The sequence below is a fragment of the Massilia sp. UBA6681 genome, assembly GCF_002454935.1.
GTDB lineage: Bacteria > Pseudomonadota > Gammaproteobacteria > Burkholderiales > Burkholderiaceae_D > Telluria > Telluria varians.
The window spans coordinates 114,279-170,503 of sequence record NZ_DKJX01000120.1 but is presented as its reverse complement, the minus strand read 5'-3'; the positions used below and the strand labels follow the sequence as shown (position 1 = coordinate 170,503).

The 56,225-nt window shown below is 65.9% G+C and carries 53 protein-coding genes and 4 tRNA genes (2 of these 57 cut by a window edge); 30 read left to right on the top strand and 27 right to left on the bottom strand.

Going from position 1 to position 56,225, the window contains the following annotated elements:
• The 15 genes from lepA to B2R83_RS22545 all read left to right on the top strand — a co-directional run.
• On the top strand, positions 1-644 hold the final stretch of the coding sequence (lepA, locus tag B2R83_RS22615) for a translation elongation factor 4 (protein ID WP_292045231.1). It extends 1,150 nt beyond the left edge of the window; 644 of the gene's 1,794 nt are visible here — the last part of the coding sequence; its start codon lies beyond the left edge, outside the window; it ends in the stop codon at positions 642-644.
• Positions 645-1,574 carry a signal peptidase I gene (gene lepB / locus B2R83_RS22610; RefSeq protein WP_292045229.1) on the top strand — a complete coding sequence of 310 codons (930 nt, stop codon included), beginning with the start codon at positions 645-647 and terminating at the stop codon, positions 1,572-1,574.
• Between the two features lie 19 nt (positions 1,575-1,593).
• Positions 1,594-2,004, top strand: coding sequence for a DUF4845 domain-containing protein (locus B2R83_RS22605; RefSeq protein ID WP_292045227.1), 411 nt, complete (start codon positions 1,594-1,596; stop codon positions 2,002-2,004).
• Positions 2,005-2,081: 77 nt separating this feature from the next.
• On the top strand, positions 2,082-2,849 hold the full coding sequence (rnc, locus tag B2R83_RS22600) for a ribonuclease III (protein WP_229445848.1): 768 nt from the start codon (positions 2,082-2,084) through the stop codon (positions 2,847-2,849).
• A gap of 8 nt (positions 2,850-2,857) precedes the next feature.
• A complete protein-coding gene (era, locus tag B2R83_RS22595) occupies positions 2,858-3,787 on the top strand; it encodes a GTPase Era (RefSeq protein ID WP_036207597.1) in 930 nt (309 codons plus the stop codon).
• Positions 3,788-3,811: 24 nt separating this feature from the next.
• Positions 3,812-4,612 carry a DNA repair protein RecO gene (gene recO / locus B2R83_RS22590; RefSeq protein ID WP_292045224.1) on the top strand — a complete coding sequence of 267 codons (801 nt, stop codon included), beginning with the start codon at positions 3,812-3,814 and terminating at the stop codon, positions 4,610-4,612.
• Positions 4,613-4,621: 9 nt separating this feature from the next.
• Positions 4,622-5,395, top strand: coding sequence for a pyridoxine 5'-phosphate synthase (locus tag B2R83_RS22585; RefSeq protein ID WP_292045221.1), 774 nt, complete (start codon positions 4,622-4,624; stop codon positions 5,393-5,395).
• Between the two features lies 1 nt (position 5,396).
• Positions 5,397-5,798, top strand: a complete 402-nt coding sequence (acpS, locus tag B2R83_RS22580; RefSeq protein WP_292045220.1) for a holo-ACP synthase — start codon at positions 5,397-5,399, stop codon at positions 5,796-5,798.
• Between the two features lie 29 nt (positions 5,799-5,827).
• Entirely contained in the window at positions 5,828-7,879 is a 2,052-nt protein-coding gene (gene uvrC, locus B2R83_RS22575) for an excinuclease ABC subunit UvrC (protein WP_292045218.1), read from the top strand.
• A 275-nt stretch (positions 7,880-8,154) separates the two neighbouring features.
• A complete protein-coding gene (gene pgsA / locus B2R83_RS22570) occupies positions 8,155-8,733 on the top strand; it encodes a CDP-diacylglycerol--glycerol-3-phosphate 3-phosphatidyltransferase (RefSeq protein ID WP_036207442.1) in 579 nt (192 codons plus the stop codon).
• 216 nt (positions 8,734-8,949) lie between these two features.
• A tRNA-Gly gene (locus B2R83_RS22565) sits at positions 8,950-9,025 on the top strand.
• 46 nt (positions 9,026-9,071) lie between these two features.
• A tRNA-Gly gene (locus B2R83_RS22560) sits at positions 9,072-9,147 on the top strand.
• Between the two features lie 74 nt (positions 9,148-9,221).
• Positions 9,222-9,295 (top strand) — tRNA-Cys (locus B2R83_RS22555).
• A gap of 137 nt (positions 9,296-9,432) precedes the next feature.
• Positions 9,433-9,506 (top strand) — tRNA-Cys (locus B2R83_RS22550).
• Positions 9,507-9,686: 180 nt separating this feature from the next.
• Positions 9,687-10,334, top strand: coding sequence for an NnrS family protein (locus tag B2R83_RS22545; RefSeq protein WP_081925777.1), 648 nt, complete (start codon positions 9,687-9,689; stop codon positions 10,332-10,334).
• 109 nt (positions 10,335-10,443) lie between these two features.
• Here the strand turns inward: B2R83_RS22545 and modC are convergent, their stop codons facing one another.
• From modC to B2R83_RS22520, 5 genes are read right to left on the bottom strand one after another with little or no spacing between them, the layout of a single operon-like run.
• Entirely contained in the window at positions 10,444-11,547 is a 1,104-nt protein-coding gene (gene modC / locus B2R83_RS22540; RefSeq protein WP_292045198.1) for a molybdenum ABC transporter ATP-binding protein, read from the bottom strand.
• Entirely contained in the window at positions 11,544-12,239 is a 696-nt protein-coding gene (gene modB / locus B2R83_RS22535) for a molybdate ABC transporter permease subunit (protein WP_027863697.1), read from the bottom strand. The genes modC and modB overlap by 4 nt, the downstream gene beginning before the upstream one ends.
• Before the next feature lie 6 nt (positions 12,240-12,245).
• Positions 12,246-12,998, bottom strand: coding sequence for a molybdate ABC transporter substrate-binding protein (modA, locus tag B2R83_RS22530; protein WP_292045195.1), 753 nt, complete (start codon positions 12,996-12,998; stop codon positions 12,246-12,248).
• Positions 12,999-13,023: 25 nt separating this feature from the next.
• Positions 13,024-13,488 (bottom strand): molybdenum cofactor biosynthesis protein MoaE, encoded by a 465-nt coding sequence (locus B2R83_RS22525; protein WP_027863695.1) that lies wholly within the window; start codon positions 13,486-13,488, stop codon positions 13,024-13,026.
• A gap of 1 nt (position 13,489) precedes the next feature.
• On the bottom strand, positions 13,490-13,747 hold the full coding sequence (locus tag B2R83_RS22520; RefSeq protein ID WP_027863694.1) for a MoaD/ThiS family protein: 258 nt from the start codon (positions 13,745-13,747) through the stop codon (positions 13,490-13,492).
• 208 nt (positions 13,748-13,955) lie between these two features.
• Between B2R83_RS22520 and B2R83_RS22515 the strand changes: the two genes are divergently transcribed.
• Entirely contained in the window at positions 13,956-14,555 is a 600-nt protein-coding gene (locus B2R83_RS22515; RefSeq protein ID WP_036207464.1) for a nitroreductase family protein, read from the top strand.
• A gap of 28 nt (positions 14,556-14,583) precedes the next feature.
• Here B2R83_RS22515 and B2R83_RS22510 read toward each other — a convergent pair whose 3' ends face one another.
• From B2R83_RS22510 to B2R83_RS22440, 15 genes are all read right to left on the bottom strand, one after another.
• A complete protein-coding gene (locus B2R83_RS22510) occupies positions 14,584-14,835 on the bottom strand; it encodes a hypothetical protein (protein WP_152570835.1) in 252 nt (83 codons plus the stop codon).
• Between the two features lie 99 nt (positions 14,836-14,934).
• Positions 14,935-17,439 carry an adenosylcobalamin-dependent ribonucleoside-diphosphate reductase gene (locus B2R83_RS22505; protein ID WP_292045190.1) on the bottom strand — a complete coding sequence of 835 codons (2,505 nt, stop codon included), beginning with the start codon at positions 17,437-17,439 and terminating at the stop codon, positions 14,935-14,937.
• A gap of 96 nt (positions 17,440-17,535) precedes the next feature.
• Complete coding sequence (locus tag B2R83_RS22500) at positions 17,536-17,985, bottom strand: putative zinc-binding protein (protein WP_027863690.1); 450 nt, start codon at positions 17,983-17,985, stop codon at positions 17,536-17,538.
• Complete coding sequence (gene ubiT / locus B2R83_RS22495) at positions 17,978-18,457, bottom strand: ubiquinone anaerobic biosynthesis accessory factor UbiT (protein ID WP_051306119.1); 480 nt, start codon at positions 18,455-18,457, stop codon at positions 17,978-17,980. The genes B2R83_RS22500 and ubiT overlap by 8 nt, the downstream gene beginning before the upstream one ends.
• Before the next feature lie 35 nt (positions 18,458-18,492).
• Positions 18,493-19,380: a U32 family peptidase gene (locus B2R83_RS22490; protein WP_292045185.1), complete on the bottom strand. Its 888-nt coding sequence runs from the start codon at positions 19,378-19,380 to the stop codon at positions 18,493-18,495.
• Positions 19,381-19,397: 17 nt separating this feature from the next.
• On the bottom strand, positions 19,398-20,444 hold the full coding sequence (ubiU, locus tag B2R83_RS22485) for a ubiquinone anaerobic biosynthesis protein UbiU (protein ID WP_292045180.1): 1,047 nt from the start codon (positions 20,442-20,444) through the stop codon (positions 19,398-19,400).
• A gap of 160 nt (positions 20,445-20,604) precedes the next feature.
• Positions 20,605-21,009, bottom strand: a complete 405-nt coding sequence (locus tag B2R83_RS22480) for a ribonucleotide reductase subunit alpha (RefSeq protein WP_292045177.1) — start codon at positions 21,007-21,009, stop codon at positions 20,605-20,607.
• A 44-nt stretch (positions 21,010-21,053) separates the two neighbouring features.
• Entirely contained in the window at positions 21,054-21,680 is a 627-nt protein-coding gene (locus B2R83_RS22475) for a YitT family protein (protein ID WP_292045174.1), read from the bottom strand.
• Between the two features lie 4 nt (positions 21,681-21,684).
• The gene (locus B2R83_RS22470; RefSeq protein WP_027863684.1) at positions 21,685-22,431 is read right to left on the bottom strand and encodes a peptidylprolyl isomerase; all 747 of its coding nucleotides are present in this window, start codon (positions 22,429-22,431) and stop codon (positions 21,685-21,687) included.
• A 19-nt stretch (positions 22,432-22,450) separates the two neighbouring features.
• Positions 22,451-23,134 (bottom strand): respiratory nitrate reductase subunit gamma, encoded by a 684-nt coding sequence (gene narI / locus B2R83_RS22465; protein WP_027863683.1) that lies wholly within the window; start codon positions 23,132-23,134, stop codon positions 22,451-22,453.
• A 25-nt stretch (positions 23,135-23,159) separates the two neighbouring features.
• Complete coding sequence (narJ, locus tag B2R83_RS22460; protein WP_027863682.1) at positions 23,160-23,816, bottom strand: nitrate reductase molybdenum cofactor assembly chaperone; 657 nt, start codon at positions 23,814-23,816, stop codon at positions 23,160-23,162.
• Between the two features lie 66 nt (positions 23,817-23,882).
• Positions 23,883-25,439 carry a nitrate reductase subunit beta gene (gene narH, locus B2R83_RS22455; protein WP_027863681.1) on the bottom strand — a complete coding sequence of 519 codons (1,557 nt, stop codon included), beginning with the start codon at positions 25,437-25,439 and terminating at the stop codon, positions 23,883-23,885.
• A 26-nt stretch (positions 25,440-25,465) separates the two neighbouring features.
• Positions 25,466-29,281 carry a nitrate reductase subunit alpha gene (locus B2R83_RS22450; protein ID WP_292045168.1) on the bottom strand — a complete coding sequence of 1,272 codons (3,816 nt, stop codon included), beginning with the start codon at positions 29,279-29,281 and terminating at the stop codon, positions 25,466-25,468.
• 253 nt (positions 29,282-29,534) lie between these two features.
• Complete coding sequence (locus B2R83_RS22445) at positions 29,535-30,923, bottom strand: NarK family nitrate/nitrite MFS transporter (RefSeq protein WP_209586134.1); 1,389 nt, start codon at positions 30,921-30,923, stop codon at positions 29,535-29,537.
• 49 nt (positions 30,924-30,972) lie between these two features.
• Positions 30,973-32,244, bottom strand: a complete 1,272-nt coding sequence (locus B2R83_RS22440; protein ID WP_027863679.1) for an MFS transporter — start codon at positions 32,242-32,244, stop codon at positions 30,973-30,975.
• Positions 32,245-32,458: 214 nt separating this feature from the next.
• On the opposite strand from B2R83_RS22440, the gene B2R83_RS22435 reads away from it, so the two are divergent.
• On the top strand, positions 32,459-34,813 hold the full coding sequence (locus B2R83_RS22435; protein ID WP_292045163.1) for a response regulator: 2,355 nt from the start codon (positions 32,459-32,461) through the stop codon (positions 34,811-34,813).
• A gap of 6 nt (positions 34,814-34,819) precedes the next feature.
• Here the strand turns inward: B2R83_RS22435 and B2R83_RS22430 are convergent, their stop codons facing one another.
• From B2R83_RS22430 to moaA, 4 genes are read right to left on the bottom strand one after another with little or no spacing between them, the layout of a single operon-like run.
• On the bottom strand, positions 34,820-35,506 hold the full coding sequence (locus tag B2R83_RS22430) for a response regulator (protein WP_027863678.1): 687 nt from the start codon (positions 35,504-35,506) through the stop codon (positions 34,820-34,822).
• A gap of 19 nt (positions 35,507-35,525) precedes the next feature.
• The gene (locus B2R83_RS22425) at positions 35,526-37,505 is read right to left on the bottom strand and encodes a type IV pili methyl-accepting chemotaxis transducer N-terminal domain-containing protein (RefSeq protein WP_292045159.1); all 1,980 of its coding nucleotides are present in this window, start codon (positions 37,503-37,505) and stop codon (positions 35,526-35,528) included.
• Positions 37,502-38,149: a carbonic anhydrase gene (locus tag B2R83_RS22420; protein WP_027863676.1), complete on the bottom strand. Its 648-nt coding sequence runs from the start codon at positions 38,147-38,149 to the stop codon at positions 37,502-37,504. The genes B2R83_RS22425 and B2R83_RS22420 overlap by 4 nt, the downstream gene beginning before the upstream one ends.
• A 1-nt stretch (position 38,150) precedes the next feature.
• Positions 38,151-39,125 (bottom strand): GTP 3',8-cyclase MoaA, encoded by a 975-nt coding sequence (moaA, locus tag B2R83_RS22415; protein ID WP_036207493.1) that lies wholly within the window; start codon positions 39,123-39,125, stop codon positions 38,151-38,153.
• Positions 39,126-39,313: 188 nt separating this feature from the next.
• Between moaA and B2R83_RS22410 the strand changes: the two genes are divergently transcribed.
• From B2R83_RS22410 to B2R83_RS22400, 3 genes are read left to right on the top strand one after another with little or no spacing between them, the layout of a single operon-like run.
• Complete coding sequence (locus B2R83_RS22410; protein WP_292045154.1) at positions 39,314-41,014, top strand: methyl-accepting chemotaxis protein; 1,701 nt, start codon at positions 39,314-39,316, stop codon at positions 41,012-41,014.
• Positions 40,999-41,844 (top strand): alpha/beta fold hydrolase, encoded by an 846-nt coding sequence (locus tag B2R83_RS22405; RefSeq protein WP_051996140.1) that lies wholly within the window; start codon positions 40,999-41,001, stop codon positions 41,842-41,844. The genes B2R83_RS22410 and B2R83_RS22405 overlap by 16 nt, the downstream gene beginning before the upstream one ends.
• A gap of 12 nt (positions 41,845-41,856) precedes the next feature.
• Positions 41,857-44,028, top strand: coding sequence for an EAL domain-containing protein (locus B2R83_RS22400; protein WP_081925781.1), 2,172 nt, complete (start codon positions 41,857-41,859; stop codon positions 44,026-44,028).
• Between the two features lie 15 nt (positions 44,029-44,043).
• Here B2R83_RS22400 and glp read toward each other — a convergent pair whose 3' ends face one another.
• Complete coding sequence (gene glp / locus B2R83_RS22395; RefSeq protein ID WP_292045150.1) at positions 44,044-45,252, bottom strand: gephyrin-like molybdotransferase Glp; 1,209 nt, start codon at positions 45,250-45,252, stop codon at positions 44,044-44,046.
• A gap of 267 nt (positions 45,253-45,519) precedes the next feature.
• Here glp and B2R83_RS22390 point away from each other — a divergent pair, with 267 nt between their 5' ends.
• The 9 genes from B2R83_RS22390 to B2R83_RS22350 all read left to right on the top strand — a co-directional run bounded on the left by B2R83_RS22390 (position 45,520) and on the right by B2R83_RS22350 (position 54,164).
• Complete coding sequence (locus B2R83_RS22390; protein WP_027863672.1) at positions 45,520-46,200, top strand: Crp/Fnr family transcriptional regulator; 681 nt, start codon at positions 45,520-45,522, stop codon at positions 46,198-46,200.
• A 35-nt stretch (positions 46,201-46,235) separates the two neighbouring features.
• Complete coding sequence (locus B2R83_RS22385) at positions 46,236-47,432, top strand: NnrS family protein (RefSeq protein ID WP_292045145.1); 1,197 nt, start codon at positions 46,236-46,238, stop codon at positions 47,430-47,432.
• Between the two features lie 57 nt (positions 47,433-47,489).
• Positions 47,490-48,911 carry an oxygen-independent coproporphyrinogen III oxidase gene (gene hemN / locus B2R83_RS22380; protein WP_292045143.1) on the top strand — a complete coding sequence of 474 codons (1,422 nt, stop codon included), beginning with the start codon at positions 47,490-47,492 and terminating at the stop codon, positions 48,909-48,911.
• Between the two features lie 149 nt (positions 48,912-49,060).
• Entirely contained in the window at positions 49,061-51,334 is a 2,274-nt protein-coding gene (locus B2R83_RS22375; RefSeq protein ID WP_027863669.1) for a nitric-oxide reductase large subunit, read from the top strand.
• Between the two features lie 65 nt (positions 51,335-51,399).
• The gene (locus B2R83_RS22370) at positions 51,400-51,663 is read left to right on the top strand and encodes a DUF2249 domain-containing protein (protein WP_027863668.1); all 264 of its coding nucleotides are present in this window, start codon (positions 51,400-51,402) and stop codon (positions 51,661-51,663) included.
• Positions 51,664-51,672: 9 nt separating this feature from the next.
• On the top strand, positions 51,673-52,140 hold the full coding sequence (locus tag B2R83_RS22365; RefSeq protein WP_209586142.1) for an Rrf2 family transcriptional regulator: 468 nt from the start codon (positions 51,673-51,675) through the stop codon (positions 52,138-52,140).
• The gene (locus tag B2R83_RS22360) at positions 52,137-52,385 is read left to right on the top strand and encodes a DUF2249 domain-containing protein (RefSeq protein WP_027863666.1); all 249 of its coding nucleotides are present in this window, start codon (positions 52,137-52,139) and stop codon (positions 52,383-52,385) included. The genes B2R83_RS22365 and B2R83_RS22360 overlap by 4 nt, the downstream gene beginning before the upstream one ends.
• Positions 52,370-53,635 carry a hypothetical protein gene (locus B2R83_RS22355; protein WP_027863665.1) on the top strand — a complete coding sequence of 422 codons (1,266 nt, stop codon included), beginning with the start codon at positions 52,370-52,372 and terminating at the stop codon, positions 53,633-53,635. Before B2R83_RS22360 ends, B2R83_RS22355 begins: the two co-directional genes overlap by 16 nt.
• A 43-nt stretch (positions 53,636-53,678) precedes the next feature.
• Positions 53,679-54,164: a chemotaxis protein CheW gene (locus B2R83_RS22350; RefSeq protein ID WP_292045137.1), complete on the top strand. Its 486-nt coding sequence runs from the start codon at positions 53,679-53,681 to the stop codon at positions 54,162-54,164.
• 50 nt (positions 54,165-54,214) lie between these two features.
• Here the strand turns inward: B2R83_RS22350 and B2R83_RS22345 are convergent, their stop codons facing one another.
• Entirely contained in the window at positions 54,215-55,075 is an 861-nt protein-coding gene (locus B2R83_RS22345) for an alpha/beta fold hydrolase (protein ID WP_292045134.1), read from the bottom strand.
• A gap of 118 nt (positions 55,076-55,193) precedes the next feature.
• On the opposite strand from B2R83_RS22345, the gene B2R83_RS22340 reads away from it, so the two are divergent.
• Positions 55,194-56,015 carry a LysR substrate-binding domain-containing protein gene (locus tag B2R83_RS22340; protein ID WP_292045240.1) on the top strand — a complete coding sequence of 274 codons (822 nt, stop codon included), beginning with the start codon at positions 55,194-55,196 and terminating at the stop codon, positions 56,013-56,015.
• A gap of 13 nt (positions 56,016-56,028) precedes the next feature.
• Here the strand turns inward: B2R83_RS22340 and B2R83_RS22335 are convergent, their stop codons facing one another.
• Positions 56,029-56,225, bottom strand: partial view of a hypothetical protein gene (locus B2R83_RS22335; RefSeq protein ID WP_292045132.1) — the 3' end only. It continues 976 nt past the right edge of the window; the window shows 197 of its 1,173 coding nt (coding positions 977-1,173); its start codon lies off the right edge, out of view — the gene reads right to left on this strand; its stop codon occupies positions 56,029-56,031.

The window sequence follows — 56,225 nt, the reverse complement described above, 5'->3', positions numbered from 1 at the left end:
TCGACAACCCGTCCAAGATGCCGGAGCCGTCCAAGATCAACGAAGTGCGCGAGCCGATCGTCGACGTCAACCTGTACATGCCGCAAGAGTACGTGGGTGCGGTGATGACCCTGTGTAACGGCAAGCGCGGCGTCCAGATGGACATGGCCTACCACGGCCGCCAGGTCAAGCTGCACTACGAGATCCCGATGGCGGAAATCGTGCTCGACTTCTTCGATCGCCTGAAATCGACCTCGCGCGGCTATGCCTCGATGGACTACGAGTTCAAGGAATACCGCGCCGCCGACGTGGTGAAGGTCGACATGCTGATCAACAGCGAGAAGGTCGACGCGCTGGCGATCATCGTGCACCGCGCCAACGCCCCCTACCGCGGACGCCAGGTGGCGGCCAAGATGCGCGAACTGATCCCGCGCCAGATGTTCGACGTGGCGATCCAGGCCGCGATCGGTGCCACCATCATCTCGCGTGAGAACGTCAAGGCGCTGCGCAAGAACGTGCTGGCCAAGTGCTATGGCGGCGACATTTCGCGTAAGAAGAAGCTGCTCGAGAAGCAGAAGGCCGGCAAGAAGCGCATGAAGCAGGTCGGTTCGGTGGAGATCCCGCAGGAGGCCTTCCTGGCCATCCTCCAGGTGGAAGAAAAATAAATGGATATGCAACCCATCCTGAGCAATTTTGCTCTGATCCTGTTCGTCCTGATGGTGGTCACCGGCGTCATCTGGTGCCTGGACGTGTTCGTGCTGGCCAAGGCGCGCCGCCGCAAGGCGGACGCCGCCCTGGCCGAATACGACGCCCGCACCAGCAAGCTCACGGCCGACGGCATCAAGGTCGACAGCGGCAACGGGCGCGCCGCCATCGAGCAGGCGCACCTGCGCCAGCCGACCTGGATCGAGTACTCGGGCAGCTTCTTCCCGGTGATCGCGCTGGTGTTCATCCTGCGCTCCTTCCTGTGGGAGCCGTTCAAGATCCCGTCCTCGTCGATGGTGCCGACCCTGCTGGTGGGCGACTTCATCCTCGTGAACAAGTATGCCTACGGTGTGCGCCTGCCGATCGTCAACAAGAAGGTGATCGAAGTGGGCGACCCGCAGCGCGGCGACGTCATGGTGTTTAAGTATCCGAAGGACATGGGCCAGGACTACATCAAGCGCGTCATCGGCGTGCCCGGCGACACCATCACCTACGAAGACAAGCGCCTGACGGTGAACGGCAAGCCGGTCCAGTACACCCCGATGGACGACTACCTGGACGACCAGCACCCGATCTACCACAAGCAGTTCGTCGAGCAGCTGCCCGGCAAGGAGAACGGGGTGGCGCACCGCATCCTGAACACCGAGGGCAAGCGCACGATCGACCTCGGCGCTGTGGACAATTTCCCGAACCGTGAAGCCTGCGACTATTCGTACGATAAATTTACCTGTATCGTACCTCCAGGCAACTATTTCATGATGGGCGATAACCGCGACAACAGTGCCGACAGCCGCTATTGGGGCTTCGTGCCGGATAAAAACATTGTTGGCAAGGCGATCGTCGTCTGGATGAACTTCGGCAATCCCAAACGGATTGGCGGCATCCAGTAATCCGGGAGATCGACAGACAATGCGTTACCAAGCACCCAGCAAGCAAGCCGGCGTTTCCCTGACCGGCCTGATCCTCGTCCTGGCCGTGATCGGCGTGATCGCCGTGTTCGCGCTCAAGCTGCTGCCGACCTGGTTCGAGTACAGCGCGATCAAGGAAGCGATTCAGCGCGCCAAGGAAGCTGGCGGCACGCCGCGCGAAATGCAGGTAGCCTTTGACAAGAACGCCGGCATGAACAACGTCACCGCCATCAACGGCCGCGACCTGACCATCACCCGCGACGACGGCGAGACGCAAGTCAGCTTCGCCTACGAGAAGCGGGTGCCGCTGGTGGGCAATGTGAGCCTGGTGATCGACTACGCGGGCACGACCGACCCGAGCGGCGTCAATGCCGCCAAGGAAGCAGATGGGGCTGCGACCGCGTCCCAGTAACAGGCAATAGACTCCGGGCACTGGGTGCCTGGTGAAACCATGACAGCACAATGAATCTACAGTTATTGCAAACACGCTTGGGTTACACGTTCCGGGACACCGGCCTGCTCCAGCAAGCCCTGACCCACCGTAGCCATAGCGCGCTGCATAACGAACGCCTGGAATTCCTGGGCGACTCGATCCTGAACTGCGTCGTGGCCTCGATCCTGTACGAGCGCTTCACCAAGCTCGACGAAGGCGATTTGTCGCGCCTGCGCGCCAACCTGGTCAAGCAGCAATCGCTGTTCGAGATCGCCCAGAAGCTCGAGCTGTCGCAGTTCCTGCGCCTGGGGGAGGGCGAACTGAAATCGGGCGGCTTCCGCCGTCCCTCGATCCTGGCCGACACCCTGGAGGCCCTGCTGGGCGCGATCTTCCTCGACACCGGTTTCGATGCTGCGCGCGACGTGATCCGCGCCTTCTACATTCCGCTGCTCGACTCGGTCGATCCGCGTACACTGGGCAAGGATGCCAAGACCCTGCTGCAGGAATTCCTGCAGAGCAAGAAAATCTCGCTGCCGACCTATAACGTGGTGGCCACGCACGGCGCCGCCCACAGCCAGGAATTCGAGGTCGAGTGCCTGGTGCCGAAGCTGAACGTGCAGGTCTTCGGCCGCGGCGGCAGCCGCCGCGCCGGCGAACAGGCCGCCGCCCGGCTGGCGCTGGAAGCGGCGCAGGGAGTGCTGGCCAAGGCGCCGGCGGCCCGCAAGAGCAAACCGCGCGCCGCCCAGCTGAAGCTGGCAGGCATTGGCACGGTCCAGTCCGACGGGGCCGCAGGAACAGAACAAACAGGCAGCAAATCCGCATGAGCACCACCATGAATAATATCGACAGCAACGACACCACCGACACCACCGGCACCCCGGAGAACTTCCGCTGCGGCTATATCGCCATCGTCGGCCGCCCCAACGTCGGCAAGTCGACCCTGATGAACGTGCTGATCGGCGCCAAGGTGTCGATCACCTCGCGCAAGGCCCAGACCACGCGCCACCGCATCACCGGCATCCAGACCCGCGACGACGCCCAGTTCATCTACGTCGACACGCCGGGCTTTCAGACCCGCCATGCCAATGCCCTGAATAAAACGCTGAACAAGACCGTCTCGAACACGCTCACCTCCTCGGACGTGATCCTGTTCCTGGTCGAAGCCGGCACCTTCGGCCCGGCCGACCAGCAGGTGCTCGACCTGCTGCCGAAGAACGTCCCGGTGGTGCTGGTCATCAATAAGTCGGACCGCATGAAGGACAAGGCTGTCTTGATGCCGTTCGCGCAAAAGATCGCCGCGCTGCGCGACTTCACCGCCATCGTGCCGGTCTCGGCCAAGATGCGCTTCCAGGTCGACGCGCTGGAAAACGAGATCAAGCGCCACCTGCCGCAAAACGCCCCAATCTTCGGGCCGGACGACATCACCGACCGCAGCGAGAAGTTCCTGGCCGCCGAGATCGTGCGCGAAAAGGTGTTCCGCCTGCTGGGCGACGAGCTGCCGTACACCAGCACCGTGGTGGTGGAGCAGTTCCTGCAGGAAGGCAACCTGCGCCGCATCTTCTGCGCCATCCTGGTCGAGCGCGACACGCACAAGTCCATGATCATCGGTAACAAGGGCGCGCGCCTGAAAGAAATCTCGACCCAGTCGCGCCTGGACATGGAAAAGCTGTTCGACGGCCCCGTGTACCTGGAAATCTGGGTCAAGGTCAAATCCGGCTGGGCCGACAACGAAGCGGGCCTGCGCGCCTACGGTTACGAGTAAGCGCCCGGAGGCCGTCCCGACCGCATGCCAGATCAAGCACAACCAGACGACCTCATCGACGCTCCGGAACCGAATATTCCGGTAGCGGCCAAACGCAGCCGGCCGCCCGTGCGCGACACCCGTGTCAACGGCCAGCCCGGCTTCGTCCTGCACAGCTATCCCTACAAGGAAACCAGCCTGATCGTGGACATGTTCACGCGCGACTTCGGCCGCGTGGGCGTGGTGGCGAAGGGCGCCAAGCGGCCGCTGTCGAAACTGCGCGGCGTGCTGCAGACCTTCCAGCCGCTGTCGGTCTCGTTCAGCGGCAAGTCCGAGCTGCGCACCCTGATCGATGCCGAATGGGTCGGCGGCATGCTGCCGCTGGAGAAGACCGCGCTGCTGTGCGGCTTCTATCTCAACGAGCTGCTGGTCAAGCTGCTCGCGCGCGACGACAAGCACCCGACCTTGTTCGACCACTACGTCTCGACATTGAACCAGCTGGCCCATGGCGAACCGCCGCCCATCGTCTTGCGAAAGTTCGAACGGGCCTTACTTAAGGAAACTGGGGTCGCCGCCGACCTGGCGCGCTCGACCACGACGCGCGGCCCGGTCGACCTGGCGCGCGACTACGTGGTGGACCCCGAAAAGGGCGCGCGCGAAGCCGTGCCCGCCGACGTCTGGCCGGTCGTCCTCGGCAAGACCCTGCTCGACATGGAGCGCGAGGATTACAGCGACCCGGTCACGCAGGCGCAGAGCAAGCAGCTGATGCGCTTCCTGCTGGCGCACCACCTGGGCGGCGCGCCGTTGAATACGCGCCAGATTTTGATCGACCTGATGCAACTATAAAGACCACACATGAGCTTCCTGCAACCCCTTGGCTCCGTCATCGACCTCGGCGTCAACATCGACCACATCGCCACCGTGCGCAATGCCCGCGGCACCACGTATCCGGACCCGATCCGCGCGGCCCTGCTGGCCGAGCAGGCGGGCGCCGACCTGATCACCCTGCACCTGCGCGAAGACCGCCGCCACATCAAGGATGCCGACGTGATCGCGCTGCGCCCGCAACTGGCCACGCGCATGAACCTGGAAGCGGCGGTCACCCGCGAGATGATCGACTTCGCCTGCCAGGTCAAGCCGCAGGACGTGTGCCTGGTGCCGGAGCGCCGCGAGGAAGTCACCACCGAGGGCGGCCTGGACGTGATCCGCTACTACAAGGAAGTCGAGGCGGCGGTGCAGCAGCTCAAAGGCGAGGGCATTCGCGTGTCGCTGTTCATCGATGCCGACGAAGGGCAGATCGAAGCAGCTGCCGCGGTGGGCGCCACCGTGATCGAACTGCACACCGGCCGCTATGCCGAAGCCGAAGGCGAGGAGGCGCTGCGCGAGATCGAGCGCATCAAGCTCGGCGTGCGAGCGGGCGCCTCGCGCGGCCTGCGCGTGAACGCCGGCCACGGCCTGCACTACACCAATGTGCAGCCGATCGCGGCCATTGCCGACATCCACGAGCTCAACATCGGCCACGCGATCGTCGCCCACGCCCTGTTCGCGGGCTGGGAGAACGCGGTGCGCGAGATGAAGGCCATCATGGTGGCGGCGCGCCTCGGCGTGCAATACGGGGCAGGGGCCTGAGATGATCTACGGGATCGGCACCGACATCGTCCAGATCTCGCGTGTCGAGGCGGCGCTGGCGCGCAGCGGCCCGCGCTTCGCCGAGAAGATCCTCGGCCCCGAGGAACTGGCGAAATACCATGCGCGGAGCAGCAAGAACGCGGTGCGCGGACTGCGCTTCCTGGCCACCCGCTTCTCGGCCAAGGAGGCGTTCTCGAAAGCGATCGGGCTGGGCATGCGCATGCCCATGACCTGGCGCTCGGCCCAGATGCTCAACGCACCCAGCGGCAAGCCGGTCATCGTGTGCAGCGGGGCCCTGGAAGAATTCATGCGCGCCAATGGCTTGACGGCGCAGGTGAGCGTCAGCGACGAGGCCGATTATGCGGTGGCCTTCGTGATCGTGACCAAGATTGTGGCCGCATAAAGGTCGAGTAGGCACGATTTAGGTCGGAAATGAGCAAGGAAGACGAGGGAACCGTCGCCTATGTGGCGAGCGGCGGGACGGCGATGCCGGTCCCGGCAACGAAGCCGGCGCGCATCGGCGCCGCCAGACCCAGGATCAGGAAGATTGAGGCCGCCGCGCCACGCGTGCGGCCGGACAGTTGGCAGGCCATGAAAGAAGAACTGAAAGCGACATTGAAGGGCGACGCGGCGCAACCGGTGCAACCGACCGAAGCGGCGCGCGAGCAGGTGCTGGCGACTGTGGCAAAACTGCCCGGGCTGCCGGGCGTGTACCGCTATTTCGACGCCAACGGGAACGTGCTCTACGTCGGCAAGGCGCGCAACCTCAAGAACCGGGTGTCGAGCTACTTCCAGAAGAACCTGTCGAGCCCGCGCATCGCGATGATGGTGTCGCAGATCGCGCACCTGGAGACCACGGTGACGAGCAGCGAGGCCGAGGCGCTGATCCTGGAAAACAACCTGATCAAGTCGCTCAAGCCGCGCTACAACATCCTGTTCCGCGACGACAAAAGCTACCCTTATATCCGGATCACGGGCGGCGAAGCGCCGCGCCTGGGCTACTACCGCGGCGCGCTGGACAAGAAGAACCAGTACTTCGGACCTTTCCCGAGCGCCTGGGCGGCCAAGGAATCGATCCAGCTGCTGCAGCGGGTCTTCCTGCTGCGCACCTGCGAGGACAGCGTCTACAGCAACCGCACGCGTCCCTGCCTGCTGCACCAGATCGGCCGCTGCAGCGCGCCTTGCGTCGACCTGATCACGCCGGAAGACTACAAGCGCGACGTCGACAACGCGGCGCGCTTCCTGCGCGGACGCCAGAGCGAAGTGCTGGAGGACCTGGAGCAGAAGATGCAGTCCTACGCGATGGAGCTGAAGTTCGAGCAGGCCGCCAGCGTGCGCAACCAGATCCAGGCCCTGTCGAAAGTGCTGCACGCGCAGAGCATGGAAACCGTGGGCGACGCCGACGTCGACGTGATCGCCGTGGTGGTGCAGGGCGGGCGCGCCTGCGTCAACCTGGCGATGGTGCGCGGCGGACGCCACCTCGGCGACCGCGCCTACTTCCCGACCCACGTGGGCGAATCGCTGGGCGAGTGCCCGATCGAGGTCGAGGTCCTGTGCGCCTTCCTCGCCCAGCACTATGCGGGCCAGTTCATCCCCGGCACCCTGATCCTGAACATCGAGTTCGACCAGCCGGAACTGATCGTGGCTCTGTCCGAGCAGTGCGGCCACCGCATCAACCTGATCTTCCAGCCGCAGGGGCAGCGCCGCCAGTGGCTGGAGCTGGCCTGCAAGAACGCCGAGATCGCACTCGCGCGCCTGCTCTCCGAGCAGGGCTCGCAGCAGGCGCGCACGCGCGCGCTGGCCGAGGCGCTGTCGCTGGACAGCGAAACCCTCGACGAGCTGCGCATCGAATGCTTCGACATCAGCCATACGGCGGGCGAAGCGACCCAGGCTTCCTGCGTGGTGTTCCACCACCACCAGATGCAGAACGGCGAGTACCGCCGCTTCAACATCAACGGCATCACGCCGGGCGACGACTACGCCGCGATGCGCCAGGTGCTGCAGCGCCGTTACGAGAAGGTGGCCAATGGCGAAGGCGTCATGCCCGACATCGTGCTGGTCGACGGCGGCAAGGGCCAGGTCGAGATGGCGCGCCAGGTATTCGAGGAACTGGGCCTGGACATCGCGATGATCGTCGGCGTGGCCAAGGGGGAAGGGCGCCGCGTGGGCCTGGAAACCCTGATCTTCGCCGACGGCCGCGCGCCGCAGGAGCTGGGCAAGGAATCGGCCGCGCTGATGCTGGTGGCCATGATCCGCGACGAGGCGCACCGCTTTGCGATCACCGGCATGCGCGCCAAGCGCGCCAAGGCCAGACAAGCCTCGCGCCTGGAAGAGATCGAAGGCATCGGCGCCAAGCGCCGCCAGCGCCTGCTGGCGCGCTTCGGCGGCCTGCGCGGCGTGATCGACGCCAGCGTGGAAGACCTGATGTCGGTGGAGGGCATCTCGAGTACGCTGGCGGAGGAGATATACAGGCAGCTCCACTGAGTTACTGGACCGGGGCTTTTGCCCCGGTTTTGTTTTCGGGGTGCGCAAAATTGGATCCCGGCCTACGCCGGGATGACGGTCTTTCGTGCGAAGGTCTGAACAACTTTGTGGCCCGCTACTTGAGCACGTCATCCCGGCGCAGGCCGGGATCCAAGTTCGTTATGCAGCCACTAACTCGACCGTGCACCCCATACAGACGAGTCACCTAGTCCAATTTGCAATACCCATGTAGACTGTCGCCCAAACTTTTCATTCCCGTAATCAGCGTTTTTCCTATGCCTTTCAACATCCCGATTCTCCTGACCTGGCTACGTGTAGCGCTGATTCCCCTGGTTGTAGGCGTCTTCTATCTCCCGACCCACTGGCTGCCGCTGGCCGACCGCAACCTTGCCGCGACCCTGGTCTTCATCATCGCCGCCGTCACCGACTGGTTCGACGGCTTCCTGGCGCGCCGCTGGAACCAGACCTCGGCCTTCGGCGCCTTCCTCGATCCGGTCGCGGACAAGCTGATGGTGGCCGGCGCATTGCTGGTGCTGGTGCAGCTGGACCGCGTGAACGCCATCATCGCCTTCATCATCATCGGCCGCGAGATCACCATCTCCGCCTTGCGCGAATGGATGGCCCAGATCGGCGCCACCAAGTCGGTGGCGGTGAGTTCGCTCGGCAAGATCAAGACCGCCGCCCAGATGACGGCGATTCCGATGCTGCTGTTCCATGACGTGCTGTTCGGGATCGACACCCTGTACTGGGGCGAGTACTTCCTGTGGCTGGCCGGCGGGCTGACGGTCTGGTCGATGTTCTACTACCTGCGCCGGGCGTGGCCGCTTATTAAGGAAAAGGCAGGAAACTTGTAAGAAATGTTCCGTGTCATCCTTGACGTACGGAATAGAATCTCTATAATGCCTGCCTGTTGCGACAACAACGCAGCAGAATGAAAGACAAAGCGGGAGTAGCTCAGTTGGTAGNNCGAGACTCTTCTCCCGCTCCAAGTTTTTCAGGTGACACGATCAGTTGCACGATTGAGAAACTTGAGAAAATGTCAAAGTTCTGCGATAATCGTTGTTCTGTACGCGGGAGTAGCTCAGTTGGTAGAGCGCAACCTTGCCAAGGTTGAGGTCGAGAGTTCGAGACTCTTCTCCCGCTCCAGTTATCTTCGGATGGCTCGGTGCGACAGGCGTAAGTAAGACTCCATGCGGGAGTAGCTCAGTTGGTAGAGCGCAACCTTGCCAAGGTTGAGGTCGAGAGTTCGAGACTCTTCTCCCGCTCCAAATTCAGAGAAGACATTGCTTCTCGGTTGATACGGCAAATAACCGGCCGGGTCAGCTGTTCCAAGATTACCTCTGGCGAGGTAGCAAAGCGGTTATGCAGCGGCCTGCAAAGCCGTCTAGACGGGTTCGACTCCCGTCCTCGCCTCCAGATCGTATCAAGCACGGGCCCTGTTCAGGGCCCGTTTGCTTTTCCGGCCCCAGCTTTCCGCCATTCGAGTCATATAGATATGCGTGGCTTTGCGCCAGCACACAGCCGAACGCAGCCATCGGTCTAAGATAGGTTCTGGCGAGGTAGCAAAGAGGTTATGCAGCGGCCTGCAAAGCCGCCGAGACAGGTTCGATTCCTGTCCTCGCCTCCATATACCAAGTTCGTTCTCTCCGCTGGCCGCTGATGATACAGCCGTCCAGGCATTGCGCCTGCCGTGCATGGATCCAATGCGGCGTTTCGCAGGCTTCCCGACACCATAGTTATTCCGGCGGATTGCCCGTTCCTCCGCCACCCCCTACGATGCGTTGTCGTCCAAACACTCATCGGGAAAATGCCAGTATCGAGCAGCAGGGCCGCTTCTCCAGGCTCCATCACAATTGGATACGGTGTTGTCAACGCAGCGGCGCGTCCGTTCTACCCGTTGGCCTCAGGTCTCGCTGTAGTCGTGCTGTTCGTATGGGTGGCGAGCGCGCTTGAATGGACGGTGCATCCACATATCGATCCGCGCTGGTTTGCGCATGAGGCGATTTTCGGTGTGCTTGCGGCTGTATTCACTGGTTTCCTCTACAAGTCAGCTCGGGATTGGATGGCATTGGATCCGCTGCGCAGTATCTGGCCGGTGGCAACGGGACTCGTATGGCTCGCTGGACGAGGGGCAATGTTAGCGGCGCCGCATCCTGCTCTCGCTGCGATCGACTGTGCGTTCCTGTTTCTGGCCCCTTTGCCGTTTTATCGGGTTCTCAAACGGTCGCGAATGTTGAAACACGTCGTTCTGGTTGACTTGCTGTGCTTGCTGGCCCTGTTGAATTTCCTTTACCATGCAGCAATACTGGGCCTGTCTCGGCTCGCCCCCGGCGCACTGGTCGGGACAGCCGCCTTGGTCAGCGTCGTCCTGGCAATAGCATGCGCTCGACATGGTGGAGCGGATCGGCAACGCGCTGCGGCAGCCGTCGTTCAATCTCGGCGCAGCGATTCCTGAACCGGCTGCGCGCTGTCCCTTGCGTGATCGGGATTGTCCCCGTCGCAGCAAGCATGGGGGCGACACGGACTGGCGACGCGATTCCCTTATGGCGTCCGCTCGCGGCGGCCTAGGAAAGCAATGCCACGCGTTGCATCTGCACCCAGACTTTGCGCCCCGGCACGATACCGAATTCTTGCAGGAGTCGTGCTTTGACGCGCGCCAGGAAGGGTGTCGGCCCGACCCGTAACTGCACCAGTACCTCATCCATCGCGTCGTTCGCGGCGGCCACCGCCGTGATCTCGGCAGGAAGGGCGTTGGCACTGCCGGATGTCGATGGATCGATCAGCGACAGGCCAATGTCGCGCGCATCGACGCGGCAACGAAGCCGGCTGCCGATCGCCTCCGCGCGGCGCCCAACCGTAAGCATGCCTCCCGGAAAACTCAGCGAGGACAGGTCGCCGGCGTCGTGCCGTGTCAGCACGGCGTCGAACACGGCGCCGATCTCAGGCCCGACATGCGGCGGCAGGTCGACCCGTGCCAGCATTTCGCCCAATGGTCCGCTGGCCAGCACTTTTCCTTCATCGAGCAGGACCAGATGGTCGGCCAGTCGCGCCACCTCGTCCGGCGCATGGCTTACATAGACGATTGGAATGGCCAGCTCGTCACGCAGCCGCTCCAGATAGGGAAGGATCTCGCGCTTGCGCCTGAAGTCGAGCGCGGCCAGGGGCTCGTCCATGAGCAGGACGCGCGGCGAGGCCAGCAATGCGCGTGCAATGGCAACCCGCTGGCGTTCGCCGCCGGACAGGCGCGCAGGACGCTGGTCCAGCAGCGCCGCGATGCCGAGCAGCTCGGTAATCGCGCCGGGGCTGAAACGGCGCTCGTGCACCGGTACCCGCTTGAAGCCGAATTCGAGATTGCCGCGCACCGTCAAATGATCGAACAGGCTGGCTTCCTGGAATACATAGCCGAGCGCCCGCCGGTGCGGAGGGACGAACAGCTTGCGACCATCGTCCTGCCAGACCTCGTCGCCAAAGGACACGCGCGCACCGGCGATTCGGTCGAGGCCTGCAATCACGCGCAAGCAGGTGGTCTTGCCCGATCCGGAATGCCCGAAGAGGGCGCTGATCCCGTCCTGCGGCAACGCAAGGTCGATCTCGAGCGCAAAGCCGTCCGGCTCGGCCGCTGCGCTGGCGCGTAGCGCCACATTGAACTGTACCCGTAAGCCATTCATGTGCGCGGTTTCCGTATCGATTGGGGATAGCAGGTGTAAAGGGCGAACAAGACCACGAAGCTGAACACGAGCATGCCTCCCGCAAGCCAGTGCGCCTGCGTGTAGGCCATCGCTTCGACATGGTCATAGATCTGGACAGACACGACACGCGTCTCGTTTGGGATATTCCCGCCAATCATCAGTACCACGCCGAATTCGCCGACCGTATGGGCAAATCCAAGCACGGCTGCGGAAAGGAATCCCGGCCGGGCCAGCGGCACCACCACGGTCCAGAAACTGTCCCATGGACTTGCGCGCAGCGTCGCCGCGACCTCGAGGGGGCGCCTGCCGATCGCGTCGAAGGCGTTCTGCAGGGGCTGCACCGCGAACGGCAGGGAGTACACGACCGAGGCCAGCACCAGGCCCTCGAAGGTAAAGGGTTTGATGCCCATCCCGAGGGCCGCGCTGATGCGGCCCAGCGGGCCTTCAGGCCCCAGCGCAAGCAGCATGTAGAAGCCGAGCACGGTGGGCGGGAGTACGATCGGCAGCGCGACCAGGGCGCCCACCACGGGTTTCAAACGCGAGCGCGTGCGCGCCAGCCACCACGCCAGCGGCGTGGCGACCAGCAACAGCAGGAGGGTGACCAGCGTCGCCAGTTTCACGGTCAGCCAGACCGCGGCGAGATCACCGGCAAGCGGATCGATGTCTTCCATGCTCCGCTACTCGTAACCATGGAAGCGGATGATCCGGCGTGCCTCGTCGGAGCGCAGGTAGGCTGCCAGCTCCCGGGCCGCCGGGTTGGCCGCGCCCTTGGCAAGCACGACGGCGTCCTGGCGGATCGGCGCATGCAGCTCGGCCGGCACGACCCATGCCGATCCACCGATGAAACTGCCACCCCGGTAGACGTCGGACATGGCCACGAATCCGAGGGCCGCGTTGCCGGTCTTGACGAACTGATAGGTCTGAGCAATGTTTTCCCCTTGGACCAGCCTGCTTTTCAGTCCACCGAGCAGGCGCAGTTGTTGAAGGACGTCGACGGCGGCTGCGCCGTAGGGCGCCGTCCTGGGATTGGCGATCGCCAGGTGCGTGACCCCGCGGTTTGCCAGCACGGTTCCCCTGGCATCGACCAGCGAGGCCTGCGCCGACCACAGCACCAGCCGGCCGGTGGCATAGTTGAAGGCCGTGCCGGACACGCCCAGGCCTTCCGCGACCAGCCTGGCGGGCGTCGCAGCGTCGGCCGCCAGCAGCAGCCCGTAGGGTGCGCCGTGCTTGATCTGTGCGTAGAACTTGCCGGTCGCGCCGAAGGCAAGGATGGTCTTGTGACCGCTCTTTTTCTCGAAAGCCTGCGCAATCTTCTGCATGGGCGCGGAGAAATTCGAGGCTACCGCCACGTGTACCTCGGCAGCATCGGCGGAAGGGGCCGCACCGACACATGCCAGTGCGACGAGCAGGATTGGGAGAAAATTTTTCATCGTATGCTGGAGGTCGGCAGCGAGCTCATGCCTGGGCGCCTGCGTGCCACTTCGCCATGCCGGCCTCGTCGGAGGCCCGTGCCTCCACCCAGTGCGCGCCATCCGCCCTCATTTCCTTTTTCCAGAAAGGGGCCCGGGTCTTGAGGTAGTCCATGACGAACTCGCAGGCGGCGAATGCCTCGCCGCGGTGGCGCGCCGCCACTGCCGCGAGCACGATCTGGTCGCAGCCGCGCAGGGCACCGATCCGGTGGATCACCAGGATGTCGGCGACCGGCCAGCGCCGGCTAGCTTCCTGGGCAATGGCTTCCAGTGCTGCCTCGGTCATGCCGGGATAGTGTTCGAGTTCCATGTGCGAGACGGCGCCGGTGTCGTTCATTTCACGCACCGTGCCGACGAAGGCCACCACGGCGCCAACGCCGGGCTGGCCGGCCCGCAAGGCGGCGATCTCGGTGGACAGGTCGAAGTCCTCGTGCTGTACGCGTACGGGCATGTCAGCCCCCGGTCACGGGAGGGAAGAAGGCAAGCTCGGCGCCATCGTGCACCGGGCTGTCGAGGCTGCCCAAGACCTGGTCGACCGCGACCCGGAACGCGCTGGGGTCGGACAGGGCTTCGGTCCAGGCGCCGCCGCGCGCGCGCAGCGCTTGCAGCACATCCGCGGCAGTGCGGGTACTGTCCGGCAGCGTCAGGTTGTCGGAGGAGACCCCGAGGGTCTCGCGCAGGCCGGCGAAGAGCCGCAGTTTGATGTGCATGGTGGTCGAATGCGGAGCGAATGGTTTCGGTGGAAGCGTTTGCCGACATTCTAGGGAGATCGCCGGCGCATGGCTGTCGGCATGACGGCTTACGCCGACCTAGTCATTCCGGCCTACGTGCCAGGCTGAATGGTCGAGTTCGTCCGCAAGAGAGGCGTGCGACAATATCCCGCATTACACCGGCCGAGTCCAGGCAACAGAGGTCATCATGGAATTCCCCACCTACCCGCCGCCTGCATTGTCCGACGAGCTGTGGACGGTGCTGGCTGCACGCCGCAATACATCGCTGCGCCGCTTGCAGGCGCCCGGCCCCGACGAGGCGGGCCTGCAGCGCATCTGCGAGGCGGCAGGGCATGCGCCCGATCATGCCAAGCAGCGTTCGTGGCGCCTGGTCTTGATTCCGGCGCATAAGCGCCATGAACTGGGCGATGCCTTCGTGGACGCCCTGGTGCAGCGCGAGCCGGACGCAGATGAAGACGCGCGCAGCGCTGCCCATGGCAAGGCCTTCCACGCGCCCTGCCTGCTGGTCGCCGTTTTGCGCGCCGATCCAGCGCTTGCAGATGTTCCTGTGGCCGAGCGCCTGGTGTCGCTGGGGTGCGCGGTGCAGAACATGCTGATCGCGGCGCAGGCCCTCGGCATTGCCAGCGGCCTGGCCAGCGGCGCCGCGCTGGCCGCTTCCGGCATGCGCCGCCTGCTGGGGCTGGAGGCGGGCGAGCAGGCAGTGTGCTTCATCGGCTTCGGCAGCGCCGAGTGCGTCAAGGCGGCACGCCCGCGCCCGCAGCCCGCGCACTACCTGACGGTGCTGTGAACGGGCCGCGCGGGCGCGCCAGGGGCTGCTAGACGCCGCCGCACGAGCCGCAGCAGCTGCCCGAGCGGGCGGCGCGCTGCTGCAGGGGGAAGCCCGAGCGCGAAATGCTGGTGTCGATTTCCTGCGGCGAGGTCAGGTCGTCGTCGTACTGCAGGTCCACCCGGCTGCTGCCTGCAGCCAGCTCGACGGCGCGGATGCCCGGCATGGACCGCAGCACGCCCAGCATCTTGTCGATGCTGGCGTGATCGAGGACGGCGTTCAATTGAAGTGAGTGTTCCATCTTGGCTCCTTGGGAATCGGTATCGGGTGCATTCATCGTAGCCGCGCTACGCGCGCAGTTCCTTAAAGCAGTTCAGGTTTTTCGCATGTGCATTCCCGGTCAACCGCAGCTGCCGATGTAATGGCACTCGGTGCAGCGCGCGCAGCCGTCCACCTTCTGCAGGGTGCGCGCGCCGCACTCGGGGCATTTCTCGGCCGGACGTGCCGGCGCCGCGACCGCGCCGGCCTGCGCCGCCATTGTCCCCGCCGGGTCCGTGTGTGTCCTGCCGCGCAGCCGCAGCAGGCGGTCGAGTTCGGGCACCGGCACCTGATTGCCGTAAGCGTCCAGGAAACCGCGCCCGATCAGGATCCGCTGCAGCATGAAGGCGATGGCGGCCACTTCCGAATCGTGGTACACCGGTACCTGAACGCCGTCCTCGCGGGTGAGATGACCGCAGCGCACCGGTCCCTTTTCCCATACCACTTCGCGCATGTCGCCGAGCGCCTTGGCGATCGAGCTGCCGGCGCGCGCGGCCATCGACAGCAGGCGCATGGTCGAGGTGATCCATTGCTGGCCGTCGCTGCGCTGGTTGGCCGGCATGAAGAACTCGAAGGGGCGCTCGATCCTCACCGGGTGCCCGTCCAGCATGCCGTCGACCTGGATGAAGCTGATGGTGAGGTAGACCGCCTTCTTGCCCTCCTGGGTGCTGTACTCCACCTTGGCGGTCACCGACTCGAGCTCGCCGATGGGGCGGCTTTCGAAGCGCCGGCGCAGCGGGTCGGTGTCGGCGGAGCAGGCCAGCTCAGGGGCGGAGGTGGGGGCAGGAGCGGACGGCGCCGGCGCGACGCTCAGGACGCTGCCGATGACGCTGTTCGGCCGATAGGTGGCCAATCCCTTGAGCCCGGCCCGCCAGGCTTCGGTGTACAGGTCCTTGAACCCCTCGTAGGGATAGTCGGCCGGCACGTTGACGGTCTTGGAGATAGCGGTATCGATAAAGGGTTGTACCGCCTCCATCATGCGCAGGTGGTCGTGCGCGGACATCTCCAGGGCCGTCACGAACTGTTGCGGCAGCGCGCCGTCGCCGACCTCGTGGCCCAGGTGACGGTACAGGCGCCAGGCGTGGTCCGCGACCTCGTAGGTCCGGGTGCTGTCGTCCGGCATGCGCTTCTTGCGGTGGTACACCCACGAAAAGGCCGGCTCGATGCCGTTCGAGGCATTGTCGGCAAAGGCAAGCGAGATCGTTCCGGTCGGCGCGATCGACAGCAGGTGCGAGTTGCGGATGCCATGCAGTGCGATCTCTGCGCGCAGGCTTTCGGGCAGGCGCTGCACGAACTGTCCGTCCAGGTAGCGCTGCGCGTCGAACAGCGGGAACGGGCCTTTCTCGCGTGCCAGCGCGATCGACGCGGCATAGGCGGCGTCGCGCAGTTCGCAGGCAATGCGGGCGGCCATGGCGCGCCCCTCTTCACTGTCGTAGCGGATCCCGAGCATGACCAGCGCGCTGCCCAGGCCCATGAATCCCAGGCCCACCCGGCGCTTGTCGCGGCCTTCGGCGGCCTGCTGCGGCAGCGGCCACTGGGTCGCGTCGAGCGCCAGGTCGAGCATGCGCACGCCGATCGCGGCGACCTCGCGCATGGTATCGAAGTCGAAGCGCGCCTCGGCGCCGAACGGCTGGCGCACATAGCGCGTCAGGTTCAGTGAACCGAGGTCGCAGCAGCCGTAGGGCGGCAGGGGCTGCTCGCCGCAGGGATTGGTGGCCGCCAGCCGCTCGAGGTAGTAGAGGTTGTTTTCCGCGTTCATGCGGTCGATGAACAGGACGCCCGGTTCCGCATGATCGTAGGTCGAGCGCATGACCTTGTCCCACAGTTCGCGGGCGCGCACCCGCCGGTACGTCCACAGGCCGTCGTCGCGCCGGAAGGCGCCATCGGCCAGCGCATCCGGCCCCGGTTCGGCCTGGTGCCGCAGTTCGAACTCGCCGTCGGCCAGCAGGGCCGCCATGAATTCATCGCTCACGCCGACCGACAGGTTGAAGTTGCTGAAGGCGCCGCCGTCCTTTGCCGCGATGAAGCGCTCGACGTCGGGATGGTCGACACGCAGCACGCCCATCTGGGCGCCGCGCCGGGCGCCCGCCGACTCGACCGTGCGGCACGAAGCGTCGAACACTTCCATGTACGAGACCGGCCCGGAGGCCCGCGACTGGGTGCCGCGCACGACGCTGCCCGCCGGGCGGATCGGACTGAAGTCGTAACCGACGCCGCCGCCGCGCCGCATGGTTTCGGCCGCTTCCGCCACCGCGGTGTAAATGCCGGGCAGGCCGTCATGGCTGCCGGTGATCGAGTCGCCCACCGGCTGCACGAAGCAGTTCATCAGGGTCGCCTTGATGCCCAGGCCGGCGGCCGAGTTGATGCGGCCGGCAGGGACGAAACCCTGTTCCTGGGCCCACAGGAAGCGCTGTTCCATCTCCTGGCGCAAGGCTTCGGCCTCGTGGCCTGCCAGGGCGCGCGCGACGCGCGCGCGCACCTCGCCGATACTGGTCTCGTTTCCTTTGGCGTACTTCTCGCGCAGTACGTCGACCGACACCTCCTGGGGTGCCATGGTCGCTGCGAACATCTGGTCATTGGCGTTCATGGTTCTCGCGATAGAGGGATCCGCACGGGATCCGGTTGGTTGATCTGCAACGCCATCCACTATCCGCGTAAAGCCGCGATGCCGCCTTAAACTGGTTCAAGAAAGGAGGGGAGCGAGGGTGTCGGCGACCACCTCGGCGGGCGTCGGCGCATCCGGGAAAGCGGGCAGCGGATCCCGGTGCAGCAGTGCGGCTTGCGCGGCCACGCGCGCCACCATCGCCTCGGCCTGATCGGGGTCGAAACCGGCGTGGTAGCGCTTCCTGACGCCGTGCTCGCCGAGTTGCCAGTGCGTGTCGGGCTCGACGCCGTGGCGCGCCAGGCAACTCTTCGCGCACACCAGCGGGCAGCCGTCGATCGTCACCACCGGACGCCCGGACTTGGCGAGCTTCACCAGGGACGGCACGTCGCCGCCGACGCCGGCGATGCAGGACATCTCGGCCACGCCGAGGCGGTCCAGCGCGAGGGCGATGTAGTTGGCCATCTGCGCCGCGCTCGAACAGCCCGAGCACGAGTACACAAGCGGGATGCTGGCGCGGTCCTTAGGCATGGGACGCTCCCTGCCGTGAGGCGCGCAGCGAACCCGGGCGGCGAGGTAACAGGCCGTCCAGCGAGAACAGCGGGTGCTCGATCGCGTCCAGGGTGTTCTTGACCAGCAGGCCCAGCTCGGTATCGCCTTCCATCACCAGCCGGCGGCTGAAGAACAGCGTATCGGGATCTTCCTTGCGTGCGGCAAGCAAGGCGAAATCGCGCAGGCTGGCGCTGATGCTCAGGTCGGCCTCGCCCGAGCGTCTGGCCGGGGCGAAGGCGCGGCCGCGCCAGACGAAGTCGAAGGCGATGCCGGCGTCCAGCGCGCGCAGGCGCAGTCGCTTGCCGGCCAGGCCGGCGCGCACGTCGTCCGGCAGGTGCCGGACCAGGATCCGGTTGAGGGCCGCCGCGAACAGGCAGGAACCCGGATAGGCGGGCAGCAGCGACAGGAGGCGGCCGACAGGGGCCGGCAGGAGTTGCGGTGCATGGTGCATGATTGTCCTCATGGTTGTCCACGTGATGGCCGCGTTCATGCGGCCTGTTTGTCCAGTCCGGGCCGGCCATGCCAGAAGCCGTCGCAGGCCGCCGCCGGCATCAGCGGCGCCATCTGCCTGGCCGCCTCGCGTCCGTCCAGGCGGCCGTGCAGTGTGGCGTGCGCCAGGTCGACGATGGCGCGCATGTGCGCCGCCTGGGGACTGAGGCGCACGACGTCCACGCCCATGGCGCGCATGACGTCGAACTGGTCGACCAAGTTGTAGACCAGGGCCGACTGGGTCTGGATGCCGTTCAGGACCAGGAAGGGCTGCTTCTCGCGTGTTTGCATGAGCAGGCCGTCGGGATGGTCGATGCAGCTGAAGCGGCAGTCGTCCTTGGGGAGATTGCGGTGGCGCGCCGTGAAGCAGCGCGCCGAGAATGCCAGCGGCAGGCGGCCGTAGGCGAATACCTCGGTCTGCAATGCCGGCGGCTTCTCTTCGAGCAGGGCCGCCAGGCCGCTGCGCGACATCTCCAGCGGCATGACCCAGCGGGTGGCGCCGGCATTGGCCAGGATCGCCAGCGACTGCGCGCTGTAGAGGTTCAGGTGCGGCCCGGCGACGAAGGGCAGGCCGTTCATGCAGTGAACGGCGCCGAAGTCGTTGGCCTCGACCAGGTGGCGGCCGTTGGCGGCGATCCGGCGCAGGATGCCGAGGTCCGGGCTTGACTCGATCAGCACCTGGGTCGACAGCACCACCTGCTTGCCTGCCGCTTCCAGCATGGCGGCCAGCGCCAGCCAGTCGGCCAGGCGCAGTTCGTGGCGGCGCGAGCAGACGGTTTCGCCAAGGTAGACGATGTCGACCGGCGTCGCCGCCATGGTTTCGTAGAACATGAACACGGTGTCGCGCGGCCAGTAATACTGGATGGGGCCGAGGGCAATTTTCATCGTAGGCTCCGGATCGTTCATTTCCATGGGCGGTGATAGGCGCCCAGGGTGTGCTGCTGGCCCTCCGCCACCTTGTCGAGTTCGGCCATCCAGGCCGGACGCACGGCATAGCGCTGCCGTTCGGCGCTGCACAGGTCGATGGCTTCGCGCCAGACGCGCGTCACCTGCGCGACGTAGGCGGGACTGCGCTGGCGCCCCTCGATCTTGATGGCGCGCGCGCCCAGCTTGATCAGCTTCGGCAGGATTTCCAGGGTGTTCAGGCTGGTCGGCTCCTCGACCGCGTAATAGGTGTCGCCATCCACGTCGAAACGGCCCTTGCACAGGGTTGGATAAGCGGCGTGCTCCGAGGCGTCGTAACGGTCGATCAGCACCTCGTTCAGGCGCGCCTCGAGGCCCGCCGGCGTGTGCTGCCAGCGCACCGCCTTGGCCGGCGAGCACACCCCGTGGGTGTTGGGCGACTCCCCGGTCGCATAGGACGACAACTGGCAGCGGCCCTCCACCATGACGCACAGGCTGCCGAAGCCGAACACCTCGATCTCGACCGGCGTGTTGCCGATCACCTGCTCGACCTGGGCGAGCGAGAGCACGCGCGGCAGCACCGCGCGGGCGATGCCGAAATGGCGGTGGTAAAAGTTGATCGCTTCCGCGTTCGTGGCCGAGCCCTGCACCGACAGGTGCAGGCGCAGTTCGGGATGCACGCGCGCGGCATATTCCATCAGGCCCGGATCGGCCAGGATGACGGCGTCGATGCCGGCCATGGCGGCGCGGTCGATGGCCTGGCGCCATACGTCCCAGGCGCCGGGTTGCGGATAGGTGTTGAGGGCCAGGAAGACCTTGCGGCCGCGCCGGTGGGCATACTGGATGCCGTCGGCGATGGCGGCGTCGCCGAAGTTCAGGCCGGCGAAATTGCGCGCATTGGTGGCGTCGCGAAAACCGAGGTAGACGCAGTCGGCGCCGTTGTCGACGGCGGCCTTGAGCGCGGGGAGGCTGCCGGCAGGGCAGACGAGTTCGACCGGCGCGCGCGCCGACGGCGCGCGGCTTGCATCGGGAGGGGTGAGTAACATGGATAGCGGGACGGGTAGTGCTCGGCCAGGGGCCGTGCTGTCGATCGATGCCGGCAGCGTGCCGGCCCTGCGGGAAAACCTCCGTTCTCCCATGTCACGACTATAGCGGCGAGGCGCCCGGCGCGCCTTAAACTGGTTCAAGAACCGGGCAAGGAGCGCGCTAGAAGAAGCGCACCGGCTGCCCGTCCTGATCGAAGGCAGCGAAGCGATCGATGGCGCCGCGGTGCACGGCATCGATCATCATCTTCAGGGCGCGCTCGACGTCTTGGCCGCCGGGCGGCTGGCCGTCGCGGCCCGGCAGGGCGGCCACGAACACCATGTCCCAGGGCTGGCCGGTCTGGCGCGACTCCTCGGCCAGGGCCGCGAAGCTGGCCAGTTCGGCGGCCGACTTGTCGACGCACATCACGGGTGTCAAGGCGCCGCCCCGGCCGGCATCGAAGCGCTTTTTCTGTCCGGGAGAATGCGTTTGCGGCAGCTCGGCGGCGGCGAACACGAACAGCAGTTGCTGTGGCTCGTCCTGGGCGCCGGCGGCGGCAAGGAAATCGGAGAAGTCGTTGAGTTGCATGATAGGGGGTCGAAAAAAAGGTCAGTCTGCCACGGTGGGCCGGATCAGTGCGCGAGATAGCGTCCGGGCCGGTGGTTGATCGCCAGGGTCAGGTTGAGCACGGCGGTGCCCGCCAGTGACAGCATCCAGGACGCTGGCGTGAGCAATGCGAGCGAAGCCAGCAGGATGAGCGCGTCGATCGCGAGCTGCACCAGGCCGGCGCGCCAGCCGAAGCGTTCCTGCAGCCAGATGCAGAGGATGTTGAAGCCACCCAGGCTGGCCCGGTGGCGGAACAGCATCAGGAGGCCCACCCCGACCAGGACGCCGCCCATCAGGGCGGCGTAGAGAGGATGCACCCGGCCCAGCTGCAGCACGCCCGGCAGCAGCTCTGTGCCGAGCGAAAACAGCAGCACCGCGCCCAGGGTCTTGAGGGTGAAGCGCCAGCCCAGCTTGCGCAGGGCGCAGGCATAAAAGGGCAGGCTCAGGACAAGGAAGATCTTGCCGAACCCGATGCCGGTCGCGTAGTGGAGCAGCAGGCACAGTCCGGCGACGCCGCCGGTAACCAGGCCGGCGCTGTTCATCAGGGTGACGCCGAGCGACATCAGCATGGCGCCGCCGACCAGGGCCTGCAGGTCGTCCAGCACCGAGTGCGGGACGCTGCGTTCGGCGATGGATTGTCCGGCGCCGGCCATGGCCTTACTGCACCAGCGGCGTGTCGGCGCCTTCCAGGGTCACGCCGGTGATCTCGGCCCGTCCCACCAGCAGTTGCAGGTACTGGTGCACGCCGCGCTGCCAGGCGGCGGTGCCCAGGTAGTCGGCGATCTGGGCACGCACCGCCTCGAAGGGCAGCAGGCGACCCTCGACCCGGCGCTGGACCTGGACGATGTGCAGGCCGAAGCGGGTTTCCAGCAGGCGCTCGGCCAGCTGGCCTTCGCCGAGGCGGAACAGCAGCTTGTCGAACTCGGGCACGCACTGGCCGCGCGAGAGCTGGCCCAGGCTGCCGCCGACCGCGCCGGACGGACAGTTCGAGTACTGGCGCGCCAGTTCGTCGAAGCGCTCGGGCGCGGCGCGCAAGGCTTCCAGCACTGATTCGGCGGTGGCGCGCACCAGTTCCAGCGGCACGCTGGGCGTGACCTGGAACAGGATGTGGCGCGCCTCGACCATCTCGCCGTTGGTGAAGCGCTGCGGATGGTTGCGGTAGTACTGGGCGCAGGCGGCTTCGTCGGCCTGCGGCACCCGTACTTCGCGCGCCAGCAGGGTTTCGATGCAGGTGTCGTCATCCTCGCCCTGGATCCCGAGGCGCGCCGCTTCCTGCAGCAACAGGGTGCGCAGCACCACTTCGTGTACCGCTTCCTTGAGCGGATTGGCTGCGTCCTGGTGATGCGGCAGTTCGCGTTCGATGACGCTGTCGTCGATGTCGACGCCGTTGATGGAAAGTCCCATGATGTCTCCTTTAGCCTTCTCAGCGCGGGCGGACCAGCTGGAAGGCGCGGCCCAGGTAAGCCACCGCGCCGAAGCCGCTCCATACGTGCACCAGGCGAGTGAACGGGAAGATGACGAACAGCGACATTCCCATGAACAGGTGCAGCTTGAACACCAGCGGCGCATCGACGATGAAGCCGGCGGCATCGCCGCGGAAAGTGACGATGTGCTGGGCCCAGCTCATCAGGAGCACCATCATGTGGCCGTCCATGTGGCCTGCCGACACGAAGATCGAGCTCAGGCCCAGCAGCAGGGTGCCGAGAATCCACAGCAGGACGATCTTGTCCTTGAAGGTGGTGGCGCGGCGCAGGCGGTCGTTGGCGATGCGGCGCGCCAGCAGCAGCACGATGCCGACCAGGCATAGGGTGCCCATGATGCCGCCGGCGACCATGGCGAACAGCTGCTTGGCGCCGTGCGGAACGCCGAGGCTGTCCCAGACCCAGACCGGGGTGAGCAGGCCGGCGGCATGGCCGAAGAACAGGCCGATGATACCGATGTGGAACAGCGGGCTGCCCCAGCGCAGGCTGCCGCGGTGCAGCACCTGGGTCGACTCGGACTTCCAGGTATATTGTTCGCGATCGAAGCGGATCAGGCTGCCGAGCAGGAAGATCGCCAGCGCGATGTATGGGTAGATCCCGAAGGTGAATTGGTGCAGGTAGTTCATGATGGTCTCCTGGGCATTCCGGCGGTCAGGCGGCGGCGCGCGCCTGGCGGTGGACGCCTTGCGGGTAAAAGTTGATCGGTTGCGTGCCGTTCGCGGCCGGCTTGAGCAGCGGCTCGACACCGTCGGCACCTGGGCCGAAGGTTTCCAGGGCTTCGTCCATGTCCTTGATCGGCGGCTCGGAGAGTTCCTCGGCCTGGACCGGCGACAGGCTTTCGAGCACGTCGAACACGCCGGCATATACGCTGCCGTTGGCATCGAGCTTGCGGCCGATGTGGGCCAGCACGTGGACGGCGTCGCCCAGCAGGCGCCCGGCGGCCTCGTCGCTATCCAGCTGCGACAGGAATTCCAGGAACAGCGGCACGTAGTCGGGCAGCTCGTCCGGGCACATCTCCAGCCCGTGCTTCTTGTACTCTTCCATCAGGTCGACCATGGCCTGGCCGCGGTCGCGCGACTCGCCATGGATGTGCTCGAACAGGTGCAGCGAGTGCGTCGGCGTGCGGTCGAAGGTCTGCACGTATTCCTGCTGCAGCGTGATCATGTCGTTCTCGGCCAGGTGCGCCAGCAGCGAGGCCACGCGGGCGCGCATCGGCACCGGCAGGCCGGCTTCGAGCTCGGGCAGGGCGGCGACCAGCTCCGGCTCGGGGTAGGTCAGCAGCGCCGACAGGATTTGGTAGTGTTGCATGTCGATTCCTCGTTTTCCTTGCCCGCCCCCGGGGACGGGGGCGGCGGTTGGGATGCATCTAGCGCCTCAGGCGCCTTCCATCTCTTTCTTCTTGCGCGACTTCGGCATCGAGACGAAGTGCACCGAGCCCTGTTTCTTCTTGCCGAACAGGGAGGCGTCGCTGACGCCGTCCGAGCAGCCGTTGCCGAAGGAGAAGCCGCAGGATCCCTTCTCGTTGAAGCTGTCCTCGGCCATCTCCTTGTGGCTGCTCGGGATCACGAAGCGGTCCTCGTAGTTCGCGATCGCCATGATGTGGTACATGTCCTCGACCACGGCTTTCGAGAGGCCGGTCTGCTTCAGCACGGCGAGGTTCTCGACACCGTCGACCGACTTGCTGCGCATGTAGGCGCGCATCGCCAGCATGCGGTCCAGCGCATGGACCACCGGTGCTTCCTTGCCCGCGGTGAGCAGGTTGGCCAGGTAGCGCACCGGGATGCGCAGGCTCTGCGTATCCGGGATGATGCCGTTCATGCCCATCTTGCCGCTTTCGGCCGCGGCCTGGATCGGCGACAGTGGCGGGATGTACCACACCATCGGCAGCGTGCGGTATTCCGGATGCAGCGGGAAGGCGATCTTCCACTCGACCGCCATCTTGTACACCGGCGAGCGCTTGGCCGATTCGAGCCACGAATCCGGAATGCCCTGGCGGCGTGCTTCCTCGATGACCTTTGGGTCATGCGGGTCGAGGAACAGGTCGAGCTGGGCTTCGTACAGGTCCTGCTCGTCGGCTACCGAGGCGGCGGCCTCGATCTTGTCGGCGTCGTACAGCAGCACGCCCAGGTAGCGGATCCGGCCCACGCAGGTTTCCGAGCACACGGTCGGCTGGCCGGCCTCGATGCGTGGGTAGCAGAAGGTGCACTTCTCGGCCTTGCCCGACGACCAGTTGTAGTAGATCTTCTTGTACGGGCAGCCCGAGATGCACATGCGCCAGCCGCGGCACTTGTCCTGGTCGATCAGCACGATGCCGTCGTCCTCGCGCTTGTACACCGAGCCGGACGGGCAAGAGGCGACGCAGGCCGGGTTCAGGCAGTGCTCGCACAGGCGCGGGAGGTACATCATGAAGGTGTTCTCGAAGGTCGAGTACATCTCTTTCTGCACGTTGTCGAACAGCTTGTCCTTGCTGCGCTTGGCGAACTCGCCGCCCAGGTCGTCTTCCCAGTTCGGGCCCCATTCGATCTTGTCCATTTTCTTGCCGGTCAGGACCGAGACCGGACGGGCGGTCGGCGGCGTCTCCGACAGCGGCGCGTTCTGCAGGCGCTCGTAGTCGTAGGTGAAGGGCTCGTAGTACTCGTCGATCGCCGGCAGGTTCGGGTTGGCGAAGATGTTGGCCAGGATCTTCAGGCGCGAGCCCTGACGCGGTTCGATCTTGCCCGAAGCGGTACGCTTCCAGCCGCCGTTCCACTTGTCCTGGTTTTCCCATTCCTTCGGGTAGCCGATGCCCGGCTTGGTCTCGACGTTGTTGAACCACGCGTACTCGACGCCGTCGCGGCTGGTCCAGACGTTCTTGCAGGTCACCGAACAGGTGTGGCAGCCGATGCACTTGTCCAGGTTCAGGACCATGCCGATTTGTGCTCTGATTTTCATTTCAATTCCTCATTCATCCTGGCGCCTTAGGCATTCTTCGGTGCCGGCATCCTTGCCAGCGCGGGTTCGCGTTCTTCTTTCGGGGCCTTCGGCTGCGCTGCCGGCCTGGCTTGCGCCGGCCCCGGACCGCGCGTGATCTCGTCGCTGTTCGGCCGCGATTCGTCGCGTGCGCCTTCCATCCACTCCACGTCGCGCATCTTGCGCACCACCACGAATTCGTCTCGGTTCGAACCGACCGTGCCGTAGTAGTTGAAGCCGTACGACAGCTGGGCATAGCCGCCGATCATGTGAGTCGGCTTGGTCACGGCGCGGGTCACCGAGTTGTGGATGCCGCCGCGCTTCTTCGACATCTCCGCGCCCGGCACGTTGACGATCTTTTCCTGGGCGTGGTACATCAGCGTCATGCCTTCGGGGACGCGCTGGCTGACCACCGCGCGGGCGGTGAGCGTGCCGTTCACGTTGAACACCTCGATCCAGTCGTTGTCCTCGATGCCGGCGGCTTTCGCGTCGGTTTCCGACAGCCACACGTGCGGTCCGCCGCGCGACAGCGTCAGCATGCGCAGGTTGTCCGAGTAGGTCGAGTGGATGCCCCACTTCTGGTGCGGCGTGATGAAGTTCAGCGCCAGCTCCTTGTTGCCGTTCGGGCGACGGTTCATGATCGCCTCGGTGGTCTTGGTGTTGATCGCCGCCTTGTACACGCACAGTCCCTCGCCGAAGTCGCGCATCCACAGGTGATCCTGGAAGAACTGCTGGCGGCCGGTCAGCGTGCGGAACGGAATCAGCTCGTGCACGTTGGTGTAGCAGGCGTTGTAGCTGACCTCTTCGCTCTCCAGGCCCGACCAGGTCGGCGAGGAGATGATCTTGCGCGGCTGGGCCTGCACGTCACGGAAGCGGATGCTGTCGTGTTCGCGCGGTTTGGCCAGGTGCGTGTGGTCGCGTCCGGTGATCTTGGACAGCGCATCCCAGGCCTTCACGGCCACGTGGCCGTTGGTTTCCGGCGCCAGCGTGAGGATCATCTCGGCCGCATCGATCGCGGTGTCCAGGCGCGGCTGGCCCTGCGACACGCCTTCTTCCTGGACAGTGCGGTTGATGCCGCGCAGGGTCTCGACTTCGTGCCCGGTCTTCCAGCCGATGCCCTTGCCGCCGTTGCCGGCCTTCTCGAGCAGCGGTCCCACCGAGGTGAACTTCTTGTGGATGTCGCGGTAGTTGCGCTCCACGACTGTCATGGCCGGCATGGTCTTGCCGGGGACCGGTTCGCACTCACCAAGACGCCAGTCCTTCGGATCGAAAGGCTGACCCAGTTCGCCCGGGGTGTCGTGCATCAGCGGGGTGAGCACGAGGTCCTTGCGGGTGCCGAGACGGGCGCCGCCGATCTCCGAGAACTTGGCGGCGATGCCCTTGTAGATCTCCCAGTCCGACTTCGATTCCCACAGCGGCTGCACGGCTTCGGACAGCGGGTGGATGAACGGGTGCATGTCGGAGGTGTTCAGGTCGTCCTTTTCGTACCAGGTCGCGGTCGGCAGCACGATGTCGCCGTACAGGCAGGTGGTCGACATGCGGAAGTCGAGCACCACCAGCAGGTCGAGCTTGCCTTCGGCGGCCGGACGTACCTTGACGTCACGCGGCTTGATGCAATCGGTCTCGTCGCTCAGCAAGGCGTTCTGGGTGCCGAGCAGGTACTTCAGGAAGTACTCGTGGCCCTTGCCCGAGCTGCCCAGGATGTTCGAACGCCACACGAACATATTGCGCGGGAAGTTCGCCGGATTGTCCGGGTCGTCGCACGAAAAATTCAGCTTGCCGGCCTTGATCTGCTCGACCGCGTACTGGGCCGGATCCATGCCTGCCGCTTCGGCCGCGCGCGTCACCTCGAGCGGATTGGTCTCGAGCTGCGGCGCCGACGGCAGCCAGCCCATGCGCTCGGCCTTGGCGTTGTAGTCGATCAGGGCCATCTCTTCCATCTTGCCGTCGGCGGTCGGGCACAGGATTTCCGAGGTGTGCAGCTTCTCGTGGCGCCACTGGCTGGTGTGGGCATAGAAGAACGAGGTCGAGTTCATCTGGCGCGACGGACGGTTCCAGTCCAGCGCGAAGGCCAGCGGGGTCCAGCCGGTCTGCGGGCGCAGCTTTTCCTGGCCCACGTAGTGGGACCAGCCGCCGCCGCTCTGGCCGATGCAGCCGCACATCATCAGCATGTTGATGATGCCGCGGTAGGTCATGTCCATGTGGTACCAGTGGTTCAGCGCCGCGCCGACGATGACCATCGACTTGCCGCGGGTGCGGTCGGCGTTGTCGGCGAACTCGCGCGCCACCGTGATGACGTCCTGCGCCTTGACGCCGGTGTGCTTGACCTGCCAGGCCGGGGTGTAGGGAACGTCGTCCTCGTAGCCCTTGGCGGCGTTCGGGCAGATGCCGCGGTCGACGCCATAATTGGCCATCGACAGGTCGAACACGGTCGTGACCATGGCTTCGCTGCCGTCGGCCAGGGTGATCTTCTTGACCGGCACGTTGCGCAGCAACAGGTCGTCGGCATCCTTGCCGCCGAAGTAGGGGAAGCCGACCGGCACGATGCCGTCGTTGGCGTCGATCAGCGACAGCTGGGGATCGATCGGGTTGCGCGTCGAGCCTTCCTTCTGCTCGAGGTTCCACTTGCCGGCCTCGCCCCAGCGGAAACCGATCGAGCCGCTGGGGGCGACGATCTTGCCGGTGGCCTGGTCGAGCACCAGTGTCTTCCATTCCGGGTTGTTGGTTTCGTTCAGGTTGTCGGCCAGGTGCGAGGCGCGCAGGAAGTAATCCGGCACCAGGGTGCCGTCGCGTTCCTTGAGCATCACCAGCATCGGGAAGTCGGTGTACTGCTTGGCGTACTCGGTGAAATAGGCCGATTTGCCGGTTGCGTGGTATTCCTTCATGATGACGTGGCCCATGGCCATCGCCAGCGCGGCGTCGGTGCCCTGCTTGGGGGCGAGCCAGATGTCGCCGAACTTGGCCATCTCGCCGAAGTCGGAAGACACGGCCACGGTCTTGGTGCCCTTGTAGCGCACTTCGGTGTAGAAGTGGGCGTCCGGGGTACGGGTCATCGGCACGTTCGAGCCCCACACCATCAGGTAGGTCGAGTTGTACCAGTCGGCCGATTCCGGCACGTCGGTCTGCTCGCCCCACACCTGCGGGCTGGCCGGCGGCAGGTCGCAGTACCAGTCGTAGAAGCTCATGGCCACGCCGCCGATCAGGCTCAGGTAGCGGGTGCCGGCGGCATAGCTGACCATCGACATGGCGGGAATCGGCGAGAAGCCGATGATGCGGTCCGGACCATACTTGTCGATCGTATGGGCATTCGCGGCGGCGATCATCTCGTTGACTTCGTCCCACTTGGCGCGCACGAAGCCGCCCTGGCCGCGGATCGACTTGTAGCTGGCGGAGCGCTCCGGATCCTGGGTGATCCACTCCCATGCACCGATCGGGTCGCGGGTGAGGCGCGCCTCGCGCCACATCTGCATCAGGCGGCCGCGCACCATCGGGTGCTTGACGCGCTGCGCCGAATAGACGTACCACGAGTAGCTGGCGCCGCGCGGGCAGCCGCGCGGCTCGTGGTTCGGCAGGTCCGGGCGGGTGCGCGGGTAGTCGGTCTGCTGGGTTTCCCAGGTGATCAGGCCGTTCTTGACATACACCTTCCAGCTGCAGGAACCGGTGCAGTTCACGCCGTGGGTCGAACGCACGATCTTGTCGTGCTGCCAGCGCTGGCGGTAGGCGTTTTCCCAGGTGCGGTCTTCAATGACCACCTCACCGTGGCCGTTCGAGAACGTTTGCTTGGCTTTGCCGAAAAATTTCAGTCGGTCCAGAAAGTGACTCATGGTTTCTCCATCGACGCGCCGGCGGCGCGCTTCGCTAATGTGATTTCACTGTTGCCAGTCTACGGAGCGGCTTGTCCGTTGAGTATTCGTAAGAAGTCGGTCCGGCGCCGGATTTGGGACTAGTGCGCCTACACCTTTCGAACTAGCCCCGCGGTGCTCCGAGAGCACGAAGGCCGCTGCCTGAAGCCTCAGGCAGCGGCCTTCGCCGCAGCGCGCCGGTCAGCCCGGCACGCCACTCCCGCCGGTCGTGCGATCAGCAGGGCATTTCCGCGCCCTTGCGCGAGTAGAACCACCAGGTCACGGCAATGCAGCTCATGTAGAAGCCGATGAAGCACCACAGGGCGGCGTCGGCGCTGCCGGTCAGGGCGATCGAGGTGCCGTAGCTCTTCGGGATGAAGAAAGCGCCGTAGGCGGCGATGGCCGAGGTGAACCCGAGGACCGCGGCAGCCTCCTTGTTGGCGCTGGCGACGGCCTGGGCTTGCACGGCTTCCGGCTGGCCGGCAGCAGCGCGCTGGTGCAGGCTCAGGAAGATCACCGGGATCATGCGGAAGGTCGAGGCGTTGCCCACGCCGGTGCAGGCGAACAGCACCAGGAACATGCCGAAGAAGCCGGCGAAGCTGCCGGGATTGCCGCCGCCGGGCAGGAAGTGCAGCACGCCGAGCACGGCGCCGATCATGGCGACGAAGGTCCAGACGGTCACGCGGGCGCCGCCAAGCTTGTCCGAGATCCAGCCGCCAGCCACGCGGGACAGGGCGCTGACCAGGGGGCCGACGAAGGCGTACTGCAGCGGATTCACGTCCGGGAACAGGGTGCTGGTGAGCAGCGGGAAGGCTGCCGAGTAGCCGATGAACGAACCGAAGGTGCCGATGTAAAGCCAGCACATCAGCCAGTTATGCTTGCGCTTGAAGATCACGGCCTGCTCCGAGAACGAGGCCTTGGCCGAGGCCAGGTCGTTCATGCCGAACCATGCGGCCAGAGAGCTCAGGAGAATGAAGGGCACCCAGATGAAGCCGGCGTTCTGCAGCCAGACCTGCTTGGTTTGGGCGGCGCCTTCCACGACCTTGCTCCAGGTCTGCGGCTCGCCGCCGAACACGGCGGCGGTGATCACCAGCGGCACCACGAACTGCACCGCCGACACGCCCAGGTTGCCCAGGCCGGCATTCATGCCCAGGGCGTAGCCCTTCTGCGCCTTCGGGAAGAAGAAGCTGATGTTGGACATCGACGAGGCGAAGTTGCCGCCGCCAAAGCCGCACAGCAGGGACAGTACCAGCATGGTCGGGTAGCTGGTGGTCGGGTCCTGGACGGCGAAACCGATGCCCAGCGCCGGGATCATCAGCGAGGCCGTCGAGATCGCAGTCCATTTGCGGCCACCGAAGATCGGCACCATGAACGAGTAGAAGATGCGCAGGGTCGCGCCGGACAGGCCCGGCACCGCGGCCAGCCAGAACAGCTGGTTGGTGCTGTACTTGAAGCCGATCGCCGGCAGGTTGACGACGACGACGCTCCAGACCATCCAGATTGCGAAGGCCAGCATCAGGGCCGGGATCGAGATCCAGAGGTTGCGGCTGGCGGTGGCCTTGCCGCGGTGTTGCCAGAAGGCGGGGACCTCGGGCTCCCAGGTCGATATCAGGTAGCTGCTCACAATGTTCTCCTGTGTGCGTTTTTAATTGGTTGATGAAAGGTGGGTAGGATCAGGCTGCCCTGCGTACCGGGGCGGCCGGCGCCTTGGGCGCAATTGCCGCCGGCTGGGTGCGCTCGGGTTTGAACGAGAAGTGCATCCAGACCAGCGAGACGCAGACGGTGCCGTAGAGCAGCATGAACGAGCTCGAGCGGATGCCGGTCAGGTCGACGATGGCGCCGAACAGGATCGGCAGGATGAAGCCGCCCAGGCCGCCGGCCAGGCCGACCACGCCCGAGACCGCGCCGATGTTGTCGCTGAAGTCGTCGGCAATGAAGCGGAACACCGAGGCCTTGCCGATCGCCATGGCCACGCCGACCACGAACAGCAGGGCGGTGAAGGCGATCGGGCCGAGGCCGATCTGCATGTCCATGACGCCCTCGACGGTCTTGACACTCATGGTGGTCTGCGGATACGACAGGATGAAGAAGCAAACCCAGCAGACCCACATCACCCACCAGGTGACCTTGTAGGCGCCGTACTTGTCCGAGATCCAGCCGCCCAGCGCGCGCAGCACGCCGCCCGGCAGCGAGAAGCAGGCGGCCAGCAGCGCGGCCAGCTTCAGGTCGAAGCCGTACTCGCCGACGTAGTACTTGGTCATCCACAGGGCCAGTGCCACGTAGCCGCCGAACACGACCGAGTAGTACTGGCAGTAGCGCCACACCCGTGGGTCCTTCAGCACGCGCATCTGCTGGGCGAACGATTCACCGGAGGGCGTCTTGTGCGCCGGGTCGGAATACGAGAAGAACCAGAACAGCAGGGCGGTGGCGACCATCGCCCCGGCATACACCTTGGGCAGGTACTGCCAGCCGGCCGCGGCGATGATGGCCGGTGCCACGAACTTGGTCAGGGCCGAGCCCGAATTGCCGGCGCCGAATACGCCCATGGCGAAACCGCGGCGTTCCTTGCCGAACCAGCGGGCGACATAGGGCGTGCCGACCGAGAACGAGCCGCCGGCCAGGCCGACGAACAGGCCCAGCACCAGGAAGTGCCAGTAGGCGGTCGCGTAGCTGATCAGGTAGATCGGCAGCGCGCAGGCCAGCATCAGGATGAAGAAGACGATGCGGCCGCCGAAGCGGTCGGTCCAGATGCCGAGCGGGACGCGGGACAGCGCGCCGCTCAGCACCGGGGTGGCGATCAGGAGGCCGAACTCGGTCTCGTTCAGGCCCAGCTTGGCCTTGATGGGGATGCCCAGGACGGCGAACATCATCCATATGGCAAAACAGATCGTGAATGCAAAGGTACTGCTGACGAGGACCGCGACCGGTCGTTTATCAGTGCTCATGTTTTTCTCCTGAAACGCACTTTTCGATAGTTCAAAGCCTACGTGGAAGCGGTATGCCCAACTATTGGCCGGAGGGCGATATTCATTTGGGCAAGAGAGCTAGTGCGGCTAGTCACAAATAGCTAGCAGCCCCAGGCGGGGGGGCGTCGTGATTCGTCCACCTTGAGCCGGCGCAAGCGTGTAGGATGGCGACATTTCCACGAAGCCCAACGCCATGCAGAACCCATTGAGCCTGGAACAACTGAGCAGCATCATCGATATTGCCGAGAACGCCGTCGTCTGTACCGACGAGGCGCAGCGCATCGTGTTCTTCAACCAGGGCGCACAACGGGTGTTCGGCTGGGCCGCCGAGGAAGTGGTCGGCCAGAACCTGGAACTCCTGATTCCCGCGCGGTTCCGCCCGGGACACGGCGAGCGCGTCGCCGGTTTTCGCCATGGCGAGCGGCCGGCGCGGCGGATGGGCGAACGCGGCACCATCTATGCGGTCCGCAAGGACGGCAGCGAGTTTCCGGCCGAGGCCACGATCTCGAAATCCGAGGCGGATGGGCGCGTCATCCTGACCGCGATCCTGCAGGACATCTCCGAGCGCAAGGCCTACGAGCGCGAACTGGAAATGGCCAAGGACAGGGCGGAGGCCGCGATGCAGGCCAAGAGCATGTTCCTGGCCAATATGAGCCACGAAATCCGCACGCCGCTGAACGCCGTCATCGGCATGACCAGCCTGCTCCTGCACACCGACATCAACGAGGAACAGCGCGATTACACGGAAACCATCCGTTCCAGCAGCGAAGCGCTGCTCTCGATCATCAACGACCTGCTCGACTACTCGAAACTGGAGGTAGGGCGGCTCGACCTCGAACGCCATGCCTTCGAGGTGCGGCGCTGTGTCGAGGACGCGCTCGACCTGCTGGCGCCGGCCGCCAGCGAAAAGAATCTCGACCTGGCCTACATGCTCGAGCCGGGAGTGCCGGCGACGATCCTGGCCGACGCCACCCGCCTGCGCCAGATCCTGGTGAACCTGCTGTCGAATGCGATCAAGTTCACCCACCATGGCGAAGTCGTGGTCACGGTCTCGTCCGTCGTGCGCGAGGGTGGCGCCTGCCGGCTCGCCTTTGCCGTGCGCGATACCGGGATCGGTATCCCGGCGCATCGCCTCGAGGACGTCTTCACCTCGTTCACCCAGGTGGACGCCTCGACCACGCGCAAGTACGGCGGCACTGGACTGGGATTGACGATCAGCAGGCGCCTGGCCGAGATGATGGGCGGCGACCTGAGCGTGGAGAGCGAAGTGGGGCGCGGCTCGACCTTTACCTTCGCCATCGAAGCCGAGGCCTTTGACGAGCAACTGGCCGAGAACGTCCTGCGCGACCGCGCCATGCACGTGCGCGGGCGGCGCATCCTGATCGTCGACGACAACGCGACCAACCGGCGCATCCTGATGAAACAGACATTGCTTTGGGGAATGGAGCCGCTGGCGGCGGCCTCCAGCGTCGAGGCGGTCGACCTGGTTCGCGACGGCCATCCTTTCGACGTCGCCATCCTCGACATGCAGATGCCCGACATGGACGGCGCCCGCCTCGCGCTCGAGCTGCGCAAGCACCGCGACCGCAAGGCGCTGCCGCTGGTGTTGCTGACCTCGGTCGGCCAGCGTCCGCGCGCCGATACCGATACCGATGCCGACGACGAGGCCATGGGCGCGTTCTCGGCCTGGCTCAACAAGCCGATCAAGCCGGCCGCCCTGCTCGAGGCCTTGCAGCAGGTACTCGGCGAACGTGGCGGCCGCGCAGAGCGGGCCCCGCTGGCGCCGGCGCTGGCGCCGCAGGCCGGCGCGGAAGTGGACATCCTGGTTGCGGAGGACAATACGATCAACCAGAAGGTCATCAAGCAGTTGCTGCGCCACCTCGGCTACCGGGGCGACGTGGTGGCCAACGGCCTGGAAGCGCTCGAGGCGCTCGACCGCCAGGAGTACCCCGTGATCCTGATGGACATGCAGATGCCGGAGATGGACGGCCTGGAAGCGACGCGCCGGCTGCGCCAGCGCTTCCGCGGCGCCAATGCGCCCTACATCATCGCGATGACGGCCAACGCCATGCCGGGCGACCGCGAACGCTGCCTGGACGCGGGAATGAACGACTACGTGCCCAAGCCGATCGAGCTCGAGGTGCTGGACGGAGCGCTGGCGGCGGCGGTCGAGCACGTGACGGCACGCCGGCGCGACGGTGCGGTCATCAATGCCTCACGGATCGACCAGTTGCGCGCCATCGATGACGGCGCCTCGCTGCTGGATGAAGTGATCGGGTCGTTCGTCGGCGAGGTCCCCCAACTGCTGGACAAGCTGGCCCATGCGGTAGAGACGCGGGACGGTCCCTTGCTCGCATCGACCGCGCACTATTTGCAGTCGAGTATAGACTTCGTCGGCGCCAACCGCATGCGGGTGCCATGCATCAATCTCGAGCTGATGGGCAAGGGCGAGCATTTCGAGGACGCCGGCGCGCAACTCGGGGAGCTCAGGCGCACCTATGAAGAAGCAAGTTCGGCATTGCTGGCGCTGTCCGGCCGGGCCAGCTGAGATGGCTCAGGACTGGCGCTCGGAATGGCCGCTCAGTCCCTGCTCGACGGCGAACACCGCAGCCTGGACCCGGCTGGACAGGCCCAGTTTCTTGAGGATGTTCTGGACGTGGATCTTGACCGTGCTTTCGGCCAGGTCGAGCACGCGGGCAATCAGCTTGTTGCTTTCGCCGCGCGCCAGGCAGGCAAGAATTTCGCGTTCGCGCGGCGTGAGCTTGTCGAGTTCGGACGGCGGGGCCGGGGCCCTGGGTTCGCGCTGCTTCTGCAGCTGCGCCATCAGCTTGCCGGTCATGGATTCGGCCAGCACCGATTCGCCGGCGGCGGCGCGTTCGATCGCGCGCACCAGGTAGTCGGCGTCGATGTTCTTGATCAGGTAGCCGCGCGCCCCGCCCTGGAGCGCGGTCGCGAGGTCTTCCGCCTCCTCGGAGACGGTCAGCATGATCACGACGGCCTCGGGCCAGCCCTGCAGGATCAACTGCAGCGTTTCGACCCCGGACATGCCCGGCATGTGCAGGTCGAGCAGGATCACGTCGGGCTTGAACTGCATCGCCCGCTTGACCCCGTCGATGCCGTCGGATGCCTCGCCGACCACGGCAAAACGCGGGTTGCGCTGGAGTAAAGAACGCACCCCGCTGCGGAACAGGGGATGGTCGTCGACCAGCAGGACTTGAATTGGCTCGCTTGATTCGGCCATGCAATTACTCCAATTTTAGTCAGGCAAGCCGGCGCTGCGCACTAGGCACATGCAGGCTGACAGTTGTGCCGGCGCCGGGCCTGGATTCGATGGCCAGGTCGGCGTGGATGTGCCGGGCCCGCTCGTGCATGATGTGCAGGCCCACGTGCTCGCCGGCTGCGTCGGATGCGACGGATGAGTCGAATCCGACGCCATTATCGCTGATCGAGAGCGAAAAGTCTTGGCCGTCCCGGACACGGACCAGCACGTTGTCGGCGCGGGCATGCTTGCGGATGTTCGACAGGGCTTCCTGCACAATGAACAGGATCTGCAACTGCTCCTCGCGCGCGAACGGCGGGCCGCCGCTGCCCTCGGCGACGAAGCTGGCCTCGTGCCCGGTCTGGTCGCGGAATTTTCGCACCGCCTTGCGCAAGGCGCCATTCAAGTCTTCTTCTTCCAGGCGGCTGCGGAAGTTCTGCAGCAGTTCGCGCACATCCTCGTAGCTTTCCTTGACGCCGGCACGCAGCGCCGGCACGATCTCGGCGGCCTCCTGCTGCTGGCCGTTGCGCAGCGACGCCTCCAGCATCTGCACCTGCAGGTTCAGGAAATTCAAGCCCTGGGCGATGCTGTCGTGCAGGCCACGGGCCACCATGTTGCGTTCTTCCGAAATCGCCATCTCGCGTTCGCGGGCGGCCAGGCGGATGTTCTCGATCGCCGTGCCCAGCAGCCGTCCCAGGGTGTCGAGCAGGGCGGTGCCGTGTGCGTCGAAGTGTCGTTCGCTGCGGAAATGCAGGCTGAACACGCCGAGGTGCTGGTCTTGCGCGAAGATCTGGAACACCGACACGGTGACGAAGCCTTCCGCCGCGCACTGGGAGACGGCCGGCGCGGTGGGCAGCGGCGGCAGGCTCCCCAGCCAGTGCACCACCGCTTCCTTGCGTTGCGCGGCCTCCCCGCACAGGCAGTCGCCGACCGGCATGCAGCGCTCGGCCTCGGCCATCGCTTCGGACAAGCCTTGCTGGACTACCAGGTGCACCTTGTCGCTGCCGCTGTCGACCAGCCGCACGGAGCCGGCGTCCGCCCCGAAATAGCGAACGATCCGCTCCAGGAAACCTTCGCACATCGGTTCCAGCGGCTGGCGCCGCTGCAGGAAGGCGGCGCTGTCGTAGAGCAGCGCCAGTTCGCGGTTCTGTTCTTCCAGCGCGGCGGTCTTGTCGCGGACCTTGCGTTCCAGCTCGCCGTAGAACTGCTGCAGGCGGTCGGCCATCTGGTTGAAGCCGGCCGCCAGTTGACCGAACTCGTCCTTGCCGTCGACGTCCAGGCGCACGCCGAACTCGGTATCGGCCATGCTGCGCAGGCCGGCGTGCAGGCGTTCGACGGGGGCCACGATCAGGCTGAACATCATGTAGACCAGCACCACCGTGCCGCCCACCGCCAGCGCCATCAAGGCCAGCTGCGAGGAGCGCAGCCAGAACGTGCGCACCTCGTTATCGCGTTCGATCAGTTGCACGACTTCGTCGATCCCGGCGACGTAGGCATCGGTCCCGGCCAGGAAACGGCGCAGCACCGTGAGCCGGTCGGCGCCCTGCGCGGCAAGCACCTGCTGCGCCAGCGGGCGCATGTCGCGGTGCCAGCGCTGCGCCAGCAGGTCGAAACTGGTGCGCACGGCCGTCGTCGGGGGCAGCCCGAGCGGGCGCTGCGGGTCGCCGCGCGCGATCAGTACCAGGGTGGAATCGATCAATGCGATCTGGCGGCGTGCGGCCTGGTCGAAGCCGGCACCCGGGGTATGGACCTCGCGCCCGAGCAACATCGCCAGGCGGTATTCGTGCCTGCGCAGGCTACCGGTCTCGTTGATCGCCGCACCGGCGCCTTCCAGTTGCCAGGACAGCCACAGGGTTGCGCCGATCGCCGCCAGGGCCAGCAGCAGGAAGCCCACCAGCGCGCCGGCGATGCGGGTCGACAGGCGCAGCCGGACAGGAATCGGCGGATAGTCGCGCATGCCGGAGCTCGTCGGTGCGCTCATGCCGCGGCGGCGAGCGGCTCGACCAGATTCAGGAACTCTTGCTTGCGCGGGGAATAGGCCTGCAGAGAACCGGTCGCGATGTCGAAATACCAGCCGTGCAGGGCGAGCTTGCCGGCTTCCACGCGGCGCTTGATCCAGGGATAGGTCATGAGGTTATCCAGCGAGTGCAGGATGCTGGCCAGTTCGGCCGCGCGGCAGCGGCTGTCCTCGTGTTTGTGCGACAGTTCACGCAGGACTTCCTGGCGTACCGGTTCGGCGATGCGCATCCAGCGCGCCACGAAATCGGTCTCCTCGGTGACCCTGGCCTGCGACATCAGGGCGCGGATGCCGCCGCAGCGGGCATGGCCGAGCACGATGATGCGCGAGACCTCGAGGCCGCAAACGGCGAACTCGATGGCGGAACTGACGCCGGGCGGCGCGTCGGGCGTGCAGGGCGGCACCAGGTTGGCGATATTGCGCACAACAAACATGTCGCCCGGATCGCTGCCGGTCAACAGCGCCGGGTCGACCCGCGAGTCGCAGCAGCCGATCACCAGCGTGCCCGGATGCTGCCCGCTGCGCAGGCTGTCCAGGGCAGTCGGCTCGCTCAGGTACTGTTGCTGGAAGCGGCCGAAGCCGCGGATGAATTTCTCGATGTCCTGCATGTCAGCCTCCGGTCTGGGCCATGAAGCGGATGATCTTCTCGGGCCGCTCGGTGAATTCGTGTTTCTGGGGCTTGAGTTCGATGGCCGTGCGGATCGCCGCCTCGAGTTCGGCGTCACTGGCGCCGCCGCGCAGCAGCGGGCGGAACTCGAACTTCTGTTCCTGGCCCAGGCACAGGTACAGTGTGCCGTCCACGGCCAGCCTGACCCGGTTGCAGGTCGCGCAGAAGTGCTGCGACATCGGCGTGATGAACCCGATGCTGGTACGGCCATCGCGGGTGGCGAGGTAGCGCGCCGGCCCGCCGCCCAGTTCGACGGCTTGGGGCACCAGATCGTAGCGCTCCTGCAGGCGGGCGCGGATCGGCTGCAGGTCGAGATAGGACGTGTTGCGGCCGGTAGCGCCCATCGGCATCACCTCGATCAGGCGCAGCACGAAGCCGTGTTCGATGCAGAATTCCGCCATGCGATCGATTTCGCCTTCGTTCACGCCACGCATGGCCACCATGTTGATCTTGATCGGCTCGAACCCCGCTTCCTTGCCGGCCATGATGCCGTCCATGATCTGGGCATGGCTGTCGCGTCCGGTGATCGCCCGCATGCAGGCGCGGTCGAGCGTATCGAGGCTGACGTTAATGCGGGTGACGCCGGCCGCGCGCAAGTCGCCTGCATGGCGTCGCAACTGGGTGGCGTTGGTCGACATCGACAGGTCGTCGATGCCGTCGATGGCGGAGATGCGCGCGGCCAGCGCGCTGACGTGACGGCGCAGCAAGGGTTCGCCGCCGGTGAGACGCACGCGCCGCGTGCCGAGGCGGGCAAACGCGCCCAGCAGGCGCTCGATCTCGTCGAAGCCGAGCCAGTCGGCGGGTTCTTCGAAGCCCTTGAATCCGGTCGGGATGCAATAGGTGCAACGCAGGTCGCAGCGATCCGTCACCGACAGGCGCAGGTACTCGATCGTCCGACCAAATCGGTCTTGCAACATGCAATGCTCCAGTCATCATGAATGTCCTCATTGTATGGGGCTCGGGCGGGCGCGACAGTCGGCATGACGGAGGAAGGGAAGTAGTCACTTTGGCCTATTCGCAGACCAGGATGGGGCCGATACACTGCTGATGTTACGCATGGGCAATATATCTTGCCTGGTCCCGGCGCCCCTCCTGAGGCGCCCCAATGACAGAACACTTCATTATCGTGAAATTCTCCAACCTGAAAATCGCCACCCGCCTTGGCGCTGGCTTCGGCCTGGTCCTGCTGCTGCTCGTGCTGGTGCTGGCGACCGGCATGCAAGGCTTCCGTGCGATCGGCCATTCCACCGCCACCCTCATCGACCAGGACCTGGTGAAGGCCGATGCCGCCACGACGATCGATACCATGACCCGCGCCAACGCGCGCCGTACGCTCGAACTGTTCCTGGTGCCGGGCGCGAACGAGCGCGCCCAAATCCGCGACCGGATCGCCGCCAACAAGGACGACATCACGCAGGCCCTCCAGACCCTGGAGCGCCTGATCACGAGCGAATCCGGCAAGACGCTGCTGGCCAGCGTGGTCGAGCGGCGGGTCGCCTACGTTGCATCGTTTTCCTCGGTGAGCGCGCTGATCGAATCCGGCCAGCGCGAGCAGGCCCAGCAACTGGTCATGCGCGAGACCATGCCGAGGCTGGACGCGCTGCAGGAAAGCGTCCAGGCGCTGACCGCCCACCAGAAGCGCCGCGCCGGGGACAGTGGCAAGGCCGTGGCCGCCATGATTTCCTCCAGCGCCACCCAGATGCTGGTGCTGGGACTGCTGGCGCTCGGCGCCGGCGCCGCGTTCGCGATCTGGCTGGCACGCTCCATCGTGCGGCCGCTGCGCAGGGCGGTGCAGGTAGCGCAGGCAGTGGCCGGCGGCGACCTGAGCAGCCGGATCGAGATCACCTCCTGCGACGAGCTGGGCGAACTGCTGCAGGCGCTCGAGATCATGAATGACAATCTCGGCCACATGGTGAACGAAGTGCGTCAGGGCACGGACACGATCGCCACTGCCTCGAGCCAGATCGCCAGCGGGAACCTTGACCTTGCCGCGCGGACCGAAATGCAGGCCAGTGCGCTGCAACAGACCGCCTCGTCGATGGAAGAACTGACCGGGACCGTGCAGCAGAACGCCTCGAATGCCCGCCAGGCCAGCGCGCTGGCGAATTCGACCTCGCTGATCACGGCCGAGGGCAGCGAGGCGGTGGCGTCTGTCGGCGCGACCATGTCGTCGATCAGCGAGAGCGCGCGGCGCATCGAAGACATCACGGGGATCATCGACGCGATCGCGTTCCAGACCAATATCCTGGCTCTGAATGCGGCAGTCGAGGCGGCGCGGGCCGGCGAGCAGGGCAGGGGCTTTGCGGTAGTGGCCTCCGAGGTGCGCAATCTGGCGCATCGCTCCGCAGCCGCAGCGAAAGAGATCAAGGTCCTGATCGGCGATTCCGTCGACAAGATTTCGGACGGAACGCGCCTGACCAGCGAGGCGGCCGATACCATGCGCCAGGTCCTGGGCAGTGTCCAGCGCGTGACCGACCTGATGGCGGACATCAGCGCCGCCAGCGACGAACAGCGCAGCGGCATCGAACAGGTCAACCAGGCCGTGACTCAGATGGACGCGGTGACGCAACAGAATGCCGCGCTGGTCGAGCAGGCCGCCGCAGCCGCACAGTCGATGCAGGACCAGGCCGGCGCCCTGACCCGCACGGTCCACATGTTCAGGCTTGCCGAGCCCGCGGCGGACGGCCAGCCGGCCGCCGCTGCGCGCAGGCCGGCCGGCGTGCGCGAGCGGCTTGCTGCCGGCGGTTCCCGGCTCCTCCAGCTGGGCAACAGCAAGGACGAGGAGCTGGCATGGACGCGCTCCTGAACCCGGCCGGCGTGGCAAGCGCACAGCCCGACGCGGGCGCCCAGTCGGCCCTGTGGCGCAACAACGTACGCTTCGCGGGCGCGGGCGACAGGACCATCGTCTTCGCCCACGGCTTCGGCTGCGACCAGGCGGTCTGGCGCTGGGTCGCGCCCGCCTTCGAGTCGGATCACCTGACGGTGTGCTTCGATCACGTCGGCGCGGGCGGATCCGATCCGGCTTCCTACTGCCCCGAGAAATATGCCTCGCTGGACGGCTACGTCCAGGACCTGATCGAGATCTGCGAGGAGGCGCAACTGCGCGACATCGTCTACGTGGGCCACTCGGTCAGCGCAATGATCGGGATCCTGGCGGCGATCCGCGCGCCGGCGATGTTCGACCGGCTGGTGCTGATCGGGCCGTCGCCGCGCTACCTCAACGACGCAGGCTATGTGGGCGGCTTCGAGCGCAGCGACATGGACGAGCTGCTCGGCGCCCTCGAGGACAACTTCGTCACCTGGTCGGCCAGCATGGCACCGGTGATCATGAACAACCCCGCGCGCCCCGAATTGGGACGGGCGCTGGCCAATACTTTCTGCCGCCTGCATCCCACGGTGGCGAAGCAGTTCGCGCGCGTGACTTTCCTGAGCGATTGCCGCGATGCCTTGCCGCTCGTGCGCACGCCATCTCTGATCCTGCAATGCAGCAACGACGCCATCGCACCGCTCGAGGTGGGGCGCTACCTGCACCAGAGAATCAGCGGCAGCGCGCTCAGGATCATGGCCGCGACCGGACATTGCCCGCACATGAGCGCACCCGAGGAAACCATTGCGGCCATCCGCGCCTTTCTATGACCGGGGCGGCCGATGCGTGACGAGATGACGGTATCCGGCGGCGGCGACCAAGGGACGCCGGCGGACGGTTTCGCCCTGAATTCCTTGTGCGGCATGGTGGCCGTGGGCCTGGACGGGAACATCAGCCATAGCAATGAGGTGTTCCTGGCATGGACGGGATATGACCGCGACGACGTGATCGGCAAGCGTGGCTTGGAGGATTTCCTGTCGCCCGGCGAGCGGGTGTTTTTCCAGGGCCAATGCCAGCCCATGCTGCAGCTCGGCGGCGCCGTCTGTGAACTAGCGTTGCGCTTGGTGGCGCGCGATGGCACGCGCTTCCCGGTGCTGGTCAACGCTGCCCAGCGCCGGAATGCGCAAGGCAAGGTGGTGGGCGCCGATTTCACCGTGTTCAATGCGAGCGAACGCCGGCGCTACGAGGACGAACTGCGCATGGCGCGCCAGCGCGCCGAGGAATCCGATGCGCGCCAGCGCGAGCTGAACCAGCGCCTGATGCAGAGCCATGCCGCCCTGCACGCGCAGACCGAACGCCTGCGGCTGATTCTTGGCGCGATCGGCGACGGCGTCGTCGCGGTCGACGGCGCGGGAACGGTGAGCTACATGAATCCGGCCGCTGCTGCGCTGTGCGCCTGCGACCGCGATGCCGCGCTCGGCATGCCGCTCAGCCGGGTATTCTCGCCGGTAGAGGAACAGGACGGCCAGCCGTTCCACTTGCATGCACTGTCTCCCGACGCGACACCGGCCGAACCGGCGCGCAGATGGGTGCTGTGCAAGGACAGGGACCGGATTCCGGTCACGCTCTCGGTCGCGCCAATGCGCGACGAGGCCGGCGGGATGCTCGGCCACCTGATCGTGTTCCGCGATGTCTCCGCCAGCCAGGAGTTCGAGTCGCGCCTGCATTACCTGGCGACCCACGACGCATTGACCCAACTCATCAACAGGCACGAATTCGAACGGCGTTTGAGCGCCATCCTGCAGTCGGATTCCCCTGCCGGCCACACGCTCATGTACCTGGACCTCGACCAGTTCAAGATCGTCAACGATACTTGCGGTCACGCTGCGGGCGACGAACTGATGCGCCAGCTTGCGCACGTCATGCGCAGGACGCTGCGCAAGGAAGACACCCTGGCCAGGCTCGGCGGCGACGAGTTCGGGGTGCTCCTGCACCGCAGCGAAGCACACGAGGCCCTCGCCGTTGCCGAGCGCCTGCGCCAGGCGCTCAGGGCCTTCGACTTCGTCTGGGGCGGCAAGGTGTTCCCGATCGGCGTCAGCATTGGACTGCTTGCCTTGCTGCCCGGCGAGATGCTGTTGTGCGATGCCATGCGGATTGCCGATTCGGCCTGTTACGTCGCCAAGGAGAAAGGCCGCAACCGCGTGCACGTCTCGACCCGCGACGACCTCGAGGTCGAGCGCCACAAGGGCGAGGTCGGCTGGATCAGCCGCCTGCATGCGGCATTGAAGGACGAACGCTTCGTCCTGTTCGGGCAGCAGATCCGCGCGCTGCAGGCCGAATCCGGCGCGGCCGGGCACGTCGAGGTCTTGATCCGGATGACGGAGGCCGACGGAACGCTGGTATCGCCAATGGCCTTCATTCCGTCCGCGGAGCGCTACGGCATCATGCCGCAGATCGATCGCTGGGTCATCGGCAGCCTGTTGCGGCGCTTTCATGAACTACACCCGGACTGCGCCGGCGCCCCAGTGTATGCGGTCAACTTGTCGGGCACCACGCTGTGCGACGAGGGCTTCCTGCCGTTCGTGAGGGAGGAGCTGGCGCGCTGGCGGGTCGATCCGGCGCGGATCTGCTTCGAGGTCACCGAAACGGCGGCCATCGCCAACCTGAAGCAGGCAACCCATCTCATTACCGAACTCAAAGCCCTGGGCTGCCGCTTTTCGCTGGACGATTTCGGCAGCGGCATGTCCTCGTTCGGCTACCTCAAACATTTGGCGGTCGACTTCATCAAGATCGACGGCCGCTTCGTCAAGGACCTGCTTGCCGACCGCGTGAACTACACGATGGTGGAGGCGATCCACCGGGTCGGCCACGTCATGGGGCTGCGCACCATCGCCGAATTCGTCGAGAACGCCCAGGTGCTCGAGGCGCTGCGCGGTATCGGTGTCGATTTCGCCCAGGGCTACGAGGTGCACAGGCCGGCGCCCCTGTTTTCCGATCGCGCCGGCGCCGGGTAGCAGCGCGGGCAGGGCTCAGCCGAGCAGTTCGGCGAAGGGCAGGTAGGCAAGCGTGTCGCCGGGTGCGATGCGCTGGCCGGGCGGGCACAGGGCCAGTCCGCTGCCCTGGACCGCAGAGCGCATGAGCGCCGATCCCTGACCGCCGGACAGCACGAGATTGCCGGCCTGGTTGACCCGCACCCGCAGGAATTCGAGCCGCTCGTCGGGACGCTCGACGCTGAACTCGGCCCGCATCGACAGCGGCTGGGGCAGCACGGCGCGCATTCCCTGGAGACGCAGCAGGAAAGGGCGGACGAACAGCAGGAAGCTGACGAAGCAGGCCACCGGATTGCCCGGCAGGCCGATGAAGTGGGTGGCGCCGCCGGGCCGGCGCAGCGTGCCGAAGGCGAGCGGCTTGCCCGGCTTCATGGCGATCTTCCACAGGTCGAGGCTGCCTTCGGCGGCGACCGCCGGCTTCACGTGATCGGCATCGCCTACCGAGGCCCCGCCGCAGCTCAGCACCAGGTCATGGCCGGCGGCCGCATCGCGCAGCACGCTACGGGTGGCATCGAGACGGTCGGGCACGATGCCGAAGTCGTCGATTTCGCAACCGAGTGCGCACAGCATCGATCCGAGGGCGTAGCGGTTGGCGTTGTAGATCTGGCCGGGTCCCAGCGCTGCGCCGGGCATCACCAGTTCGTCGCCGGTGAACAGCATGGCCACGCGCAGCCGGCGTGTCACCGGGAGACAGGCCAGCCCGTTCGATGCCGCGTAGGCCAGTTCGGGCGCGCGCAGGCGGGTGCCGGCCTCCAGCAGCGGGGTGCCGGCGCGGATGTCCTCGCCGATCCGGCGGATGTGCTCGCCGGGCACGGGCTGCCGCTCGATGACGACGCTGCGGCCGTCTTCGGCGCCGCGGCAGTATTCCTGCATGACGACGGCGTCGGCGCCGGCGGGAATGCCGGCGCCGGTGAAGATGCGGGCCGCGCTGCCGGGAGCCAGCGGCGCGGGGGCGTGTCCGGCCGCGATGCGCTGGCTGACCGGCAGCACGGCGCCGGCGCCGCATTCGGCGCTGCGTACGGCATAACCGTCCATGGCGGCGTTGTCGGCGCGCGGGACGTCGATGCCGGCATATTGTGTCGCCGCCAGCACGCGGCCGGCCGCGGCCAGGGTGCCGATGGACTCGGTGTCGGTGACCGGATGGGCCCGGGCCAGGAGGAGGTCTTGTGCTTCCTGCACGCTCAGCATATGGGTACTCGTATGACGGTTGATCGAGAAACGCGCGTCGCCATCCCGCTGGGAAGGCCCCTGTATTGTCGAGCGGAAAGGGTGGGCCGGCAATACGCCGGAATGACGATGGCCGCCACGCCGGCTGCTCCAGCGCATGGGTCTGTCGGTACGACGGACTAGCTGCCGTACGCACAAAGAACTACAGCATTTGCGCGGGCAGAAGTCTATGATCTGAACCGTTCTTATCGAGACATCACGACACGTCCAGCCAGGCCGCCAACCACCATGCCACCACGACATCGCATCGAACCGCGCCAGTTCCTGAAACGCCTGCCCCTGTTTGCCGACCTGTCGGCCGAGCAGCTGGACGCCGTCGCTGCGGCCACCAGCGAGGTGCACGCCGCGCGCGGCCACGTCATCTTCAAGCGCGGCGATCCGTGCAACGGTTTTCACACGATCATCTATGGCAACGTCAAGCTGTGCTTCCTGTCGTCCCAGGGGGACGAGAAGGTGGTCGAACTGCTTGGCCCCAACCAGAGCTTCGGCGAGGCGCTGATGTTCATGGATCGCCCCTACATCGTCCAGGCGGAAGCCTTGGCCGACTGCATGCTGCTGCACGTGCGCAAGCAGGCGATCTACGAAGAGATCGAGCGCAACCCGGCTTTTTCACGGCGCATGCTGTCGGGCATGAGCCGCCGCCTGCACGGGCTGATCTCGGATGTCGAATCCTATTCCCTGCGTTCGGGCAGCCAGCGCGTGGTCGGCTATCTGCTCAAGGACGACCCGGTGCCGGGGCAGGAAGTCACTTTTTTGGTAAGCAAGAAGATGATCGCTTCGCGCCTGAACCTCTCGCCCGAGTATTTCTCGCGCGTGCTGCACGACATGGCCGACCACGGCATGCTCGCCATCGACGGGCGCAGCATCACGATCCTCGACACCGAGCGGCTGCGCGCCTACGAAGGCTGAGCGGCCCGGCATCCATCCAACACGGGAGCAACACCATGACATTGCTGCGTATCGAAGACCCGGCCGGCGCCCGCGCGAGCGGTCCCTTGCAGGATCACCCCTTCCTGGCCCTGGGCTTCCGTCCGTTCTACCTGCTGGGAGCCGCCTTCGCTGGCGTCGCCGTTCCCGCCTGGACCGCCGCGTCCCTGGGCTGGATCGCCTCTTCGCGCCTGAATCTCCTGTGGCACATGCATGAAATGCTGTTCGGCTTCGTGATTGCAATCGTGGTCGGCTTCCTGTACACGGCGGGCCGCAACTGGACCGGACTGTGGACGCCGCGCGGCAGGCATCTCGGCGCCCTGGTCGCCCTGTGGGTGGCCGGCCGCGTCGGCATGCTGGCGCTGACCCCGGCGCTGGCGGCGGCGGTCGACCTGGCTTTCCTGCCGCTGGCAACGATTCCCCTGTACCGGGTGATCCGGCGCGCCGGCAATACGCGCAACCTGGTCATGGTGGTCCTGCTGGCAGTGCTGGCCCTGGCCAATGCCGCCTTCCATGCCAGTGCACTGGGCTTGCTGGCCTTGTCGCCGATGCAGCCGCTGTATGCGGCCATCGTTGCCATCATCGTGATCGAATCGGTGCTGGGCGGACGGGTGATTCCGAACTTCACTGCCAATGCCGTGCGCGGCGTGCGCACCACCAGCGATCCCCGCCTGGAGAAGGCCAGCCTGGCCCTGACCGCGGCGACCGGCCTGGCCTGGGCCGTGCTGCCGCTGTCGCTGCCGCTCGGCGTGCTGGCGCTGGCGACGGCGCTGGTGCAGGCGGTGCGGATGGCCGGCTGGAAGCCCCTGTGCACGCTGCGCAATCCGCTGCTGTGGATCCTGCATCTGTCGTATGCATGGATTCCGGCCGGCTTCGCGGTGCTCGCGCTGGCCTGCTTCGGCATGGCGCCGCACAGTGCCGCCGTGCATCTGCTGGCGGTGGGGGCGATGGGCGGCCTGATCATCGGCATGATCACCCGCACCACGCTCGGCCATACCGGGCGCATGCTCAAGGCGGGGAGGGCGGAGACCGCAATGTACCTGCTGCTGCAGGCCGGCGTGCTGGCGCGCCTGGCGGCGGCCCTCGGCGGCGGCGGCGTGCGCGAATGGGGCCTGGTGCTGGCCGCGGCGTGCTGGAGCCTGGCGTTTGCCCTGTTCTGCGCCGTCTATGGGCCTTACCTTGCGCGGCCGCGCATCGACGGGCGCGAGGGCTGAGCGCCCTGCGTGTACGCACTGCCGCGCGCGGCGCGGCCTATCACCTTTTCTTGTCTCATGAATTCACATTCCCACACCCTGGCTCCGACCGTCCTGAACGCCGACCTGGTGGCGCGCATGAGCCGCCAGGGGCCGCGCTACACATCCTACCCGACCGCCGACCGTTTCGTTCCGGATTTCGGCAGCCAGGGCTACCAGGCCGCTGTCGAGCGGCGCCGCGCCGCGCCCGCCCGGCCTGCACTGTCCCTGTATGTCCACATTCCGTTCTGCCGCTCGCTGTGCTATTACTGCGCCTGCAACAAGATCATTACGAATGACCGCGACAAGGCCGCCGAATACCTCGCTTACCTGATGCGCGAGATCGACATGCAGGCCGCCCTGTATGGCGGCATGAACCGGGTCGAGCAGCTGCATTTCGGCGGCGGCACCCCTACCTACCTGAGCGGCGCGCAGATGGACACCCTGACGCGCCACCTGCGCGAGCGTTTCGACTTCGCTCCCGACGGCGAGGGTGAGTACGGGATCGAAATCGATCCGCGCACGGTCGATGCGGCCCGCATCGCCGAACTTCGCACCCAGGGCTTCAACCGCATCAGCCTCGGCGTGCAGGACTTCGATCCGGACGTGCAGCGGGCGGTCAACCGCATCCAGCCGGAGGCGCTGACGCTCGACGCCATCACGGCGGCGCGCGCCCACGGATTCCGCTCGGTCAGCATCGACCTGATCTACGGCCTGCCGAAGCAGAGCGTGGGCTCGATGCAGCGCACGCTGGACAAGGTGGTGGCCGCCTCGCCCGACCGCATTTCGGTCTATAACTATGCGCACATGCCTGACCTGTTCAAGTCGCAGCGCCTGATCCGCGAGGAAGACATGCCCTCGGCCCAGACCAGGCTCGACCTGCTCGGCCTGTGCATCGGCCACCTCACGACGCATGGCTACGTGTACATCGGCATGGACCATTTCGCCAAACCGGACGATGAACTGGCGCTGGCCCAGCGGGCCGGCAAGCTGCACCGCAACTTCCAGGGCTACTCGACGCATGCCGAGGCCGACATGCTGTCCTGCGGCGTCTCGGCGATCAGCGCGGTCGCCAATGTCTACAGCCAGAACGAGAAGTCTCTGGGCAGGTACTACGCGGCGCTCGATCGCGGCGAGCTGCCGGTGGCGCGCGGCATCGAACTGCGTCCCGACGACCTGGTGCGGCGCGACCTGATCCAGCGCCTGATGTGCGACTTCGATCTCGACATCCATGCGCTGGAAGACCGCCATGGAATCCTTTTCGACGTCTATTTCGCGCGCGAGCAGACCCAGATCGAGACGCTCGAGAAGGATGGACTGGTGACCCGCGCCCCGGGGCGCCTGCAGGTGACCGACGAGGGACGCTTTCTAATCCGGAATGTCTGCATGGTCTTCGACCGCTACCTCGGCACCGGCAGCGCGCAGCCCCTCCAGCGCATGCCCTATTCGCGCACGATCTGACATCGGCAATCCCGCCTGCAGGCGATGGCGGGGTTTTCTTGATCTGGACTATCCAAAAGATGTAAATAGTTTGCATCATTTGATGCCGAGACCTACGATGCCGGACAGAACAACGCAACAGTGTTCTGTTCACTCTCACAAGGACAATCATGCAAGCCACAAAAAAACTCTGGACATGGCTGGCCGTCATCTGTGTGATCTCGTTTTCCGTACTCGGCTGGGTCGGCAGGGAGATCTACCTGGAGGCGCCGCCGATACCGCTCACCGTGACCGATGCGAAAGGCCAGGTGCTGTACCAAGGACCGCAGATCCAGCACGGCCAGCAGGCCTGGCTGGCCGCCGGCGGGCAACAACTGGGCAGCGTCTGGGGCCACGGCAGCTACCTGGCCCCGGACTGGTCGGCCGACTGGCTGCACCGCGAGGCGCTGGCGCTGCAGGACCTGCTGGCGCTGCGCGACTTCGGGCGTGCCTACGGCGATCTCGACGCTGGCCGGAGGGGCCAGGTCGATGCCGGGGTCCGCGAGGAGCTGCGCCGGAATACCTATGATGCACACACCGGCGTGCTGGCGCTGTCCGACCTGCGCGCACAAGCCGTGCGGCAGGTGGCGCGCCATTATGCCGGCCTGTTCGGCAGCGACAGCCGTTTCGACGCACTGCGCGAGCAATATGCGATGAAGACCGGCTCGCTTCCCGTCGAAGCCGACCGTGCCGCGCTGACCGGCTTCTTCTTCTGGTCGTCCTGGGCGGCCGCGACCGACCGCCCGGGCCAGCCAGGCCTGAGCTATACCAGCAACTGGCCGCACGAGCCGCTGGTCGGCAATACGCCGACCGCCGGCGCCGGTATCTGGTCGATCGCCAGCGTGATCCTGATGATCGCTGCGATTGCCGGGATGGTGTTCGTCCACGGCAGGCACAAGGACGAGGACGATCCGGCGGCACCGGAGAGCGACCCGCTGGCGAAGCTAGGCATCACGCCCTCGATGCGCGCCACCCGCAAGTATTTCTTCGTGGTGGTCGGGCTGATCCTGGCGCAGGTCGGCATGGGCGTCATCACCGCACACTATGCGGTCGAGGGCACCAGCTTCTTCGGCCTGCCGATCGGCGACATCCTGCCGTTCACCGTCAGCCGCACCATCCACACCCAGTTCGCCGTGCTGTGGATCGCTACCGCATGGCTGGCGACCGGCCTGTACATCGCGCCGGCCATCTCCGGACACGAGCCGAAGCACCAGAAACTGGGCGTCAACCTGCTGTTCTATGCGCTGCTGTTCATCGTGGTCGGCTCGACCGTCACCGGCTGGCTCGGCACCCTGCGCGCCGCCGGCACCGACTTCTCGTTCTGGATCGGCAACCAGGGCCTGGAATTCACCAGCATGGGCCGGGTATGGCAGGTGCTGCTGTTCATCGGCCTGCTGTTCTGGGCCTTCCTGCTCGGCCGCGGACTGTGGCCGGCGCTGCGCAAGCCATCCGAAAGCCGCGGCCTGGTCGCCATGGTGTTCCTGGCGGCGCTGTGCATCGGCGGTTTCTACGCCACCTCGCTGACCTGGGGCCGCAGCACGCATTATTCGATGGTCGAATACTGGCGCTGGTGGCTGGTCCACCTGTGGGTCGAAGGCTTCTTCGAAGTGTTCGCGACGGCCGTGATTGCGCTGCTGTTCACCCGCCTGGGCCTGATCCGCGCCGCTTCCGCCAACAGCGCGATCGTGCTCGAGACCATCGTGTTCCTGTTCGGCGGCATCCTCGGCACGCTGCACCACCTGTACTTCACCGGTACCCCGACCTCGGTGATCGCGCTCGGTTCGATGTTCTCGGCGCTCGAAGTGGTGCCGCTGTCGCTGATCGGGATCGAGGCGTATCGCAACTACCAGCGCACCCGGGCGGCGCCGTGGGTACGCAACTACAAGTGGGCGATCCTGTGCTTCATCGCGGTCGGCTTCTGGAACACCGTCGGCGCCGGCCTGCTGGGCTTCTCGATCAACACCCCGATCGCACTGTATTACATGCAGGGCCTGAACATGACCGCAGCGCATGGTCACGCCGCGCTGTTCGGCGTCTACGGCATGCTCGGCATCGGCCTGATGCTGTTCTGCCTGCGCGGACTGAGCGCAGGCATCGGCTGGTCCGATTCGCTGCTGCGGCCGACCTTCTGGCTGCTCAACATCGGCCTGGCGATGATGGTCTTCATGTCGCTGGTCCCGGCCGGCATCTACCAGGCGCATGCCAGCATCACCAAGGGCATGTGGTACGCCCGTTCGGCCGAGGTCGTTCATTCGGCCTTCATGGAGAACATGGTGTGGCTGCGGGTGCCGGGCGACATCGTGTTCGCCGTCGGGATCCTGTTCCTCAGCCTGTTCGCCCTGCGCCTGATGCGCGGCAGGCGTGAGCCGCAGGCCGGCGCTGGCACCGTCGCGGCGCGCGCCTGAAGCAGCGAATCCGCCCGCTCCGGCGGCCGCTCGCATCTACAACAGATTCACGAAAGGAGTAGCACATGCCACACGATTGTTCCGCCCCCATGAGCCCGGGCCGCACCTATGTGTTCGATGCCAGGGGCGTCGACCGCCGCTTTCGTCATGCCGCCATCTTCGGCGCCTTGCATACGCTGTTGCCAGGCGAATCGATGAGGTTCTGCAACGATCACGATCCGATTCCGCTGCTGAACGAAATCGACGACGTCTTCGGCGAACGGGTCAACGTCGTCTACCATCGGCGCAGCGTCGGCGACGTCGTCATCGATTTCAGATTGCGCTCCTGAGGAGACGCCATGCGGCTGACCGAGTTTACCGACCACGCCTTGCGCCTCCTGATGTACCTGGGCAGCTGCCACGGCCGCATGGCAACCATCGACGAGGTCGCCCTCGAGTACGGCATCTCGCGCAACCATCTTGCCAAGGTCGTCAACGAACTGGCGGCCGACGGCGTGATCGTGGCGGTCCGCGGGCGCTGCGGCGGCATCCGGCTCGACCGCGATCCGCGTGAGCTTCGCATGGGCGACATCGTGCGCCGCACAGAACCGAATTTTCACATGGCGCAGTGCTTCGGCGGCGACGCTGGCGCGTGTCCGTTCGGCGCCGCCTGCCGCCTGCGCCAATCGCTGGCCAGGGCGACCGAGGCTTACCTTGCCGAGCTGAACCGGCTCAGCCTCGCCGACCTGCTGGCCACGGCAGGCGCGGCCGAGCCGATCACCGCGCTTGCCGTTTCCCCCTTCGAATCAAAGGAGTTTCTCTCATGAGCGCAGCGACTGCCGCCGCGGCTTTTCTCGATGTGTCCGGCCTGCTTCCACCCGAGCCGATGGAACGGATTCTGGAAGCGCTGGCGACGCTGCCGCCTGACATGGCCCTGCAGGTCCTGATCGACCGCGAACCTTTTCCCTTGTACCGGGTGCTCGAGCGCCATGCTTATCGCCACCGGCTGACCCCGCGCGACGACGGCAGGTTCGACCTGGCCATCCAGAAAAGATCATGCAACGAACACTGAGCTATGGCGCGATGCCGCCAATCTGGGTGCCCTTGCCCTTCCTGCTCACCGCTCCCTGCTTTGTATTCGCCGCAGCGCTCCTGCTGATGTGGCATGGCGAGGCGGCGCTGAGCTCGCGCTGGACGCCGGTCACGCTCGCTATGACGCACCTGCTGAGCCTTGGCTTCCTCACGATGACCATCGTCGGTGCGCTGTTTCAGATCCTGCCGGTCGTCGCCGGGACAGCGGTCAAGCTGGCCGGCCCGGTGGCGCTGCTCTCCTGGAGTGGCCTGGCGGGGGGCACCGTCATCCTGGCCGGCGCCCTTGGCCTCGGTCTGGGCCCCGGGTTCTATGTGACGGCCGCCAGCCTGCTCGGCCTTGCCGGACTGGTCGTCCTGAGCGCAGTAGGAGCGGCGATCTCGCGCCGGATCGTGCCGGCCGCCCGGCCCCTGGTGGCAGGCGTGCGTCTGGCGATCTCGGGGCTGGCCGTGACGATGGGCCTGGGCGGGGCGCTGGCCATGTACCTGGCCGGTCTCGGCATGCTGGATGTGCTGCTGTTCGTCGACGTGCACGCGTCCTGGGGACTGGTCGGCTGGATCGTGGCCTTGACCGCGGCGGTCTCGTTCCAGGTGATTCCCATGTTCCAGGGCACGCCAGCCTACCCGCGCTTGCTGGAGGAGGGCATGCCGGTGCTGCTGTTCGCGCTGCTGCTCGCCTGGAGCGGCGCGGCGCTGCTGAAGCTGCCCGGCCTGCAACTGGCGGCAGAAATCGGGGTGGGAGCGCTGATGCTGACGTACGTCGCGACCACCTTCCAGTTCTTCCGCCGGCGCAAGCGCAAGGCCGATGTCGGCACCTTCTACTGGAGCCTGGCCATGGCTTGCCTGGCGCTGGCGATCCTCGTGCATTTCCTGCCGCTCGCGCCCGACCGGCGCGCCCTGCTGACCGGCGTGCTGGTCATTGCCGGCTTCGGCATGTCGGCGGTAAACGGCATGCTCTACAAGATCGTCCCCTTCCTGGTCTGGTATCACCTGCAGTGCGACGTCCGCGCAGGCGGCGCCCGCGTGCCCGGCGTGAAGTCGATCGTGGACGAAGCGCGCGCCCTGCGCCAGTGGCGCTGGCATGTGGTCGCGCTATGCCTGCTGCTCGGTTCGCCGTTGGCGCCCTCCGTGCTCGCCAGGCCGGCCGGGCTGTTCATGACGCTGGCCATGTTGCTGCTGATTCGCGACCTGGGCGGCGCGTTACGGCTCTTTCTGCGTTTGCGCCACGCCTGAGCTGCGCGCATCGACCCTGTTCCTACCCCTTTTCAATTCACGCATGCATTCATTTGACGACACCGATCCGTACATGAGGTTTTCCGACATGTTTGCGCAGATCCGCTTGCAACGGGTCAAGGCGCTGGGCACCGAACTGGCGTTCGATGCAGTCAGTCTTTGCGAGCTGCTGGATCTGGCGCCGATCCACGCTCCAGTGCGCCTTGGCAAGGGACTCGTCATGTCTTACGAAGGACAGATTATTCCGCTTGTCGACTTCCGTTCTTCTTCGGGCAAGGAAAAGCCGATGACGGGGAGCCGCCTGATGGTCGCGAACGTCCAGCACTGCAGGTTCGCCCTGCTGGTCGACCGTATCCGCGAACCGGTCAATGTCGACTACGCCGCGATTCGCATCCCGGACCAGGCGCTGGTCGAACGTTGTCCTAATCTCGTCGGATCCGTAGGGTGCGATGGGGACGAGGTCCACCTGATCGATCTGGAACGCTTGCTGGGGCCGGCAATCAGAACCCATCTGCACGGTGAGGACTGATGGCCGGTCGGGCTGCCCGCGAAGCCCGTCACCGGCGCCGCAGACACGGCCTATGCCGCCTGTTTCCCCAGGAATGCATGGAGCAGGCGGTTGAACGCCGCCGCGTGCGTCACGTTCATCCCGTGCGACGCGCCCGCCATGGTGCGCTTGTCCACGTGTGCCATCCAGCCTGCCAGATGTTCGACGTTATCGCGGTACATGCGTGGGCTGCGCTCTCCAGCGAGGAGCAGGGTCCTGCAGCGCAGCTCGGCCGCGCCGGCGCGGGTGTAGGCCGGCAAGGGATCGCGGAACTGCTTCGGCAGCGTTGCCGCATTGGCGATCGCCATGCTGCGGAACGAGGCCGGGCTCTTGCGCCAGATGCCGGGCATGCTCACCGAGTCGACGAACAGCTCCAGGCCCGCGTCGAGTTCTCCAGTCCCGATCAGCTCGGCAACTCGCGCGCGGACCGCCTCGTCCGACGAGGACAGCGGCGCCGGCGGCGTCGGGCCGGTCTGCAGCGGGCCGGCGGGATCCGCCAGGGTCAGCGTTTTCACCAGTTCCGGATAGCTACGTGCCAGGTTGAAGGCGACGCATGCGCCGCGCGAGTGGCCCACCAGGTGCACCGCGCCGAGCTTCATCGCCCGGATGAAGTCCGCCAGTTCCGCGACATGCAGCTGCCAGCTGAAAGCGCCCAGGACGCCGGCTTCGTCGCCAGGCCAGTAGTGGCTGAGGCTGAACGAGAAGCAGGAGAAGTGCTGCGACAAGGCGTCCGTCTGGCTGTTCCAGTAGCGGTAGTCGCACAGCGAGCCATGCACGAAGAGCAGCGGCTCCCCGGACCCGGTCGCCACGTAGGGGATGCGTACCCCGGACGGAACGGTGGCAAAGCAAAGCTCGGGGACTGCGAAGATGCGTGGATCGGTGGCTGCGTTCATGTCTGGCTCCTTTCCAATACTATGCACGATGGCATTGCTTAAGAAAATCGCATAATATTGAAGGCATCTATCTGTTTTTCTGATACCTGTGAAAGCACTCGACCTGGACGTCCTGGCCATGATCGTGGCAGTGGCCGATACCGGCAACATCAGCCGCGCGGCGGAAGTCGTCCACCGCTCGCAATCGGCGGTGAGCATGCAGATCAAGACGCTCGAGACCGCGCTCGGCAAGCCGCTGTTCGTACGCAGGCCGCGCAGCGTCACGCCGACCCAGGACGGCGAGGTCCTGCTCACCTACGCGCGGCGCATGCTGGCGCTGCGCGACGAAGCCTGGGCCGCGGTGGTCCGGCCCGACGTTACCGGCCGGGTCGTGCTCGGCGTGCCCGACGACTATGCCTCGTCCTTGCTGCCGCCGATCCTCAAGAAGTTTTCCGCCACCTATCCGAAGGTGGAGATCCAGGTGGTCGGCCTGCCGAGCGTGGCGCTTGCGCCCATGGTGAAGGACGGCACGGTCGACCTGGTGTGCGCCACGCGCGTGAAGGGCTTGTCGGGGGAGTTCGTGCGCTTCGAACCGATGGTCTGGGCCGCGTCGCCCAGCGTGCACGAGATCTGGCGCGAGCGGCCGCTGCCGATCGCCGTTTTCCTGCCCGGCAGCGTGGCGCGCGAGAACGCGATCCGCAGCCTGGAGCGGGCAAGGATTCCTTACCGGACCTCGTATGAAAGCCCGAGCCTGATGGGGCTGCTCAGCATGGTCGAAGCGGGCCTGGCCATCGCGCCGCTGGCGCGCTGCGCGGTGCCGGCGCACCTGAGCCAGCTCGGCCAGGCGCAGGGCTTGCCGGAACCCGATGCGCTGGAAGTCATCCTCGCGCGCAGCAGCAAGTCGCGGCGCCCGTCCTGCGACTTCATGGCCGAGAACATCATGTCGGAGTTGCGGCGCTAGGCCCGCGGGCGTGCTAATGACGGCGCTGGCTGCCCGAGCCGTATGGGTGCGTGCTGACCGGGCGCGCGTCGGGAAAGGCGTTGCGAAAGCGCGTGCTGTCCTTGCCGTTCGCATCGATCCATGCGCGTGCTTCGGCCACCCGTTCGGCGTCCTCGAAGCAGTAGACGTCGCCGTCGAGTGTCACCTCGTTTGTCAGTTCCATTGTTCCTC

Coding starts and splice junctions, on each gene's coding strand:
- lepB (WP_292045229.1), top strand. CDS start 645: ATGGATATGCAACCCATCCTGAGCAATTTTGCTCTGATCCTGTTCGTC.
- B2R83_RS22605 (WP_292045227.1), top strand. CDS start 1,594: ATGCGTTACCAAGCACCCAGCAAGCAAGCCGGCGTTTCCCTGACCGGC.
- era (WP_036207597.1), top strand. CDS start 2,858: ATGAATAATATCGACAGCAACGACACCACCGACACCACCGGCACCCCG.
- recO (WP_292045224.1), top strand. CDS start 3,812: ATGCCAGATCAAGCACAACCAGACGACCTCATCGACGCTCCGGAACCG.
- B2R83_RS22585 (WP_292045221.1), top strand. CDS start 4,622: ATGAGCTTCCTGCAACCCCTTGGCTCCGTCATCGACCTCGGCGTCAAC.
- acpS (WP_292045220.1), top strand. CDS start 5,397: ATGATCTACGGGATCGGCACCGACATCGTCCAGATCTCGCGTGTCGAG.
- uvrC (WP_292045218.1), top strand. CDS start 5,828: ATGAGCAAGGAAGACGAGGGAACCGTCGCCTATGTGGCGAGCGGCGGG.
- pgsA (WP_036207442.1), top strand. CDS start 8,155: ATGCCTTTCAACATCCCGATTCTCCTGACCTGGCTACGTGTAGCGCTG.
- B2R83_RS22545 (WP_081925777.1), top strand. CDS start 9,687: ATGCCAGTATCGAGCAGCAGGGCCGCTTCTCCAGGCTCCATCACAATT.
- modC (WP_292045198.1), bottom strand. CDS start 11,547: ATGAATGGCTTACGGGTACAGTTCAATGTGGCGCTACGCGCCAGCGCA.
- modB (WP_027863697.1), bottom strand. CDS start 12,239: ATGGAAGACATCGATCCGCTTGCCGGTGATCTCGCCGCGGTCTGGCTG.
- modA (WP_292045195.1), bottom strand. CDS start 12,998: ATGAAAAATTTTCTCCCAATCCTGCTCGTCGCACTGGCATGTGTCGGT.
- B2R83_RS22525 (WP_027863695.1), bottom strand. CDS start 13,488: ATGCCCGTACGCGTACAGCACGAGGACTTCGACCTGTCCACCGAGATC.
- B2R83_RS22520 (WP_027863694.1), bottom strand. CDS start 13,747: ATGCACATCAAACTGCGGCTCTTCGCCGGCCTGCGCGAGACCCTCGGG.
- B2R83_RS22515 (WP_036207464.1), top strand. CDS start 13,956: ATGGAATTCCCCACCTACCCGCCGCCTGCATTGTCCGACGAGCTGTGG.
- B2R83_RS22510 (WP_152570835.1), bottom strand. CDS start 14,835: ATGGAACACTCACTTCAATTGAACGCCGTCCTCGATCACGCCAGCATC.
- B2R83_RS22505 (WP_292045190.1), bottom strand. CDS start 17,439: ATGAACGCCAATGACCAGATGTTCGCAGCGACCATGGCACCCCAGGAG.
- B2R83_RS22500 (WP_027863690.1), bottom strand. CDS start 17,985: ATGCCTAAGGACCGCGCCAGCATCCCGCTTGTGTACTCGTGCTCGGGC.
- ubiT (WP_051306119.1), bottom strand. CDS start 18,457: ATGCACCATGCACCGCAACTCCTGCCGGCCCCTGTCGGCCGCCTCCTG.
- B2R83_RS22490 (WP_292045185.1), bottom strand. CDS start 19,380: ATGAAAATTGCCCTCGGCCCCATCCAGTATTACTGGCCGCGCGACACC.
- ubiU (WP_292045180.1), bottom strand. CDS start 20,444: ATGTTACTCACCCCTCCCGATGCAAGCCGCGCGCCGTCGGCGCGCGCG.
- B2R83_RS22480 (WP_292045177.1), bottom strand. CDS start 21,009: ATGCAACTCAACGACTTCTCCGATTTCCTTGCCGCCGCCGGCGCCCAG.
- B2R83_RS22475 (WP_292045174.1), bottom strand. CDS start 21,680: ATGGCCGGCGCCGGACAATCCATCGCCGAACGCAGCGTCCCGCACTCG.
- B2R83_RS22470 (WP_027863684.1), bottom strand. CDS start 22,431: ATGGGACTTTCCATCAACGGCGTCGACATCGACGACAGCGTCATCGAA.
- narI (WP_027863683.1), bottom strand. CDS start 23,134: ATGAACTACCTGCACCAATTCACCTTCGGGATCTACCCATACATCGCG.
- narJ (WP_027863682.1), bottom strand. CDS start 23,816: ATGCAACACTACCAAATCCTGTCGGCGCTGCTGACCTACCCCGAGCCG.
- narH (WP_027863681.1), bottom strand. CDS start 25,439: ATGAAAATCAGAGCACAAATCGGCATGGTCCTGAACCTGGACAAGTGC.
- B2R83_RS22450 (WP_292045168.1), bottom strand. CDS start 29,281: ATGAGTCACTTTCTGGACCGACTGAAATTTTTCGGCAAAGCCAAGCAA.
- B2R83_RS22440 (WP_027863679.1), bottom strand. CDS start 32,244: ATGAGCACTGATAAACGACCGGTCGCGGTCCTCGTCAGCAGTACCTTT.
- B2R83_RS22435 (WP_292045163.1), top strand. CDS start 32,459: ATGCAGAACCCATTGAGCCTGGAACAACTGAGCAGCATCATCGATATT.
- B2R83_RS22430 (WP_027863678.1), bottom strand. CDS start 35,506: ATGGCCGAATCAAGCGAGCCAATTCAAGTCCTGCTGGTCGACGACCAT.
- B2R83_RS22425 (WP_292045159.1), bottom strand. CDS start 37,505: ATGAGCGCACCGACGAGCTCCGGCATGCGCGACTATCCGCCGATTCCT.
- B2R83_RS22420 (WP_027863676.1), bottom strand. CDS start 38,149: ATGCAGGACATCGAGAAATTCATCCGCGGCTTCGGCCGCTTCCAGCAA.
- moaA (WP_036207493.1), bottom strand. CDS start 39,125: ATGTTGCAAGACCGATTTGGTCGGACGATCGAGTACCTGCGCCTGTCG.
- B2R83_RS22410 (WP_292045154.1), top strand. CDS start 39,314: ATGACAGAACACTTCATTATCGTGAAATTCTCCAACCTGAAAATCGCC.
- B2R83_RS22405 (WP_051996140.1), top strand. CDS start 40,999: ATGGACGCGCTCCTGAACCCGGCCGGCGTGGCAAGCGCACAGCCCGAC.
- B2R83_RS22400 (WP_081925781.1), top strand. CDS start 41,857: ATGCGTGACGAGATGACGGTATCCGGCGGCGGCGACCAAGGGACGCCG.
- glp (WP_292045150.1), bottom strand. CDS start 45,252: ATGCTGAGCGTGCAGGAAGCACAAGACCTCCTCCTGGCCCGGGCCCAT.
- B2R83_RS22390 (WP_027863672.1), top strand. CDS start 45,520: ATGCCACCACGACATCGCATCGAACCGCGCCAGTTCCTGAAACGCCTG.
- B2R83_RS22385 (WP_292045145.1), top strand. CDS start 46,236: ATGACATTGCTGCGTATCGAAGACCCGGCCGGCGCCCGCGCGAGCGGT.
- hemN (WP_292045143.1), top strand. CDS start 47,490: ATGAATTCACATTCCCACACCCTGGCTCCGACCGTCCTGAACGCCGAC.
- B2R83_RS22375 (WP_027863669.1), top strand. CDS start 49,061: ATGCAAGCCACAAAAAAACTCTGGACATGGCTGGCCGTCATCTGTGTG.
- B2R83_RS22370 (WP_027863668.1), top strand. CDS start 51,400: ATGCCACACGATTGTTCCGCCCCCATGAGCCCGGGCCGCACCTATGTG.
- B2R83_RS22365 (WP_209586142.1), top strand. CDS start 51,673: ATGCGGCTGACCGAGTTTACCGACCACGCCTTGCGCCTCCTGATGTAC.
- B2R83_RS22360 (WP_027863666.1), top strand. CDS start 52,137: ATGAGCGCAGCGACTGCCGCCGCGGCTTTTCTCGATGTGTCCGGCCTG.
- B2R83_RS22355 (WP_027863665.1), top strand. CDS start 52,370: ATGCAACGAACACTGAGCTATGGCGCGATGCCGCCAATCTGGGTGCCC.
- B2R83_RS22350 (WP_292045137.1), top strand. CDS start 53,679: ATGCATTCATTTGACGACACCGATCCGTACATGAGGTTTTCCGACATG.
- B2R83_RS22345 (WP_292045134.1), bottom strand. CDS start 55,075: ATGAACGCAGCCACCGATCCACGCATCTTCGCAGTCCCCGAGCTTTGC.
- B2R83_RS22340 (WP_292045240.1), top strand. CDS start 55,194: ATGATCGTGGCAGTGGCCGATACCGGCAACATCAGCCGCGCGGCGGAA.